Source organism: Bradyrhizobium guangdongense (genome assembly GCF_006483445.1).
Taxonomy (GTDB): Bacteria; Pseudomonadota; Alphaproteobacteria; order Rhizobiales; family Xanthobacteraceae; genus Bradyrhizobium; species Bradyrhizobium guangdongense_A.
Map to the genome: position 1 here is coordinate 1 of NZ_PPPT01000152.1, position 44,483 is coordinate 44,483.

Consider the following 44,483-nt stretch of genomic DNA (forward strand, 5'->3'; position numbering starts at 1 on the left):
CGAGATTCCGGGTTCGATGCTTCGCATCGCCCCGGAATGACGGCGCTTGTAGCCGTCGCTCCTGCAAATCAATCGCGTCTACACCTGTGGATCGTCGCTTGATGTTCGCAGGCGGCCTGCTAAATCCCCGGCCATGAGCTCTGAAACCTCCAAGACCTCGGTCGCGGCGATCTCGATCTTCGCCAGCGGCGGCATGGCGATTGCCAAATTTGCGGTCGGCATCGCGATCGGCTCGCTGGCGCTGATCTCGGAGGCGCTGCACTCCTCGATCGACCTGGTCGCGACCATAATCACCTGGGCAGTGGTGCGGGTCTCCGACAAGCCGGCGGACGACGAGCACCATTACGGCCATGGCAAGCTCGAAAGCGTCTCCGCGCTCGGCGTCACCGCGCTGCTCTATGTGCTGGCCGGCGGCATTCTGGTGGAGGCCTATAGCCGGATCCGCGAGGGCACGCCGCCGCCGACCATCTCGGCGGTGCCGTTCGTCGTGCTGGTCATCGACATCGTCGTCAATCTCTGGCGCGCCCGCGCGCTGCATCGTGCCGCGCGTGCGACCAAGAGCCAGGCGCTTGCGGCCGACGCCCTGCACTTCGCCTCCGACGTGATGGGCTCGTTGGCCGTCATAGCCGGCCTCATCCTCGCTGCCCTCGGCTTCTGGTGGGGCGATGCCGCCGCCGCCGCCGCCGTGGCCGTGATGATCGCGCTACTCGGCCTGCGGATGGCGGGCTCGACCGTGCAGACGCTGGTCGACCGGGCGCCCGAGGGCGTTGCCGAGCGTGCCACCGCGGCGATCCGTGGCGTGCCCGGGGTTGTCGACGTCGAGCGGCTGCGCGCACGCATGGTCGGCTCGACCCATTTCGTCGACGCCATCGTGCAGGTGCCCCGCACCTACCCGATCGACCGCATCGAGGGCATCAAGCAGCAGTCCCAGGCCGCCGTCCACAAAGCGCTCGGCGATGCCGACCTCACCTTCACCGCCGTGCCTGTCGCGCGCAACAACGAGACCGTGCGCGACCGCATCATGGTGATCGCACGCAATTCGGGCCTCGCCGTCCACCACGTCACGGTGCACGACCTCGGCACCAAGCTGATCGTCAGCATCGACCTCGAGGTCGACGGCGCGATGCCGCTGGTCACGGCCCACGACGTCGCCAACAGTTTCGAGCGCAACATCATGGACGATTTTGGCGACGACGTGGAGGTCGACGTCCATATCGAGCCGCTGGAACCCGAACTGCCCCACGGCATCGACGCGCCGGCCGAGCGGGTCCAGACCATTGCCGCGGCGCTGACGCAGTTCGCCGCCGGCACCGACATCCACGACATCCATAATGTGCGGGTCCGCAACACCGACGCCGGCGAGATCGTCAACTTCCATTGCCGCGCCGCACCCTCGATGAGCGTGATCCGCGTGCACGAGCATGTCGACGAAATCGAGCGCGCGTTGCGCCGCGCGTTCCCGAGCGTGAAGCGCGTCATCAGTCACGCCGAGCCGCCGCGCGCGTGACGAAGAGTCACACGTTCTCGTTTCGGACTCACATCTCACGTAATTTTTCGGAACGTGGCGACGCTAAGACTCCGTTGGACAAGATTTATTTCGCATTAACGAATCGTTGACTCTCGACAGCCCGGGAAAACTGGATTCAAATCGCTGTGATTCGGAACGAGAGCTGGGGCTCTTCCGAACCGGGTAGCAGCGACGTTTTTCTGAGTCATTGGTGGGGGGCCGAAGGCATGGCGCGCGCAGACGCCGCGAACGCGTGCGTCCAATCCGATTCGATCAAAGGATTGGCGCAATCGATCGCGAAACCTGCCTACCACCGGCTCCTGGTTGCGGAGCCGGCGTTGCGCCGCGCCGTGCCCACGCTGATCATCGCCTTCCTCATCACGATCTGCCTCGGCGCGCTCGTGCAGGTCGTCGACCAGACGCGGCAGAAGCGCGCCACGATGAAGCGCGACATCTCCGCGCTCGCCGACCTGCTCGCCGAGCGCATCGACCGTCTCACCTCGATCCGCGCCGAGCGTCTCAAGACCATCGAGGCCTTGCCGACGCTGCTGCCCGACCTGGTCCCGTCCTGGGGCACGGCGAATGGTCGCCACATCGTCGTCACCTCGGCAGGCGCCGAGCGCCGCGTGCTGGCCCGCATTCCCGTCGAGACCGACATCGGCGGCAACGACCGCCTGCTCGACGCCATCACGACAGCGCAACTGCTCACGGCGCCGCCGCAGCAGGGCGGCGTCTCCGAGCTGACGCTCCCGAACGGCAACGGCGCGATGCTGACCTCGCGCACCATCAAGTCGCTGCCCGGCCAGGTCACCGTGATCCAGGAGAAGATCGAGCCGATCTGGGGCTCGGACGCCGCGCTCTCGGTGACGCTGTCGGCCACGACAGGCTTCGTCGTCCTGATCCTCGGCTTCGCCTTCCACTGGCAGTCGACCCGCGCCCGCGAGGGCGATCTGATCAACGACGCCGTGCGCGGCCGCATCGACACCGCGCTCAACCGCGGCCGCTGTGGCCTGTGGGACTGGGATCTCTCACGCGGCCGCATCTTCTGGTCGCAGTCGATGTTCTCGATGCTTGGGCTCGACGGCCGTCACGAGCTCCTGACCTTCGGCGAGGTCAACGCGCTGGTGAAGTCTGACGACATCGACCTGTTCGCGATCGCCGACCAGCTCATCTCCGGACAGATCGACCACATCGACCAGACTTTTCGCATGCAGCATGTCGACGGCCACTGGATCTGGCTGCGCGTGCGCTGCGAGCTCACGCAGGGCGCGGCCGATTCCGGCAAGCACCTGATCGGCATCGCCGTCGACATCACCGAGCAGAAGAGCCTCGCCGAAAAGACCGTCGAGGCCGACCTTCGCCTGCGCGACGCCATCGAGACCATCCCCGAAGCGTTCGTGCTGTGGGACGCCAGCGATCGCCTGGTGCTCTGCAACTCACACTTCCAGCGCCTGCACCGGCTGCCGGACACCGCCGTCATCCCCGGCACCTCCTACGAGACCGTGCTGGAGGTCGGCCGCATGCCAGAGGTGCGCACCCGCCACAACGAAACCGCCAATCCGGCGCCGGGCGCCCGCACCTTCGAGGCGCAGCTCGACGACGGCAACTGGCTGCACATCAGCGAGCGCCGCACCAAGGACGGCGGCTACGTCTCCGTCGGCACCGACATCACCCGCATCAAGGAGCACGAGCAGAAGCTCGTCGACAACGATCTGCGCCTGCGCGCCACCGTCATCGACCTCAAGCGCTCGCAGGCCGCCCTCGAGCGCCAGACCAACGAGCTCGCCGATCTTGCCGAGAAGTACCAGCGCGAGAAGACCCGCGCCGAGGAAGCCAACCAGACCAAGTCGAAGTTCCTTGCCAATATGAGCCACGAGCTGCGCACGCCGCTCAACGCCATCATCGGCTTCTCCGAGATCATGGGAAGCGGCATGTTCGGCGAGCTCGGCAGCGAAAAATACCAGGAATACTGCCAGGATATCCTCACCAGCGGCCATTACCTCCTCGAAGTCATCAACGACATCCTCGACATGTCCAAGATCGAGGCGGGCCGCATGAAGCTCGACATGGAGGAGCTCGACCTGTCGCGGACGCTCGCGGAATCCTTGCGCGTCGTCTCCGGCCGCGCCGAGGACAAGCACCTGACGCTCGATGCCGAAATCGACAACACCATCTCCGTCGTCGCCGACCGCCGCGCCACCAAGCAGATCATCGTCAATCTGCTCTCCAACGCCGTGAAGTTCACGCCCGATGGCGGCCGCATCGTGGTGCGCAGCCGGCAGCTCGAGGACCGGATCGTGCTGATGATCGCCGACACCGGCATCGGCATTGCGCCGCATTCGCTGACGCGGCTCGGCCGCCCGTTCGAGCAGGTCGAGAGCCAGCTCACCAAGACCTATCACGGCTCCGGCCTTGGGCTTGCGATCGCCCGCTCGCTGGCACAGCTCCATGGCGGCTCGATGCGGCTGCGCTCGAAGATCGACGTCGGCACCGTTGTCCGTGTGACGCTGCCGCGCGATGCCAACAAGGCACTGCCGAAGATATCTGCAGCCGCGTAAGAACTCTTCAGGATTGCAGCGTCGGAGCGACTTCGCGCGCGATGTTGACCAGCGCGGCGATCAGCGGCGTCATCGGATCGCGCTGCGGGATCACGAGACCGATGCTGTAGTTGACGGCGGGATCGACGATCGGGATCGAACGCACGGTGTCCGAAAGGCCCAAGGTCTCCGCCAGCTTCGCCGGCATCACGCTCGCCCAGCGCCCGGTCTTGACGTGCGTGAACAGAACCAGCAGCGAGTTCGACGTCAGCGTCGGCGTCGCCTCCGCGCCGACCGAGCGCAGCGCGCGATCGATGATGCGCCGGTTCTGCATGTCGGGTGTCAGCAGGCACAGCGGCACCTGCCCCACTTCCTTCCACGTCACCGTCTCGCGATCGCCGAACATCGCATCCGGCGCGGTCAGCAGGCGATAGCTCTCATTGTAGAGCGGGATGGTGCGCACCTTGCCGATCGGCTCGTTCTCGATGTAGGTCAGTCCCGCATCGACCTCGAGATTTTCGAGCAGCCCCAGCACCTCCGAGGAGGTCGTGGACTGGATGCGGAAGCGCACGTCGGGATGTTTGGCGCGGAACGGCGTCGTCAGCGACGCCACCATGCCGAGCACGGTCGGGATCGCCGCGATCCGGATCTCGCCGGACAGCTTGTGCCTGAGGCCGTTGATCTCATCGCGCATGGCGCGGCTGTCGCCGACGATGCGGCGCGCCCAGTCGAGCGCACGCTCGCCCTCCGGCGTAAAGCCCTGGAAGCGCGAGCCGCGCTGAACCAGCATCACGCCGAGAATCTCCTCGAGCTGCTTCAGCCCGGTCGACATGGTCGGCTGGGTAACGCCGCAGGCCTCCGCCGCGCGTCCAAAATGCCGCTCCTTCGCGAGTGCCAGCAACAGTTCAAGCTTGTCGATCAAGCGGCAGTCCCCTCGCATAGTCTCATGCCGTGCAGGCTATCACGGCCTGCACCTGCCAACAGAGGGAAACCGCAGGAGATCATTGCATTTTCTTATCGTCCGATTGCGGATTCCGATGAATCGGGTGCGCCATCGCAGTGGTCTGAGCTAGCCCACGATCGCCTTGAAGACGCGCCGGACCTCGGTCTGGGTTTCGCGCACGCGGGCGACCAGCGCGGAAAAGTCGGGCGTGTCGCCGGCGCGCACCATCACGCGCTGCAGATCGACGCCCGCGGTCTCCGGGTTGAACTTGCCGATGACGCAGAGACGCAGGATTTGCGTCAGATCGTGGTAAAGCCGTGCAGCGGAGCGCAAAATCTCGGCTTCTGATGCATCGAGCACGCCGAGTCTTGCTGCGTTCTCCAGCACCTGGAGGGTGGAGACGCTGAGGATCTCCGGCTTGTCGGCGGCATGGACGAGCTGCAGGTACTGCGCGATGAAGTCGATGTCGACGAGGCCGCCGGCCGCGAGCTTCAGGTCCCAGATGTCGTCCTCCCCCTTCTCCAGCGCGATCGCCCGCCGCATCTCGGCGACGTCGTTGGCGATGGTGGCGCGATCGCGGCGGCGCGTCAGCACCTGGCGGATGACTGTTTCGATCCGGTCGCGGAACGCTGGCGATGCCGAGACGACGCGCGCGCGCGTCAGCGCCATGTGCTCCCAGGTCCAGGCCTCGTTGTCCTGGTAGTCGGCAAAGGATGAAATATGCGAGGCGACGGGACCGGCCCGGCCGGAGGGACGCAGCCGCATGTCGATCTCGTAAAGCACGCCGTAATTGGTCCGCGTCGTGAAGGCGCTGATCAAACGTTGCGTGAAACGTGCAAAATAATGTGCGCCCTGCAGCGACCGCTCGCCGTCGGAGTCGGGTTCGTCGCCGTCGAAATCATAGAGCAGGATCAGGTCGAGGTCGGAGGATGCCGTCATCTCGCGGCTGCCGAGCCGGCCCATGGCGATGATGGCGGTCTCCTGGCCCTTAATCCGGCCGTGCTGGGCGGCGAAGCGATCGGCGACCAGCCCATGCACGGTGTGGACGATGCCCTCGGCAACATCGGCGAAAGCCGTCGCTGCCTGCTGCGCCGAGACGGTGCCGGAGAGAATGCGTGTGCCGATCAGGAACAGGCTCTCCTGCCCGAACAGGCGGAGACGATCGAGGAACTCTTCGTAGGAATCCGCGTCGCGCACCGTGGCGGCGAGCCGCGCCGACAATTCCTGCCGGTCCGGCATCGCGCCGAAGAAGCGCGGGTCGATCAACCCGTCCATGAGCTGCGGCTGTCGCGCCAGCATCTCGCCGAGCCGAGGCGCTGCGCCGAGCACCAGCGCCACCAGCGCGACGAGGTCGCGGTTCTGGCTCAACAGCGTGATCAGGCGGCCGCCGCGCTGCAGGGCCTGCAAGAACCCGTCGAAGGCGACGACGGCGCGATCCGGCTCCTCGGCATGCGCGAGGCCGTCGATCAGCGCGGGCACGAACTCGACGAAGGCCATGCGCGTGGCTTCATTGCGGAACACGCGGTAGTCGGCCGTGATCCAGTCGTGCACGGTCTGGGCTGCCGCGGCCGGCTTCTTGAAACCGAGCGTGGCGAGATGCTGGAGCAGGCGCTGGTCGTCGGGGCCGGCGCCATAGTCGATCGACGGCAGGCTCGCCGTCCCGGTCGGGTCGCCCTCGAAGAGCTTTTCGTAATGGCCCTGCACGATCTCGAGCTGGCGCAGCAGGTCGCGGGCAAAGGCTTCGCGGCTTTCATAGCCGAAGAACCAGGCGAGACGCTCCACCGCCTCCTTGTCGTCAGGCAGCGTGTGGGTCTGCTCGTCGGCGATCATCTGCAGGCGATGCTCGACGCGGCGCAGGAATTCATAGGCGGTCGAGAGTTCGTCGCGCGCCTGAAAAGTGATCCAGTTGCTGTTGGCGAGCACATCGAGGGCAGCGAGCGTGGGACGCACGCGCAACTCGGGATGACGGCCACCGGCGATCAACTGCTGGGTCTGGGCAAAGAACTCGATCTCGCGGATGCCGCCGCGTCCAACCTTGACGTTATGGCCTTCGACGGAGACGTCAGTCTGACCGCGATAGGTCTGCATCTGCCGCTTCATGTCATGGACATCGGCAAGCGCGGCAAAATCCAGATGCTTGCGCCAGACGAAGGGCGAGATTTCGGCGAGCAGCGCGTCACCCGCCCGGAGATCGCCGGCGCAGGCGCGCGCCTTGATCATGGCGGCGCGCTCCCAGGTGCGCCCTTCCCGCTCGTAGTAATGCAGCGCCGCGTCGCGCGAGATCGCGACCTGCGTCGAGGACGGGTCGGGCCGCAGCCGCAGATCGACGCGGAAGACGTAGCCGTCATAGGTGCGCTGCTGCAGCAGGCGCGACATGCCCTGCGTAACCCGGACGAAGAACGGCTGCGGCTCGATATCGGGAGCCAGCGTCGTCATGTCAGGATCGAAGAACACGATCAGGTCGATGTCGCTGGAATAGTTCAGCTCGCCCGCCCCCATCTTGCCCATCGCGAGCACGATCAGGCCGGAGCCCTCTTCCGGCGAATCGGGATTGGGCGGCGAGATGCGGCCGCGCGCGGCCTCCTGTCGCAGCAGATATTGCAGGGCCGTCTGCACCGAGGACACGGCGAGATCGGTCAGCGCCGCCGTCACCCGCATCACCGGCCAGACGCCGCCGATGTCGCACAGCGCGATCAGGAGGGCGGCTTCCGCTTTCATGCGGCGAAGCAGCCGGATCACGTCCGCTTCATCGGAGGCAGCGAGAACCACGAGCCGCGTGTTTTCGATCAGATCGGCGAGATGCGCATCGGGATCGCTGTGGAGCAGGCGGATGAGCCGCGCCGCATCGGCACGGACCAGGTCAAAGAGATAGGGCGAGAAATCCGCAATCCCCGCCAGGATGTCGCGCGCGAACGGATGCGCCAATTGCGCCGCGATGGCGGACGCAGCTTGCGGATCGAGCTCGGTGAGCCAGTCGCGAAGACGTTGGTCGGCAGTGGTGGAAGCGGCAACATGAGGCGCTTCCGCAAAGCGAGCGGCAAGAGCGACACCATGCTTGTCCGCGTTTCCCGGCGCGGAGAGAGTCATGCCACCTTCTGTGGCACATCCTGCGTTGGGGGAGCAACCCTGTCGCTGACGCCAGCGCGCGCCGGCAACACCAGCGTGGCGACGAGGCCGGGATGGGCGTCGCCAAGCTTCAATTCACCGCCATGCAAGGTGGCAACGGCGGATGCGAGGCTGAGGCCCAGACCGGAGCCGGGTAGTGTCCGGCTCGCCTCCAGCCGCACGAATCGCTCCACCGCGTGCTTGCGATCGCCTTCGGGAATGCCGGGACCGCGATCGGTGACGCTGAGCAGGACTTGATCCCCCTCGCGCCGTGCCTCGATCAGGATCTGGCGGCTGTCCATGCTGACCACGGTTCCCGCGGCCTGCGTGACAGGCTTGCCGTATTTGATGGCATTTTCGACCAGATTGGCGAGCGCCTGACTGATCAGCTCGCGATTGGCGTGGACGGGCGTCGGCTCCGTCTTCACCTTGAGCGTCATGCCGTCCTCTTCGGCGAGCGGCTCGTAGAGCTCGTGGATGCCGTTGGCGACATCGGCGGCGTCAAAATCGTCCATGTTGCCACGCGCCTGTCCGGACTCAGCGCGGGCGATCATCAGCAGGGCATTGAAGGTGCGGATCAGCCCGTCGGATTCTTCGATGGTGCGTTCCAGCGCGGCGCGATATTCGCCTTCGCTGCCGGATTTCGCCAATGCCTCCTCGGCGCGGTTGCGCAACCGCGTCAGCGGCGTCTTGAGGTCGTGGGCGATATTGTCCGAGACCTCCTTCAGGCCGGCCATCAGCGCCTCGATGCGCTCCAGCATGGCGTTGAGGTTTTCGGCGAGGCGATCCAGCTCGTCGCCACTGCGCCCGACCGGCAGCCGCTCAGAGAGATCGCCGGACATGATGCGCTGGGTAGTACCGGTCATCGCATCGATGCGCCGGAGCACCCGGCGCGCGACGAAGATGCCGCCGCCGAGACCGAGCACCACGACGATGAGGATCGACCATTGCGCGGCCTTGGCCACGATGCCGAACAGGCGGCGCCGCTCGTCGAGATCCCGGCCGATCAGCAGGCGAAAACCGTTCGGCAGCTCGCTGACGTAAACCAGCGCGCGATGATCGCGGCTGTCGGTCTCCTCCATGCGCCGGTAGGCGGTTTCGACCCAGCCGCGCGTCGCCATCACGCCGGGCGCGAGCGAGCCGACATTGCCCGCAATGGCCTGCCCGGACGGATTGGTCACGAGATAGAGGTTGGCGTTCGGCCGCAGCGAGCGGTATTCGATCGCGCGCGCGAGGCCGTACAGGCCACGGAGAACGTAGATTTCGTTGATCTCGGCGGTCTCGACGTTGACCGTCTGCGTGATCTCTTCGTTGATCAGCCGGCGCGTGTTCCAGGCGAAATAGGCGAGCAGCGACGCCGCGAACAACGCAAACAGCAGCAGATAGGCCAGCGTCAGCCGGAACGCCGTGGTGCGGATGAGTTTACCGAATGCCGTCACGGATCATGTATCCGGCGCCGCGGATCGTGTGCAGCAGCGGCCGCTCAAAGCCCTTGTCGATCTTTGAGCGCAGCCGCGAGATGTGCACGTCGATCACGTTGGTCTGGGGATCGAAATGGTAGTCCCAGACGTTCTCGAGCAGCATGGTGCGCGTCACCACCTGTCCCGCATGCTTCATGAGATATTCGAGCAGGCGGAACTCGCGCGGCTGCAGGGTCAGCTCGTCCTTGCCGCGGGCGACGCGATGCGACAGGCGATCGAGCTCGAGATCGCCGACCTTGTAGACGGTGTCCTCGGCCGGTCCGCCGCGGCGGCGCGACAGCACCTCGACGCGCGCCAAAAGCTCGGCGAAGGAATACGGCTTCGGCAGATAGTCGTCGCCGCCGGCGCGCAGGCCCTTGATGCGGTCGTCGACCTGGCCGAGCGCGGAGAGGATCAGCACCGGCGTGGTGTCGCCCTTGTCGCGCAGAGCACCGATCAGCGACAGGCCGTCGCGCTTGGGCAGCATGCGGTCCACCACCAGCACGTCGTAATCGCCGCTCTCGGCCATGGCGAGGCCTTCCTCGCCGTCGGCGGCGTGGTCGGCAATGTGTCCGACTTCGCGAAACGCCTTCACGAGGTAATCGGCGGATTCACGGTCGTCTTCGATGATGAGCAGGCGCATCGTGCGATCGGCGGCGGTCAAGGAGGTCAACCCTTCTGTCAACATGGCGCGGGCATCTCACGCTTGCAAGCCGAGCCGGACGGACTCGGCCGGGGAAAAAAGCGGGCGGTGAAGCTGGGGGACCTCACCGCCCTTAGGCCCTTCCGACGGAGGGGGGCGTATTCCACCGGAAGGTCAGCCGAAGGAGCGGGCGTTGGCTCGCTCCCCGGAAGGAGGCCGGCGGCGGGGGCGACTGATGCCGGCCGGCTTCCTTCAACTCGTCAATGTCTTGCCGTCAGCCTTTGGCAAGGGGGATGGCAACGAAGCGCGACTGTCCGCCGCTCTTCACGCGCATCAAAACGCTGTTCTTGTTGTCGGTGCGCGCCGCGTTGATCGCGTCACGCACGTCACCGGCCGTCGTCACGCTCTTGCCGGCGACCTCGAGAATCACGTCGCCTTCCTTGAAGCCGCGTTCGGCCGCAGCGCTCTTCGGATCGACCTGGGTGACCACGACGCCGTCCTTGCCGGCGCCGGCCACGCTGTTGGCCGGAGCAACCGTCATGCCGAGCTTCGGCACGTCGGTGCCCTTGTCCGGAGCCTTCTTGCTATCATCGGTGTCGGCCTTGGCCTCGACCGTGTTCGGCAACTGGCCGAGCGTCAGGTTCACGACCTTGTCCTGGCCCTTGTGCAGCACATTGAGCTTCACGGACGCCCCGGGAGGCATACCGCCGATGGTCCGAGCGAGCTCGCGCGCATCCTTCACGGTCTCGCCGTTCACCGAGGTGATGACGTCGCCGGATTCGATGCCGGCCTTGGCGGCCGGACCGTTGGCCTGCGGCTCCGCAACCAGCGCGCCTTCGGCCTTCTTCATGCCGAGGCTGTCGGCGATGTCAGGCGTCACGGGCTGGATCTGCACACCGATCCAGCCGCGGCTCACCGAGCCCTTGTCCTTGAGCGCGGCAACGACGGTCTTCACCGTCGAGGCGGGAATCGAGAACGCGATGCCGACGCTGCCGCCTGATGGCGAGTAGATCGCGGTGTTCACGCCCATCACGTCGCCGTCGATGTTGAAGGCCGGACCGCCGGAATTGCCCTTGTTCACGGGCGCGTCGATCTGGATGAAATCGTCATACGGGCCGTTGCCGATGTCGCGGCCGACGGCCGAGACGATGCCGGCGGTCACCGTGCCGCCGAGGCCGAAGGGATTGCCGACCGCGAGCACCCAGTCGCCGATGCGCGGCTTGCCGTCGGCAAGCTTTGCAAACGGGAAGTTCGAGCCGCCCTCGACCTTGATCAAGGCGAGGTCGGTGCGCTGGTCGGTGCCGATCACCTTGGCGGTGTAGGTCTTGCCATCGTCGGTTACGACCTCGACCTTGTCGGCGCCGTCGACCACGTGGTTGTTGGTCACGGCAAAGCCGTCAGCGGAGATGAAGAAGCCCGAGCCCTGGCCGGTGACGGCGCGCCCGCCGCCGCGCGGACCACCGCGCAGGCCGGGAACGCCATCCGGACCGCCGAAGCGGCGAAAAAAGCGCTCCATCGGGGAGCCCGGCTGGAACGGCGAGTCGTCATTGTTGTCGTCGTTGCTGGCGGAGGCCTTTTCCTTGATGTTGACCTTCACCGACATCACCGACGGCTTCACACGCTCGACCACGTCGGCGAAGCCGACGGGACGTTCGACCTTGCGAACCTCGGTGTTGACCTGCGCATGCGCCGGGCTGGTGAACAGGTCCGACGGCGAGGTCGGGCTGAAGCCATAGGCGGCAAGGCCGAGCCCGGCCGCGACCGAAGCCATCAGCGCAAACTTGCGCGCAGAGAACAGCGACCGGCGGGGCTGCCGGTAAGACGGGAGGTTCGAGAGATCGGAACGGTCGGTCATGCAGAGGTCTCCAGGGCCATGAATTCCTTTTGGTGCGGATTGCCAGCACCTTACGGACCCAAACATGGGGTCTTGCGCCTTACCGTGCGCTGGCGGCGGAGTTAAACTTTTGTAATGAAGGGCAATGCCGGATGCGGCAGTTTGGCGCAGACAAAAGTCGTGGTGTAACAGGAACTTAAGCGGGCTGAGCGGAAAGCGCTCTGCCCGGGTTTAGCTGGCCCTGACGCTGGCGATGAATTCGCCGACTTCGCGCTTCAGGACTTCGGCCTGCTGCGACAGGTCGACGGCCGAATCACGCGCCTCCGCCGCCATCCGTCCGGTCTGGGACGAACTCGCGGTGATCTGGCCGATGTGATTGGAGACATCGAGCGTGCCGCGCGCGGCGGTCTGGGCGCTGGAGGTGATCTCCTGGGTCGCATTGCGCTGCTGCGTCGTATCGACCTCGATGCCGGACATGATCGAGGAGATCTCCGACAGCGTCTTCGAGATGGCGTCGATCGCGCCGCGCGTCTCGGCGGTGATGCCCTGGATGCTCGCGACGTGCGAGGTGATCTCCTCCGTCGCCTTGCTGGTCTGATGCGCGAGGCTCTTCACCTCGGAGGCCACCACCGCAAAACCCTTGCCGGCCTCGCCTGCCCGCGCCGCCTCGATGGTGGCGTTGAGCGCGAGCAGATTGGTCTGCGAGGCGATGGCCTGCACCAGCTGCACGACCTCGCCGATCTTGTCGGCGGCATCGGACAGCGTGTGGATGGTGTCGCGGCTCTTCTCGGCCTGCGCGGCCGCACCCTCGGCGCGCTGGGTCGCATCGGTGACGCGGCGACTGATGGTGCCGATGGAGTTCGTCATCTCCCCGGTCGTAACAGCCACCGTCTGCACGCTGGTCGAGGCCTGGCTCGCGGCGCTCGCCACCGCATTGGCCTTGCTGCTGGTTTCGTTGGCGACATCCGACAACGTCTCGGCGTTGCTCTTCAGATGCACCGCCGACGAAGCCACGCTGTCGACGACTCCTGCGACGAGCTCGTTGAATCCCTTGATCCGGGCATCGAGGAATTTTGATCGCTCGGCCTGGTGCTGCGCCTCCTGCAATTGCTGCTCGGTCAGCCGGCGCCGCTCGACGCCGTTGGTCTTGAACACTTCGAGCGCGCCGGCGAGCAGCCCGATCTCGTTGGTACCGCCGAGGCCCGGGATCGGCGTCTCGAACTTCTGGTCGGCGACCTCGCGCATCGCATGCACGATCGCTTCGAGCGGACGCAAGATGCCGTTGCGAACGGCAAACCAGGTCGTAAGGCAGATCGCGAAAGCGACGATGGCGATCACGCCGCACGCGATCAGGAAGTAGGAAAACGCCGCCTGGGCCTGCTGATAGATCAGCATCGCATGATCGCGCGCCGGACCGCTGAGCGCGGCGAAGTCGGCCGACAGGCCGGTGATCTGGTTGTTGAGATAGAGCACGGCGACAAACCCGGTGCCGCCTCCGATGCCAAGCAGGAACAATAGAGCCGCGACGACGGCTCCGACCAGGAAGCGGATCGTCAGTTTGCTGTCGGAGAACATCGGGATGACTCGTCTGGAAGGAAGCGCGGCAAGACACTTCCAGACAATGGTCAAAATAGCATGAAGCGAATGTGCGTCGCGCTGCCCTGCGTATCTCTACGCGGCTACGGGCTCGATTTGGCGTCGTCGGACATCAGCGCGGCGAGTCTTGCCTCTTCGTCTGGCGTGAGCGGCGGCGCTGGTACGTCTGCACCGCCCTGCGAGCGACGCCGGATCTGAAACCACAGCGCGATACCGCCGAGCGCGAGCACGACCGGCGTGAGCAGCCACAGCAACAGGGTCTGGCGTTCGAAGCGCGGCTTCAAGAGCACGAACTCGCCGTAACGGGCGACGAGAAATTCGATCACTTGCGAATTGCTGTCACCGGCGCCGATCCGCTCGCGCACCAGGAGCCGCAGATCGCGCGCCAGCGGCGCCTCGGAATCGTCGATCGACTGGTTCTGGCAGACCATGCAGCGCAGTTCGCGCGACAGCTCGCGGGCGCGCGCTTCCTTGGCAGGATCGGACATGATCTCGTCGGGCTGCACGGCGTGCACGGCCGGCAGACCGAGCAGCACCAGCGCGACGATGGCCGCCATCATCCGACGCATCAGATCACTCCGCCGGCTGGAGGCGCTGCTGCGCCCGCGCCGGCTTTGGCGCGCCGACGCGCAGGCGCCGGTCCGACAGCGACAGCACGCCGCCGAGCGCCATCAGCACCGGGCCCCACCAGATCAGGAGCACCAGCGGCTTGTGATAGATGCGCACGGCGATGGCGCCCTCAGCCGTGACGTCGCCGAGCGAGACATAGAGCTGGCTGGCTCCGCTGGTCAGGAGTGCGGCTTCCGTGGTCGACGATCCCCGCGTGGTAAAGCTGCGCTTCGACGGGGTCATGACACTGACCTTGTCGCCATCGCGGCTGACAGCGAATTCCGCGATCATCTCGCGAAAGTTCGGCCCCTGGCGCTGAAACAGGCCGTCGAGCTTCAATTCGTAGCCGGCGACTTTTGCGACGTCGTCGGGCTTCATGGTGCCGATATATTCGCTGTTCCAGGTGGTCTCGCAGACGATGCCGATCAGCGCGACGCCAAGGCCGGCATGTGCCAGCGATGTACCCCAGGCCGAACGCGGCAAGCCCCGCGCACGCCGCATTGCCGTCCCGAACGGGACACGGAACAGCCCGGCGCGCTCGACGAGATCGCTCACCGAGCCCAGGATGACGAAGACCGCCAGCGCAATCGCGGGCGCCGCCAGCGCGCTGCCGCCGCGCGTCCAGGCCCACACCAGAGCGAGCACGAGCAACGCGCCGATGCCGGCCGCGATCAGCCGCTGCGCCGCGCCCAGGATATCGCCGCGCTTCCAGGCCAGCAGCGGCCCAAAGGGCACGGCGATCAGGAGCGGCACGAATAGCGGTCCGAAGGTCAGGTTGAAGAACGGCGCGCCGACAGAGATCTTTTCGCCGGTCAGCACTTCCAGCGCGAGCGGATAGAGCGTTCCGACCAGCACGGTCGCGCAGGCCGTGGTGAGGAAGAGGTTGTTCAGCACCAGCGCGCCCTCGCGCGAGATCGGCGCGAACAATCCGCCCTGCTTCAGCGAGGAGGCGCGCGCGGCATAGAGACTGAGACTGCCGCCGATGAAGACGCAGAGAATGAGCAGAATGAACACGCCGCGGGTGGGATCGCTTGCAAAGGCATGCACGGAGGTGAGCACGCCGGAGCGCACCAGGAAGGTGCCGAGCAGCGACAGCGAGAAGGTCAGGATCGACAGCAAAATCGTCCAGACCTTGAGCGCGTTGCGCTTCTCCATCACCAACGCCGAATGCAAGAGCGCGGTGCCGGCAAGCCAGGGCATCAGCGAGGCGTTCTCGACCGGATCCCAGAACCACCAGCCGCCCCAGCCGAGTTCGTAATAGGCCCAGTAGGAGCCCATCGCGATGCCGAGGGTGAGGAAGATCCAGGCCATCAACGTCCACGGCCGCACCCAGCGCGCCCAGGCCGCATCGATGCGGCCTTCCATCAGCGCGGCAATCGCAAACGAGAACGAGATCGAGAAACCGACATAGCCGAGATAGAGCATCGGTGGGTGTACGGCGAGGCCGATGTCCTGCAGCACCGGATTGAGATCGCGTCCCTCAAGCGGCGGATTGGCGATGCGCAGGAACGGGTTCGAGGTCACCAGGATGAAGAGATAGAAGGCGCTGGCGACCCAGGCCTGCACGGCCAGCACATGCGCGCGTAGCGACAGCGGCAGATTGTTGCCGAAGAGCGCGACGAGGCCGCCGAACAGCGCCAGGATCGACACCCACAGCAGCATCGAGCCTTCATGGTTCCCCCACACGCCGGTGATCTTGTAGATCAAGGGCTTCATGGAATGCGAATTCTCGTAGACGTTGGCGACCGAGAAATCGGACGCAACGTGCAACGTCACGAGCGCGGTGAAGGACGCGCCGACGAACAGGAGCTGCGCGAGCGCGGTCGAGCGCGCGACGTTCATCAGCGCGGCGTCGTTCAGCCGCGCGCCAATCAGGGGAACGATCGACTGGATCAGCGCCAGCGCGAGCGCCAGCACCAGCGCGTAATGGCCGGACTCCGCGATCACCGCACGGCTCCCTTCGGTTCGCCCTGCGCGGTCACTCCGGGCTTTGCGCCGTAATCGTCCTTCCAATGGCCCTGCTTCTTGAGGGCGTCGGCGACTTCCTTGGGCATGTAGGTCTCGTCGTGCTTGGCGAGCACTGTGTCGGCCTTGAACACGCCATTGGCATCAAGCGCGCCTTCGGCGACGACGCCCTGCCCTTCGCGGAACAGGTCGGGCAAGATGCCCTTGTAGGCCACGGGGAGCTTTGCGTTGCCGTCGGCGACCTCGAAGGTGATAGCGAGATTGTCGCCGCGCTGGAGCGAGCCGGGCTGCACCAGGCCGCCGAGACGAAACCGCTTGCCGGGCTCGACGTGCTTCTCGGCGACCATGGTCGGCGTCGAGAAGAACACGATGGAGTCGCGGAGCGCGTTCAGCACCAGGGCTGCCGCAAGCGCGAGCACGGCGAGTGAGCCTCCGATGATGGTCATACGTCGCTGCTTGCGCGTCATGGCAAATGTCTTCCCGAGCTAAATCGTCCTGGGATCGTCATCCATCGAGCCCCATAGTCTTCAGGCCCTCGTTGAGCTGACGCAACCGATCGGCGTCGTTGGCAACGGCCTGGCGCGCATCCGTCAGCGCCGCCTTCGCCTTGTCGCGCTCGCCCATCACGAGATAGGCGCGCACCAGACGCAGCCAGCCCTCGACGTCGTCGCCATTCTGCTTCAGCCGCGTGGCGAGACGCTCGACCATGCCGCGCACCATCGCGCTGCGGTCGCCCTCGTTCATGTCCTTGGCCGCAGCCAGCGTCTCATCCGAGAGCGCGGGCGCCACGGTGCCGCCACCGACCCGCGTCAGCGAGGTCTGCACCAGCGGACGCCACGGCGCATCGGCCGGCGCCTTTGCGAGCAGCGCGCGCCAGATCTTTGCCGCATCGTCCTTGCGGCCGTCCTGCTCGGCGGCGAGGCCGAGGAAGTAATTTGCCTTCGGCTCGTCGGCGTTGAGCGCGACGGCGCGCTCGAACTCGCTCTTGGCTTCGGCCGTCACGACGCCACCTGCCGCTGCCGACAAGGCCTCGCCGAGATCGGAATGGCGCTCGGCGTTCTCGCCGCCATAGGTCAGCACGTTGCGATAGGCGCGCACGGCGTCGTCATAGCGACCGAGCCGCTCCAGCACCGGCGCCAGCACGTTCCAGCCGCGGCCGTCGGTCGGGTTCTTCTCCAGATGCTGCTCGACCTGCGTCACCAGGTTTTCGAGCGACTGCGCCATGTTGGGCGCGCGGCTACGCTCGGCGAGCGGAAAGTCGTGCAACTGCGGCGAGCCCAGCCGCCCGTAGACGCCGATGGCGACGAGCGGCAATCCGACCAGCGCCAGCACGGCCGCGACTCGCCGCCATTTCACATTGGACTGGCCGGCGGAGGCCTGTTCCACGCCGGCGGCGGCCAACAGCCGGCGGCCGATCTCGATCCGCGCCGCCTCGGCTTCGGGGCCGGCGATCAGGCCCGCGGCAAGGTCCCGCTCGACCTCGGCGAGCTGGTCCTTGTAGACCACAGTCTCGCTGCCCTGACCTTCAAGGCTTTGGTTCGCCGCGCGGTTGCCGCGGCCGAGCGGCCAGAGCACGGCGAAAATCGCCGCGACCGTCATCAGCGCGAACACGAACCAAAGCGTCATCAGGCAGGTTTCCGGCAAAGCGCGCGACGCGCGCCGATACCGTCGCTTTACACCACGCCTCGGCGGGGCGCCAATTGACAATTGTCAATTGGGCGCGACCGCGATCGGGGGTCGAAACGGTGCTGAACCAACGGCTTAGGCGACCTCGAACTCGACGCTGCGGGCAGCGTCCTCGCCGTGTCCGTCGAGCGCCCTCAGGAAATAGGTTCCGGGCCTGACCGTCTCGGGCAGATGGATTCGCAGCGCGCCGACGGGAACGGGCGAAGCGATTGTCGCGACCGGCTCGACGAGCTGCCGGCCGCTGGCCTTCTCGACCAGCACGACCTTGGCCCTCACCATCAACCTGCGATAGGTCGCCGAGATCACGCGGTTCTCAATTTCCACGAAGCTGATGACGGGTTTCATGCGCCCACAAAAACAGTTGTCCCGGCTGTTGCGCGGACCGTACGGTTCGCAACGGACAACGTCAACCGTAAATTGTAGGCAGAAAAATTTCGCGCAGAATTAGCCGGCGCGCGAGGATTTGCGCTCGCCGGTCAGCGCATTCTCGGCCGCCCGGGTCATCAGCGAGGCGTAGTCGTCGCCGAACAGCACCTCGCAGAAGCGGATCGCGGCCTGCATCTGCTGCTGCCGGTAGCCGCGGGCCTTGAGGTCGGCGGCGCGCAGCGACTGCACCAGCGATTCCGTGGAGCGCTCGACATACTGCTGCAGGTCGGAATAGGTGCGCAGCGTCACCTCGTTGATCGCGAGCTCGCTCGCATAGTTGCGGCAGGTCGCGACGAAGTCGATCAGCGCGACGGTCTCCTCGACCTCGGTCATGTCGATCCGCGCCCCCGGCGGGATGTCCTTCTCGGCGCGCTGGCGCAGGATGCGGCGCACGCGGCCGGGAACGCTGTCGATCTCGGATTGCAGCGCGTTGGAAATGTCGGCGCGGATCGAGGTGAGCTGCTTGCCCCAGGCGGAATCATTGCGCAGATCGAGCTCGGTACGCAGGCCACGCACGCCGTCATGCAGCGCCTTCAAATTCTCGCCGACATTGTCGAAGCGGCCGCGCTTGATGTCGAAGCGCAAACTCGCAGCCAGGCAGGACAGATCGTGCAGCGCGATGGTGACGGCCACGCCGAACGGCGTCGCGGCGACGCGGATCTCGTCGTCGGAGGCGGCCATCTTGATGGCGAGGCGGATGATCTGCCACGGCGCCGTCATGCGCGCGATCACCATGGTCAGCGCAAAGGGCAGCATCTGCGGCGTCTGCAGCGCGGGCACGTTGAGCGAGGCCGTCACGGAAGCGATCTGGGAATCACCGAACGCGCGCAGGAAACGCGGCAGGCGGCCGCTGAGCGTATCGACGGCTTCGCGAAGCTGCAGCACGGCGCCGATCGAATAGAGATCCTCGATCACGTTGGGTGGGCCGACGCGGGCAAGCGCGCGCGATTTGTCGCCGCCGCCGGGGCCGGTCAGTTGATAGATCGCGTCGGCTGCGACGCCCTGCATCTTGCGGGCAAGCGCCTCGGCCTGGCTGTCATCGGCACGGGCAAGCGCGGTCTCGAACTCGCGCACCTGCTCGGCTGCGCCGTCACGGCCCAGCCACTGCCAGATCGGATGCAGAGAGGAGCGGCGGATCTGGCCGACACGGATCGGAATCCCGGCATCGACAAGGAAAGGCTCGAGGGGCTGGAACAGCACGCGCGCGGGGTCGGAGCTGCGCGTCGGCGTTTCCTCGTCCGGCTCGGCGGCGCGGACAATCCTGCGCAACTGGTCGAGGACGAGGGTCGCCACCGCCGTGTCCTGGCCGCGTTCGAGCGCGCGCTCGAACTCCCGCATCAGCAGCGCCTGCGCCTGCGGCGGGAGCTGCGCGAGATAGTCTCTCAGCCGCTCGATCGATGTCTGGCTCATGAGCCCGGTATGCACGGTGGTCAGGCGGACGGGAGGGTTTCGTCCGCGCGCGATCATAGGGGCTGCCGCGTTAAGAAGCCCTTTAGGAAGTTGGGTCGGAACGCGCCGTTTTCACCCGAAAAGCTCCGGATGAGATGTAGAAAACCTTCGTGGGAACAACGACTAAACGGCAGGAAGCGCGAGTTCCGCCCGCAGGCCCCCGATGGGCGCGTGGCCGAGCGTCAGGCTGCCGCCATAGAGCGAGGCAAGGTCGGTCACGATGGACAGGCCCAGTCCGGACCCCGGCTTGGACTCGTCGAGCCGCTGGCCGCGGCGCGCCACCTGCGCCCGCTCCGCTTCCGACAGGCCCCGTCCGTCGTCATCGACGACGATCCGCATCCGGTGCCCCGCCCCCGGCTGGGCCGGGGCGTCCAGGGCCACCTCGATGAAGACCCGGGTATCTGCCCATTTACAGGCATTGTCCACGAGGTTGCCGACCATCTCCTCGAGGTCCTGCCGCTCGCCGCGAAACCTTGCCGTCTCATCGGTTTTGGCCTCGACGATGATGGCGCGGTCGCGATGGATCTTTTCCATCGTCCGGCGCAACGCCTCGATGGTCGGCGCCACCTCGGTCACGGTCGAAACGATCGAGGCGCGGGCTGCGATCCGGGCGCGCTCCAGGTGATGGGCGACCTGGTCGCGCATCACATCGGCCTGCTCCATCACCTTTGAGGCGAACGGGTCGGCGGCATGCGCGCTCGCCTCGTTGACGATGACCGAGAGCGGTGTCTTGATCGCATGCGCGAGATTACCGACATGGGTCCGCGCCCGCTCGACGATCTCCCTGTTGGCCTCGATCAGCGCATTGGTCTCGCGCGCCAGCGGCGCGATCTCGACGGGGAATTCGCCTTCCAGCCGCTCTGCACGGCCGGAGCGGATGTCAGCGATCGACTCGGAAATGCGCTTCAGCGGCGCAAGACCAAAGCGAACCTGGAACACCGTGGTCAAGAGCAGCACGATGCCGAGCGCGGTGAAGGTGCCGCCGAGGTAATAATCGAAGCTGCGCGTCTCATCGAATATCTCGGTGGCATCGCCGGCGACGCTGACGAGAAATTTGCCGTCGGCGCCGAGATCGACGGGGCGCTCGACCATGCGCAACGTCTGGCCCTCAGGCCCGTCGACATAAGCGAGCCGGATGCCGGCGGCGGTGAGCTCGGTGCCCTGCTCTTCCAGCTTGGGCAGCTTCTTGTCCCACAGCGAGCGCGACGAGCGCGCTTCCGGCTTCTCGGTATCGGTGCGGGTGATCTGCCAGTACCAGCCGGACAGCGGCAGCTCGAACAGCGGCTCGCCCAGCGACTGGAACTGGCGGTCCGGCGGCTCGTCTGGCGTTGCCACCTCGGCGATCAAGGTGCGCAGATAGAGATTGAGGCGGCGATCGAAAGCGCGCTCGGTGGCGTTCTTGTAGACCGACGACAGCACGACGCCGGTGATCGCAAGGATGACCACGAGCCAGGCGGTCGCCGACAGGAACAGGCGGTTCGCAAGCGAGCTAGCGCGCATCGGAAGGGCCCAAGGTGGCGCGGAGGCCGGCGCTGAAGGTCGGGGCGTCCAAGACAATCATGGCCGACCAAGAGCCTTGTCCGGCCGCATGGTCAAGCCCTTCCGGCATCCGCGCCGCGCGAAAGCGCCTCGTTTGCTCGAAAGTGCTCTTGCCTCACGCTCCGGGCGCGGCCGGCGGGGTCAGGAGATAGCCAAGCCCGCGCACGGTCTGGATGATGTCGACATCGAGCTTCTTGCGGATGCGGCCGACAAAGACCTCGATCGTGTTGGAGTCACGGTCGAAATCCTGGTCGTAGAGGTGCTCGACCAGCTCGGTGCGCGAGACGACGCGACCCGAATGGTGCATCAGATATTGCAGCAGCCGGTACTCGTGCGAGGTCATCTTCACGGCATTGCCCGATACCGTCACCTTGTTGGTGCGGGTGTCCAGCGTGACCGGGCCGCAGGTCAATTCGCTCTGGGCATGGCCGGCCGAGCGGCGGAGCAGCGCGCGGATGCGCGCCAGCACCTCCTCGAGATGGAACGGCTTTGCGACGTAATCGTCGGCGCCGGCGTCAAAGCCCTGGACCTTGTCACTCCAGCGGTCGCGCGCGGTCAGGATCAGGACCGGCATGGTACGGCCGTTGCGCCGCCAAGCCTCCAGCACCGAGATGCCGTCCTTCTTGGGCAAGCCGATGTCGAGCACGACGGCGTCATAGGGCTCGTTGTCGCCGAGATAGTGCCCCTCCTCGCCGTCAAAGGCGCGGTCGACCACGTAACCGGCGTCGGTCAGGGCTTTTGTGAGCTGACGATTGAGATCGGGGTCGTCCTCAACAACGAGCAGGCGCACGCGTCTCTCCAAAGATTGGCTGCAAAGACCGCAAGAGATCCGTCCCCAGATGACCTCTCCCGGCGTGAACTGAATATGAACGCCGGGAACCTGCGAAAGTTACTTTTTGGTCATGTACCGGTCATGAACCGACTTGGCTATGTGCCGACGCTTCTGCGCCCGCCAAAGCGGCGGCCAAGCCACCGCCCCGACGGGCGCAATTTGCCGCTGAACGCGGTGAGTCGGAAGCGCTAAAAATCAGGTCCGGAAGAACACGAACCAGATGACGCCGAGGATCAGGATCGCAAGGCCGGTCGAAACGGTGAGCAGTGCGGCGACCGACGGTCCCAGCTCACCCTGGCGTGCTTCGGTCGGGGTCTCGACGATCTGACGTTGCTGTCGGGTGGTTGCCATGGTGACCTCAAATGCTTGCGTGTCGCGCCCTAATGCAGCGACCTCCTCGCTGCCTCATATCGTCCGCAGAGCCAACGCCTGATCGCGAACGAGGTTCCGGGGGGCGCCACCGTGCCTCGCACGCCCTTTTTGGCAGCCGCTGGCAGCAACGAGGACTGGTTAACGTCGTTGCGAGAAGGACGCGGCCGCTCGCTATGATTCGGGGGTCTCAGGTGTTATCCTCATCGACTGTCCCTGTTGGTTTTGAGTAACGCGTTTTGGAGTAACCCATGGCCCCCAGAGCCAATTGGAAGGGTTTTTTGCGCCTCTCGCTCGTGACCTGCCCGGTCGCGCTCTACCCGGCCACTTCGGATACCGAGAAGGTGTCCTTCAACCAGATCAACAAGAAGACTGGCCACCGGATCAAGTACCTCAAGGTCGACGCCGAGACCGGCGACGAGGTGACCTCCGAAGACATCGTCAAGGGCTACAAGGTCGACACCGACACCTATATCGAGGTCACCAAGGACGAGCTCGACGAGATCGCGCTCGACTCCACGCACACGATCGAGATCGACGAGTTCGTGCCGAAGGCCGACATCGACAGCCGCTATTTGATCCGCCCCTATTATCTCGTGCCGGACGGCAAGGTCGGCCATGACGCCTTCGCGGTCATCCGCGAGACCATCCGGACCATGGACAAGGTGGCGATCGGCCGCGTGGTGTTGACTAACCGCGAGCACATCATCGCGCTGGAGCCGCTGGACAACGGCCTGATGGGCACGCTGCTGCGCTACCCCTACGAAGTGCGCGGCGAAAAGGACTATTTCGACGACATCCAGGACGTCAAACTCACCAAGGACATGCTCGACCTCGCCAAGCACATCGTCGAGAAGAAGTCCGGCGCGTTCGAGCCCGAATTGTTCGAGGATCACTACGAGACCGCACTGATCGACCTCATCAACAAGAAGCGCAACGGCCTTCCGATCGCCAAGGCCGCGCCGAAGACGACCGGCAACGTGATCAATCTGATGGACGCGCTCAAGAAGAGTCTTGCGACCGAGAAGGACGCCGCGCCGGCAGCAAAGGCGAACGGCAAGGCAGCCGAGAAGGCCAAGAAGCCGAAGAAGCGCATCGCAGGCCAGCGCGAGATGCTGCTGCCGATCGCCGGCAAGGGCGGCAAGACCGCAACCGCCAAAGAGGCCCCGCCGAAGAAGGCCGACAAGCCGGTGCGTGCGCCGGCGCGCGGCAGGAAGGCCGGATAGCGGCAAACCTGCGGGCGACGCATTCGTGATGTCCCTCTCAGCGCATCGCCCGGCCTGACATGCCCTGGTCGACGCCGTTCGACGACCCGATCCCCCTGCCCGGCGGGCGCAAGCTGCGCACGCTCCAGCAGGCGGCCGACTACGTCATGCAACTGAGCGCAGCCGAGCAGCACGAGGCGCGCTGGCAGGTCGCGATCGAGAATTTGATCAACGCGGCGGAGACCGGCGGCGGCTGGCTGCTGTTTGCCCGCATCGGCATGCTGCGCGCGCTGAACGAACAGCGCCGCGGCAAATAGCGTGGCTTAAGCCTGACGCGTTGTCTTGATGGGAACCGGTATCCACTTCGCTCGAAACGCTCCGTCTATTCAGCGACGTGGCCACGATGTTGACGGGAAGCGTCAACGCTTCGTTAAGCACGCTGGCCCTGTGAACGCTCGCATTTCGCGCGGCCGCGATGCTGCGCCACGGTAATCCTACGGAAGACTAAATTAACCTTCGATTGCCTGTCCGCGCAGCATGGTCGGCCGCGTTGGAGCAAGGTTTCGTGCAGCAGCAAGACACGAGAAGGAACTACATCGGCATCGTGAACGACACGGCCGAGGAAGAGCGCGCCGCCGACAATGCGGCGCGATCGCAGCCGCATGTCGTGAGCTATTTCGTCGGACGGCTGGCCGCCGTGCTGAAGCGCCGAACCAAGCTCGGACAACCGCCCACGGCGTAAGCCGCGTACCCGATCGCGGGGCAAGCCATGATCTGGGTCAAGAGACCGGCCGGCCGCAGCCGCTACCAATGCGGGGCTGCATTCAGCCGGTCCGCTCATGAATTCCGACCTTTCACGCCCACAACTGAAGACAAGACGCGTCCATCTCGACACCGGCCGCGAGAACGTCATCGTCATCTCCAGGCAGTCGAAGGCGCTGCGCGCGGACATTTTTCGCGGTTTCAGCCGCGTCGAGCTCCGCTGCGATTCCCGGACGCTGCTCGCAACCCTGCTGATCACAGATGATGACGCGCTGGCCGGGCCCGACGAGATCGGCCTGTCCGAGCCTGCGTTCCGCCGTTTCGCCCAGCCCGTCGGCAGCCTCGTCACGGTGACGCCGGCTGCGGCGCCGGACAGCATGGAGGCGGTGCGCGCAAAGATCCGCGGCCAGACCTTGAGCCGCGCCGAGATCGGCGCCGTGATCGACGACCTCGCCCATTATCGCTACTCGGACATGGAGATCGCCGCTTTCCTGATCGGATCGGCGAGCTTCATCACATCCGATGAGCTGCTGGCCCTGACCGGCGCGATGGCAGAGGCCGGCACGCAACTGACATGGCCGTCACAGATCGTCGTCGACAAGCACTGCATCGGCGGCATTCCCGGCAACCGCACCTCGATGATCGTGGTGCCGATCGTGGCCGCCCACGGCCTGACCATCCCCAAGACGTCCTCCCGCGCCATCACCTCGCCCGCCGGCACAGCGGATACGATGGAAGTGCTGGCGCGCGTCAATATCGGCGTCGAGGAGATGAAGACGGTGGTTGCGGCCTGCAACGGCTGCATGATCTGGGGCGGGCACGTGAACCTGTCGCCCGCCGACGATATCCTGATCTCGGTCGAGCGTCCCCTGAGCCTCGACACGCGCGAGCAGATGGTCGCCTCGATCATGTCGAAGAAGATCGCGGCAGGCTCGACGCATCTCTTGATCGACATTCCGGTCGGGCCGACCGCCAAGGTGACAAGCGCGACGGAGGCGATGCGGCTGCGAAAGCTGTTTGAATTCGTCGGCGACCGTTTTGGCCGCAGCATCGAGGTCATCACGACGGATGGCAGCCAGCCGATCGGCACCGGCATCGGTCCGGTGCTCGAGGCCAATGACGTGATGGCGGTGCTCGGCAACGAACCGGACGCGCCGCGCGACCTGCGCGAGAAATCGCTGCGGCTCGCCGCGCATCTGCTCGACTGTGATCCGCAACTGCGCGGCGGCACCGGCTATGCACGGGCGCGCGAGCTGCTCGACAGCGGCGCGGCGATGAAGCAAATGCAGAAGATCATCGACGCGCAGGGGCCGTCGAAATGCGCGACCACACTCGGTCACCTCGCCTTCGACGTCAAGGCGACGCGCGACGGCGTGGTGTCCGCCATCGACTGCCTGCGGCTGAACCGGCTGGCGCGCACCGCCGGTGCGCCGGTCGACAAGGGCGCCGGCATCCGCCTGTTCAAGAAGATCGGCGACCGTGTCGAGCAGGGCGAGCCGCTGTACCGCGTCTATACGTTCGACCGTCCGGAGCACGATCTCGCGGCGAGTGCGACGGCTGCCGCATCAGGCTATTCGATCAACGGCCATGAGGCCTCCCAGGACAAGACGGCGCCGTGAGCGGGATCGCCTTCCAAAGCCTGCCGTTCGGCGGCGACGCCGCGAGGCGATTGGCGTCGCGGCTCGGGCTTCCCTGTCATGAGATCAGCCTTCACCGTTTCCCCGACGGCGAGCTGCGCGTCACCGTCGGTCCCGCGGCACCCACGACGATCCTCCATGCTTCCCTCGACCAGCCCAATGAGAAGCTGATCGCGCTGCTGTTTGCGGCGGAAGCGCTGCGACGCAACGGCGCGAAGCGGCTGGTCCTGGTCGCGCCCTATCTGTGCTACATGCGCCAGGATATTGCGTTTCACGCCGGCGAAGCCGTCAGCCAACGCGCGATCGGGCGCCTGCTTGCGACGATCATGGATCGCATCGTCACGGTCGACGCGCATCTGCACCGCACACCGGACATCAGCGCGGTATTTCCGGGGATCGAGGCGGAGAACCTGTCCGCGATGCCAGCGATGGCAACCGCGCTGGCCGAGGCCGGCGTCGATCCCGCCACGATGCTGATCGGGCCTGACGCAGAATCCGAGCCGTGGGTCAGCGATCTCGCCAGCCGGCTCGGATTGCAGCACATGGTGGCGCGCAAGACGCGTCGCGGAGATCGTTCCGTCGACATCGCATTCACCGACCGCGACCGGATCGCAGGGCGGCCGGCGCTGCTGGTGGACGATATCGTCTCCTCCGGCGGAACGCTGATGGTTGCGGCCAGGACGCTGACGGCGCTCGGCGCAAGCCGCGTCGATGCCGTCGTGACGCATGCGTTGTTTCCGCCCGAGATGGTAAAGACCTTCGCCGACGCCGGTATTCGCTCCATCCGTTCGACCGACAGCGTGCCGCATCCGACCAATGCGATTGCGCTCGACGCCGTTCTTGCCGCAGCGCTGCAGCGCGAACTGACTGCACCCCATCCGCCGGAGACAACGACATGAGCGTGACCGTTCGATTTTGCGGCGCCGCCCGCACCGTGACCGGCTCGAGCTATCTGTTCCAGACCGCGCACGGTCGCTTCCTGGTCGATTGCGGCCTGTTCCAGGGGCAGAAGACGCTGAAGGAGCTGAACTACGGCGCCTTTCCGTTCCGGCCCGCCGACATCGACGCGGTGCTGCTGACCCATGCGCATATCGATCACAGCGGCCTCCTGCCGAAACTCGTCCGCGGCGGCTTCGAGGGGCCGATCCTTGCCACGCGTGGCACCATCGATCTCTGCTCCTACATGCTGCCCGACGCCGGCAGCATCCAGGAATCCGAGGTCGCCGCGCTCAACCGGCGCAATGCGGCGCGTGGGCGCAGGGACGTCACGCCGATCTACACCCAGGCCGACGCCATCGCCGCGCTGCAATCGTTCAGGCCGGTCGCCTATGAAGACTGGGTCGGGGTGATATCAGGCGTCCGCGCCCGCTACTGGAACGCCGGGCATCTGCTCGGTTCCGCCTCGATCGAGCTCGAATTCGCCGGCGCGAACGGCGCGCGGCCGCTGCGCGTGCTGGTCTCCGGCGACGTCGGCCCAGAAGCAAAGCTGCTGCAGCCCGATCCGGAGGCACCATCGGATCTCGACTACGTCATCTCGGAAGCCACCTATGGCGACCGCGTCCGCGCGGTCACAACACCGGAAGAGCGCCGCCAGCATCTCGCCAGCGAAGTTCGCGACGCCGCAGCGGCCAAGGGCGCCCTCCTTATCCCCGCCTTCGCCGTCGAGCGGACGCAGGAGCTGATCGTCGATCTCGTCGACCTCATGGAGCGCGGCGAGGTTCCGGCGGCGCCGATCTTCCTGGACTCGCCTCTCGCGATCCATGCCACCGAGGTGTTTCGCGCGCACGCGGCAAGCCTCGATCCCACCGTCGACGTCAATCGCCTGCTCAATTCGCCGCATCTCAAATTCACCGAGACCGTGGACGAGAGCAAGGCGATCATGCGGCTGACGGGCTTTCACATCGTCATCGCCGCCAGCGGCATGTGCGACGCCGGCCGCATCCGCCATCATCTGAAGCGCTGGCTGTGGAACGAGCGCGCGACCGTGCTGCTCGCCGGCTTCCAGGCCAACGGCACGCTCGGCCGTTTCCTGCAGAACGGCGCCAAGGCGGTGCGGATCCAGGGCGAGGAGATCAGGGTCGCTGCGCGCATTCGCATGATCGACGAATATTCGGGGCATGCCGACGGCGCCAGCATGGCGCAGTGGATCGCCGCGCGCCGTCCGATCGCGCGCGGCCTGTTCCTTGTGCACGGCGAACAGGACGCCATTGCAGGCCTCGCGATGCGCGTGTCCGAGCGGATCATCCCGGCGGCAAGGATCTATCAGCCGGTGCTGGACGACATCTACGAGCTCTCAACCGCGGAGCCACGCGTGCTCGACGTCGATCATCGGCGCCGGCTGGCGAACGAGGCCGTCACGCAGCTCGACTGGCACAACGAGATGTCGGAGCTGATGCTCGACATCAACGACAAGATCGGCGCCGCCGCCGACGACCGCGCCCGCGGCGTCATCATCCGGCGATTGCGGCGAGCGCTGGCGGACGGCAGTTAGGACTCACCAGGTCGAACATCGAACACCGGTTCGTAGCTGTCGCCTGCCGCGTGGATATGCGCGCAGCGTTGGCCACGAAAATGGGCGGGAACGAGCAGCCGGCCGTTGTCGGCGGCCTCGGCGAAGATCTTGTGCCGCGTCTCGCCTCCCACCTTGGGATCGACGCATGTCCCGGTCGACAGGCCCGGCTGATATATCTGCAGCGGATTGTGTACGGCGTCGCCGCAGAACAGTGCGCGAGCTTGCGCGAAATCCACCGCGACACCCATCTGTCCTCTGGTATGCCCCGGCAGCGGCAGGAGCCGGAGCCCCGGACCCAGTTCATAGCCATCATCGACGAGATCGGCGCGGCCCGCCTCGACGATCGGAATGACGCTGTCTTCGAGCCCGCGCGCGTGCAACGGCAAAGCGCGGCCCGTCCTGAGCTGATCCAGCCAGTCGTTCAATTCGTTGCGACCGAAGAGATAGCGCGCATTGGGAAAGCTCGGCACCCAGCGGCCGTTCTCGCTTTGCGTGTTCCAGCCGACGTGATCGATATGCAGATGGGTGCAGAACACCAGATCGATGCTCGCGGGATCGACGCCGGCCCGCCGCAACCGGTCGAGAAAGCCGCTGCCGCGCCGCTGATGCCAGACGGGAATTTCGGGACGGTCCTTGCCCTCGCCGAGGCAACTGTCGATCAGGATCGTCATCGTCGCGGTCCGCAGCACAAAACTCTGGATCGCGAATCTGGCCATGCCCGTGGCGAGATCGAGGAAATCGGGCTCCAGGACGCCGCGGTGCTTCTTGATCAGCTCCGGATCGCGGTCGGGAAAGAAATCAGAGACGGGCATGGAAAAATCGTCATCATCGACGATGATGTCCACGATCGCCTCGCCGAGCGGAAAACGCATGACGGCTCCTCTCCTTCCGTTAGCGGTCGCGCCTTTTCCTCGACCATTGGCAGGTCATGACGGCGCGGCCAGGTTGAACGGTGACGACGATACATCGCCAGAGTAACATGCTATCTGATGTATCGTCGACGCGTGGGCAATTTGGGGAATGGGGGTATGGAAGTCGTCAGCCTGGTCCTTCCCGTGTTCGCGATCATCGTCACCGGCTGGCTCGCCGGCTCGGTCGGCTATCTCTCCCGCTCACTCGCCACGGGACTGGTGCATTTTGCCTACAATGTGGCGATGCCGGCGCTGCTGGTCGTCACGATCGCGCAGGAGCCGGCCCGCAATCTGCTGGAATGGCGGTTTCTGTTCGCCTTCGGCGGCGGCTCGCTGATCTGCTTTGCGCTCGTCTTCCTGGCGGTGCGCACGAGCGGCAAGCATGACCTTGCTTCCAGCACGATCTATGGCATGACGGCTGCGATGACCAATACCGGGTTCGTGGCGCTCCCGGTGCTGCACGCGATCTACGGCCAGCCTGCCGTGTTGCCGGCTGCGGTGGCCACCGTATTCGTCGCAGCCGTGATGTTTCCGATCACGGTCATTCTGCTGGAACGCAACGGCAAGCGCGAACCGTCCGCATCGTCGAGCGGACTGGTGCAGCAGATTTTGCTCAATCCGATGTTGCTGTCGACGCTGATCGGGCTTGCCTGGGCGATCGCGGGCCTGCCGATCCCGGCGCCGGTTGCAGCCTATCTCAACATCATCGCGGCCGCGCTTACGCCCTGCGCGCTGTTTGCCATCGGGCTAGGCCTGTCGATCGAAGGCCTGCGGGCGCACCTCACGACCTCGATCGCGTTGTCGGTCGTCAAGCTCGTGATCATGCCGCTGGTCGTCTACGGGCTCTGCGTGATCTCGGGCCTCAATTCGCTCTACACCGTCGCCGCCGTAATCTGCGCCGCCGTGCCGACCGCCAAGACCGTGTATGTTCTGGCGCACGAGCACGAGGTCGAGGAGCCGCTGGTCGCGGCCACGGTGTCGATGACCACGGCGCTGTCGGTGGGAACACTGCTGGTGGCGCTGTATCTGCTGTCCGGACTTGTGGCCGGGCGCGAGGTAACTGCGGCGCGCATGGCCACGCAAGTTGGCCTCCTAGCGCCAAGTTGCACGTTTGACAATAACACGCGACACGGGCGGAAAAACTGCATATAGTTGGTCTATTAAACCATTACCCTAATTCCATTTTTTCATCGACGGAGCGCATTTATGACTGATCCTTTGACGATTGGCAGTCTGGCCGTCTCGGCGCTTAGTATTGCAGCAAAGAAGGCACTTGAGGCGGGCGTTGGTGAAGTCATCAAGGACGCTTACGCGGGACTTAAGAGCAAGATTGCAGAGTGGTCCGGTACGGATTTGGCTGCTCTTGAGAAAGACCCCGATTCCAAAGGACGGCAACTGATCGTAGCGGAAGAGATCAACCGGCAACCCCCTGAGGTCCGAACCGAAATCAAAGCATTAGTGTTGGCGCTGAACGAGGCCCTCCGGAAGGCGGCGGAAGCCAATCCCATCGGCATCGACGTCCAACAAATTGAGGCCGCCAGCATCGCGCTGAAGGCAACAGACGTTCAGGGCGGCACCGGCATGAAGATTGGCACGGCAAAAACAACGGGAGCTTTCACGGCCGAGGTATCGAACGTGGGGGAATCCAAGCGGTAGCCGACAGGTCCCGGGCTGTTACCGCTTCAATCGCAGGGGCCCAGATTGGACAGGCCGACGTCGGTCGCGATCTGAACGTGGCTGTCTTTGTCGGAGAAGGCGCATTCCAGCTCCAAGCTTCAGCGCTGGGGCTTGAGCAGATGGCCGAGAGCGAGCCGAGTCTCGATTGGCTGGAGCCCTCGGACGCCTTGGATGACGGAGAACCAAATCTCTTCAGCCTTTTGACCTGGAACTACCGTCTCGTCGAGACTCTCCATGGTCGCGATGAGGACTTGCGTCGTATCCTCGAATGGGCGGAGAGCGGCTCGAAGACTGCGAGTGCGCGGCTGATTACGGGCGAAGGCGGCGCAGGCAAAACGCGGCTTGCCGCTGCGGCGGCGGCCATCTTGCGTGATAGAAGATGGACTGCAGGCTTCCTTCCAAGACATCGGGACAGGTTCAAATTCAAAATCGGACAGAAGGGCCTATTTCTTGTCATTGACTATCCCGAGGAGCAGCCCGACCGCACAAAAGCTATTCTAAAGGAATTAGCCGAACGCAAGACTGCGCCCTACCCGCTTCGGGTTCTTTTCGTGTCGCGGAGGTCATTTGCACAGTGGGAAGGCGAAACGACAATCCTCCAGGGGCGATTTGGTCGACACGAGATCGCTGCAGCCGCGCCGCTTGATGTTGCGAGTGGTCTCAAGCTTATCGAAGAAGCAACCGCAAAATTCGCCAAACTGGCCAAAAGGCCGGCGCCAGCTCTTCAATCAGCGGGAGCATGGCTTGAAGCTTCTCCAATGCATCGGTTGCCGCTTTATGCCACTTCCGCTGCTATCCACGCTGTCCTCTCGCCCAAGGCGGCTTTCAGCATCGGTGGAGGAGAGCTGCTGAAGAATCTTGGGCAGCGCGAAATTGACCGCGTGCGCCCGATGTCTGAGTCATTGGGGCTTGGTCGAAACGGCCTCGAAAATTTGCTTGCGCTTGGAGTCTTGGGCGATGGGCTCAATGAAGCAGCAGTGCGAAAGCTGACTGAGAGCGGAGCATGTGAGCAAACAGGAGATGCAGTCGAGACGCTCGCACTGACCCCGTGGTGGAGGAATGGTCGACTGGCTCGACTTGAGCCTGACGCGCCTGCGGCGGCGTTTCTCGATCTTGCGCTTTTCAGCATCGTTCCGCAAGGGCGCGAAGGTCTGACCAAGTGGTTATCCATTGCGCTGCACGAGAATGCCAGTTCATTCGGCAATCGCTTGGCGCGAGTATTGTATGACCTGCATACGTTACGCGGCGACGTAGGCTTGCACCCGCTCGACCAGCGGTTGGAAGAGATGCTTGCTCAAGAGCCGACACTCGCGGTTCAGTTTGCAGACCTGGCGGAAGCTAACGTTCCTTTTTGGGGAGCGAATTTTGCTACTCGCGTCGCGCTAATCTTAGCCGAGGCGAGTGAGAATCCTGCGTATGCTGCACTCTACTACAGTAATGCTTCAAGCTATCTGTCTGCGCTCGGACGCCAAGAAGAAGCGTTTGCGGCCGCGCAGGGGGCAGCCGATCGTTATCGCGTCCTCTCCGAGGCAGAGCCAGAGATCTTTGCGTCGGCTCTGGCCGGCTCACTGACAAATCTGGCCAATGTGTTGTCAGAGCTTGGGCACCGGGAGAAAGCTTATGCGGCTGCGCAGGAAGCTGTCGAACTCTATCGCTCTCTCGCCGACGCGACGCCCGAAATATTCACACCGTTTCTTGCGACTTCGCTGAACAACCTCGCCAATGGGCTGTCGGACCTTGGACACAAACAGGAAGCGCTCGCAGCGGCGCGAGAGGCAGTAGAGCTGCGGCGCGAGCTAGCCAGCAAGCGGCCCGACGCGTTCACACCGGATCTGGCAACTTCGCTAAACAATCTCGCCACTGTGCTGTCGGAGCTCAGACTCTGGGAGGACGCACTCGCGGCAGCGCAAGAGGCAGTGAAAATTCGCCGGGCGCTCGCCAATGCGCGGCCCGAGGCGTTCGCGCCAAACCTGGCTGGCTCGCTGAATAATCTAGCCCATTCACTGTCGAAGCTTGGACGCAAAGAGGAAGCGCTCGCGGCGGTGCAAGAAGCGGCCCATGTCCATCGCATACTTGCGGACGCGCGGCCGGAAGCGTTCGCACCGAAGCTGGCCGCCTCACTGAACAATCTGGCTTACTTGCTATCAGAGCTTGGACGCCCGGAGGAAGCGCTGGCCGCGATTCAGGAATCTGCGCATGTCTATCGCTCACTCGCTGATTTTCGACCCACAGCGTTCGAGCCGGACCTTGCGATGTCGCTGAACAATCTCGCTAATGCTCTCTGGAGAGTCGGAATGCCGGAGCAGGCGCTCGGTGCTGCGCGCGAGGCAACCGATCTCTATCGTGGGCTCGCCAGCACCGAGCCCATGGCCTTCAGTCCGGATTTAGCGATGTCGCTAAACAATCTGTTCAATATACTGTCGGGACTTGGACGCAAGCAAGAGGCCCTCGCAGCGGCGCAGGAGGCAGCAATGTTGATATCCGCGTACCCACCGAACAGGTAAAGAGCATTTGTTGCATGATCTGCTCGTCCTGCCGTACCGAGCATAAATTAACCGCCCGCGAGGACGCGCTGCATAGCTGACCTACCGCGACACGCGGCCGCGCGTGCTTTACGCTTCCGCAAATTCCTGATCCTCTCTGCATCAATCGACCGGACCAACCGGCCCGCGCCAGGGGAGAGAGACGCCATGAAGCTCGGCACTGCGATTGCGGAAATCATGCGGCGCGAGGGGATCGAGATCCTCTGCGGCTATCCCGTCAACCACCTGATCGAGTTTGCGGCCAAGGCCGACATCCGCCCGGTGATGGTGCGGCAGGAGCGCATCGGCATCCACATGGCGGATGCGATCTCCCGCGTCACCTCGGGTCGTTCGATCGGCGCCTTCTGCATGCAGCACGGGCCCGGCGCCGAGAACGCCATGGGCGGCGTCGCGCAATGCTTTGGCGAATCCGTTCCGGTGCTGGTGCTGCCGATGGGCTATCAGCGGCGCCTTGCGCATATCGAGCCGAACTTCAACTCTTCCGAGGCGATGAAGCCGTTCTCGAAGTCGTCCGAGCCGATCATCCTGGCTCCTGAAGTCGCCAACATCTTTCGCCGCGCCTTTACAAAACTGAAGAACGGCCGCGGCGGGCCTGTCATCGTCGAAATCCCCGCCGACATGTGGAACGAGGAGGTGCCGGAGCCGCTCGACTACACCCCGGTGCTGCGCACCCGCTACGGCGCCGACCCCGTCCATGTAAAGGAGGCGGCAAGCCTGCTCGTCAACGCCAGGCGCCCTGTGATCTATGCCGGTCAGGGCGTGCATTACGCGCAGGCCTGGCCGCAACTGAAGCAGCTCGCCGAACGGCTCGCGATCCCCGTCGTCACCAGCTTGGGGGGCAAATCGTCGTTCCCCGAAACGCACTCGCTCTCGCTCGGCTCAGGCGGCGTCGCGATGCCGCGCGCGGTGCCAAAATTCTTAGGTGAGGCGGACGTTATCTTCGGCATCGGCTGCTCCTTCACCGAAACCAGCTTTGGCGTGGCGATGCCGAAGGGCAAGACCATCATTCACTCCACGCTCGATCCGAACCATCTCAACAAGGATGTCGAGGCGAAGATCGGCCTGATCGGCGATGCCGGCCTCGTGCTCGATGCGCTGCTGGCGGAGATCGGCAAGACCGTCACCGCGAACCGCGACGCATCCGCAGTCGCCGCCGAGATCGCCGCCTCGCACAAGGAGTGGCTGGCAAAATGGATGCCCAAGCTCACCCACAATGACGCGCCGCTCAATCCCTACCGCGTGCTCTGGGATCTCCAGCATACCGTCGACATCCACAACACCATCATCACGCATGATGCCGGCAGCCCGCGCGACCAGCTCTCGCCGTTCTGGAAGGCGGTCGAGCCGCTCTCTTATCTCGGCTGGGGCAAGACGACCCAGCTCGGCTACGGCCTCGGGCTTGCGATGGGCGCAAAACTCGCAAAGCCGGACAAGCTCTGCATCAACGTCTGGGGCGATGCCGCGATCGGCTTCACCGGTATGGATTTCGAGACCGCGGTGCGCGAGCGTATTCCGATCATGTCGATCCTGCTCAATAACTTCTCGATGGCGATCGAGCTCAAGGTGATTTCGATCTCGACCGAAAAATATCGCTCCACCGATATTTCCGGCGACTACGCTGCGATGGCGCGGGCCTTCGGCGGCTATGGCGAGCGCGTCACAAAGCCGGAGGACATCATCCCTGCCATCAGGCGCGGCATCCAGAAGACCAGGGAAGGCGTCCCGGTGCTGCTGGAGTTTATCACCAGCAAGGAGACCGAGGTGTCGCGGCCGGGGACCTGAGCCGTACCAAAGGACACCCGGATACCCCAAGGATAGCGCTGGCGGGGACCGATCGAGGATGGAATAATCCGGCTTTCAGCGATTGGGCTCGGCCCCTTAAGGCACCGTGCCACTTGGATTTTTGGAATGACCGCCCTTCCGCAGGACGTGGTGGCCGAGCTCAAAGCCAGAATTGCCGAGCTCGAGCAGAAGTTGCAGGCGAGTGCCACCCAGCGCGACCAGGCGCTGGCCCGCCAGGTCGCGGCGGAGAACGAAGCCGCGCGGCTGCGCGGCACCCTCGACGTTTGGCGCGACCGCCGCAATGCCAGCGCGGACATTATCGCTGCCATCGCCAATGCGCCGGGTGATGCCCGCCGCGTCCTCCACCAAATTGCCGAGACCTCGGCCCGCCTGTTCGGCGCGCCGAGCGCCACCATTCATATCGCAGAGGGCGACGGCTGGGCCGAAACTATTCGTGTCGGCGAGAGCTCGCAGCGTGTCGGCGCCGGCGTTCCGGACTCACAACTCAAGATCGGCGGCCGCAACATGCCCGGCGTTATCGTGGCCGAGAACCGCCAGGTCCACGTTCCCGATCTCGACAATGTCGATCCCGCGATTGCCGATTGGCCCGGCCTGCCCTTCGCGCGCGCCGGCGGGACGCGGTCGATGTCGGGATCGCCGCTACGCCGCGAATGCAAGGCGATCGGCGCGTTGATCGTCTACCGCGATCGGCTCCAGCCATTCTCCGACGAGGAGATGGCGCTCCAACAGATCTTTGCCGATCAGGCAGCAATCGCAATCGAGAATGCGCGGCTGTTCAACCAGACCCGGAGCGCACTCGAACGACAGAACGCAAGCGCCGAGATCCTGCGCACCATTGCCAGTTCGCCGGGCGATGCGACCCGTGCACTACAGCAGATCGCCGAGACCAGCGCCCGGCTGTTCGACGCGCCCAGCACCTCGATCCAACTCGCGGAAAACGGCGAATGGGGCGAAGCCTACCGCGTCGGCACCAGCGCGCAGCATATCCGCACGACCGTTCCCCTCACCCAGATCACCGTCGGCGGCAAGAACATGCCGGGCCAGGTGATCACCCGCAACGAGCAGATCAACATTCCCGATCTCGACCACACAGATCCCTCGATGTCGGAATGGCCGGGCCTGCCGCTGGCGCGCGCCGCCGGCACCCGCACGATGTGCGGCACGCCGCTGCGCCGCGACGACAAGGCGATCGGTGCGCTGATCGTCTACCGAGACAAGCCGCAGCCGTTCACACCGGAAGAGCTGGCGCTGCAGCAGAGTTTTGCGGACCAGGCCGTCATAGCGATCGAGAACGCGCGACTGTTCAACGAAACGCGCGAAGCCTTGGAGCGGCAGACCGCGACGGCCGACATCCTGAAGGTAATTGCCTCCTCGCCCTCCGACGTCCAGCCGGTGTTCGAGGCGATCGCAACCAGCGCCAAGCGGCTTATCGGCGGCTTTTCGACGGCGGTGTTCCGGTTCGTCGAAGGAATCGCGCATCTGGCGGCCTTCACGCCGACGAGCTTTGAAGCCGATGAGGTGCTGAAGGCGGGATTCCCCAGCCCGGTCGACAACTTCGAACCGTTCAAGCTGGCGCAGGGCGGCAAGCCGGTCCAGATCCCCGATATCGAGACGCTTCCGGGCTCGCAGATCAAGGAGATCGCGCGGGCGCGCGGCTTTCGCAGCATGCTGTTCGCGCCATTGATGAGCAATGGTTCACCGATCGGGCTGATCAGCGTCACGCGGCTCGAGTCCGGGTCTTTCACCGATCACCACGTGCAGCTGCTACAGACGTTCTCCGACCAGGCGGTGATCGCGATCGAGAACGTTCGCCTGTTCGAGCAGGTGCAGGCGCGAACGCTCGAGCTTACGGAATCGCTGGAGCAGCAGACCGCAACGTCGGAGGTGCTGAGCGTCATCAGCCGATCGGCCGGCGATCTCGCGCCGGTCTTCGAGGCGATGCTCAGCAGGGCCATGCAGCTCTGCGGCGCCAGTTTCGGGGTGCTCAACACCTATGACGGCGCACAATTCCACACCGCGGCAACTTATGGGCTGCCCCCGGCTTACGATGAGTTTCGGCGCATGCAGCCCCTCGACTATGGTCCAGCCACCGCGCCCGCGCGCCTGTTGCAAGGTGAGACGTTCGTCGAAATCGCCGACCTGGTCGAATCGGACGCCTATCGCGCCGGAGAGCGGAACCGACGGGCGCTGGTCGATCTCGGCGGCGCCCGCTGCCTGCTCGCGGTGCCGTTGCTCCGGGACGGGCACGTGGTCGGCACCGTCATGATCTTCAGGCAGGAGAACCGACCGTTCTCGGAGAAACAGATCACCTTGCTGAAACAGTTCGCGGCACAGGCCGTGATCGCGATTGAAAATACGCGGCTTCTCAGGGAACTCCGGCAACGGACCGACGACCTTTCACAATCCCTCGACGATTTGCGTGCCGCGCAGGATCGTCTCGTGCAGACCGAAAAGCTCGCCTCTCTCGGCCAGCTGACCGCCGGCATCGCGCACGAGATCAAGAACCCGCTCAACTTCGTCAACAATTTTGCCGCGCTGTCGGCCGAGCTCACCGGCGAGCTCAACGACCTGCTCGCCTCCGCGACCGTCGCCGACGACCTCCGCGGCGAAGTCGACGAGTTGACCGGTTTGTTGAGGGACAACCTTGCAAAGGTGGTTCAGCACGGCAAGCGCGCCGATTCCATCGTCAAGAACATGCTGCTGCATTCCCGCGAAGGCAGCGGCGAGCACCGGCCGACCGATATCAACGCGCTGGTCGAGGAGAGCCTCAACCTCGCCTATCACGGCGCACGCGCCGAGAAGCCGCAGTTCAATGTCATGATCGAGCGGAACCTCGATCCCGCGGCCGGAGCAATCGAGGTTTTTCCGCAGGAGATCACCCGCGTGCTCCTGAACCTCATCTCCAACGGATTCTATGCCGTCGCCAAGCGGCGCGGCGAAACTGCTGGTGGCTTCGAGCCTGTGCTGAGCGCCACGACTCGGGCGCGCGGCGACGCCGTCGAGATCCGCATCCGCGATAACGGCACCGGAATCCCGCAGGACGTCCAGGAGAAGATGTTCAACCCCTTCTTCACGACCAAGCCCGCTGGCGAAGGCACCGGTCTCGGTCTATCCATGAGCCACGACATCATCGTGAAACAACATGGTGGCACGATCGAAGTCGATACTCTGCCGGGCGCGTTTACCGAGTTTACGATCCGATTGCCGCGTAAAAGCAATTTTTCAGACAAGACCAGAGGTTAGCCGTGACTGTGATGGTTCTCGTGGTGGACGACGAGCCCGATGTGGAGGCCTTGTTCCGCCAGCAATTTCGCCGCGATCTTCGCGCTCAACGCTTCGTGATGGATTTTGCCAACTCGGCCGCGGACGCGCTGGCCCGTGTTGCCAACAATATCGGGCAGTCGCTGATCCTGATCCTCTCCGACATCAACATGCCCGGGATGACCGGGCTGGAGATGCTGCCGAAGGTGAAGGAGATCCGCCCCGAGGTGCCCGTGATCATGATCACGGCCTATGGCGACACGGACACCAAGCGCAAGGCGCTGGAAAGCGGTGCGACCGGGCTGTTGACCAAGCCGATCGATTTCGCGCTGCTGCGCGAGGAGATCGACGCGCGGTTGGCGCAGGCGGGCTAGCTGGACTCTGCGGAACGGGTTTCCCTATTTCGCAAGTCCCTCCACCACATCCCGCACCAGACCGACCATGAGCTCGAGCTTGTAGCCCGTCATCGGCAGCGGCTTCGCGCCTGACGTCGCAAGCTGCGCGGCCTGCGCGACGATCTCGGCAGTTGCCGGCTTGCCTTCCAGCGCCGCTTCGCAGGCGGTGAGCCGCAGCGGCACCGGCGCAATCCCGCCGGCCGCGATGCGGACATTGCGGAAAGTGCCGCCGGACAGCACGGCGCGCGCGCAGATCTCGACCAGCGGCCACTCCGCATAGGTGCGGCTGATGGCGCGCTTGTAATGCGCGCGTTCGGACGCCTGCGGCAGGGGAAGCGCGATGGCTTCGATCTTTTCGCCCGGGGCAAGCAGATGATCTGCCGCGCCGTTGCCGCCGTCACCGAGCAGATCGGGGATCGACAAGCGGTTGCGCCGGTCCGTCGCAACGGTCGCATCATAGGCGAGCAGCGCCATCGCCATGGTCGAGGGATGCGGCGCCACGCAGGGACCGAGATCGAAAGCGGCGTGATAGAGATGATTGCCCGATCGCGCCGGACAATCCGAGCCGCCCTTCTTCAGACAGTCGATCTGCGGATTGCGGAAATACCAACAGCGGGAGCGCTGGGCGAGGTTGCCGCCGAGCGTTGCCAGATGCCGGATCTGCGGCGTGGCGAGGCCCTGTGCGGCCGCGGCGATACCGGGATAGGCATCGCGGATGCGCGCGTCGGCAGCGATTGCCGCGATCGTGGTGAAGGCGCCGATGCGGGCCGAGCCGTCGGCAGCCCACTCGATCGTGCCTGATATGGCCGCGAGATCGACGATGGGTCCGCGGGACACGCCGCTGCGCCGGCGCTCCGAGATGTCAGTGCCGGCGGCGCGGAATTCGGATGCAGCATCCATGGTTGCTGACAAGGGGCTCATGCCGCGGTCCTCCCCTTCAGCGCTGCGACGATGCGATCGGGCCGGATTGGAATTTCGGTCAGCCGAACGCCGATCGCATCGAAGATCGCGTTCGCGACCGCGGGCGACGTCGGCACCGTCGCCACCTCGCCGATGCCGACGCTGTTGCCGACCACGTGATCGAATCCACCCTCGTCGAAATGCACGCCGATCTCGGGCGTGTCGGCAATGCCGGGGATGCGATAATCCTCCATGCCGCCAGTCAATACGTCGCCGCTGCGCGGATCGATCTCGCGCGCCTCGTAGAGCGCGTAGCCGAGCCCCTGGATGACGGCGCCGCAGGCCTGGTTGTGCGCGAGCTGAGGCGCCGCAATCTTTCCGACCGCGATCCCCGTATGCACCTTCAGCACGCGCACGTGGCCGAGCCAGGTGTCGACCTCGACCTCGATCACCTGCACCGAGCTCGGCACGCCCGCGCCGATCACGATGTTCGAGTTGCGGCGCATCATCCAGCCGAAGATGATGCCGAGCAGCCCGAGGTCTTTCAGCGGTGAGCGGACGCCGGGCGCCGTGTTCTTTCCGTCTTCGCCGCGGGTCTCCGTGATGGCGATGTCGGCCGAACGCGCGATCAGCTCGCGCCACGGCGCATTGGAGCCGGGCGCGGGCTTGCGCGTGGCCTGGGCGAGGATCGCGGCCTTCAGTTTCTCGATCGCCTGGAGTGTCGGCGGCATCAAAGAGGCTGTGACGCGGCTGCCGCCGGCGCCAGGACCTTCCGGCAGCACGGAATCGCCGATGCGTACCTCGATCTCACCGGGCTCGAGATCGAACTCGCGTGCCAGCGTATCGGCCAGCACGCTGCGGATGCCGGTGCCGATATCCTGCGTCGCGGTCGACACCACGATGCGTCCGCCCTTCACTGCAACCTCGACCTTCACCTTGGGCTGCCAGAGATAGAACCAGTAGCCGGTCGCAACACCAACGCCGCGGCGATAGCGGCCGGTTTGCGAAGCTGGCCGATTGCGCCGAGAGTCGCGCCAGGTATCGAGCCCGAGAGCCCAGTCATAAAGCCGCTGGCGGTTGGGATCCGGATCCCAGCGCTTGCGCAAGGCGATCGGATCGATCTTGAGCCTCAGCGCGGCCTCATCGACCGCCTGCTCCACTGCGAACGACATCGGCGGACCGCCGGGGCCGCGGAACGCCGCCCCCGGCGGCAGGTTGCTGATGACGTCGAAATCCGACAGCTCCTTGGCCTCGGCGGGATACATCAGCCGCGCCAGGCCCGCGATCGTCGAGTTGATCGCCGCCCCCGTGTCGGCATGCGCGATGACCGAAAGGGCCTTCAGCCCGCCTTCCGCGGAGGGAAGCAACGCGACCTTCACTTCGGCGGCGGGGCGATAGCCGGCCACCGACAATTCCTCATGACGATCATAGGCCACCCGCACCGGCGCCTTCGCCGCGCGCGCGAGCTCGACGGCCGCAATCGCTTCGGTGCCGATGCTCGCCTTCGAGCCAAAACCGCCACCGACATGGTCAGCGATCACGCGGATATTGGAGGGCTCAAGCTTGAAGCGCTTTGCGAGCTGATCCCTGAGATGCACCACCCATTGCGACGAGGCGTGCACGGTCAGTCGGTCGCCGTCGAAACGCGCAACCGCGGCGTGGGGTTCGAGACAGGTATGCTGCTGCGTACCGGTGCGGAACGTACCTTCGAACAGTAGCGGGCTGCTGGCCTGACGCGCCTCGTTCACCCAGTTGCGCGCCTTCTTGGCGCGGTTGGCAAACACCGAGGTCGGACCGCGGATGTTTTGCTTCCATGGCGCGGGCCCACCGGCCGCTTCCGACACGTTGCCGGCCTTCTTGCGGCTGGAACGATCGAACACCACGGGCGCATCTTCCTTCCGTGCAGCATCGAGCCCGATCACCGCCGGCAGTTTTTCGCTGGTGACCTTGATCGCTGCAAGTGCGGCGAGCGCGCTTCGGCGGTCCTTCGCCGCGACCGCCGCGATCGGTTCGCCGACATAGCGCACGACGCGATCCTCGGACAGCAGCGACACCACGGTGACGCCGGGCAGTGCCTGCGCGGGCGCCAGATCGAGCGCGCTGATGCGCGCATGCGCATGCTGCGAACGCAAGATCACGCCCTCGAGTTGCCCGTCATGTTTGATGTCAACGGTGTATTTGGCTGCGCCCGTCACCTTGGCGCGCGCCTCGATGCGGGGACTTGCAAAATTTTCGCCGTCGAAGCGGCCGGCACAGGCATCGGCCACGGCACGGTAGATCGCATCATAGGCGCCGCAGCGACAGAGATGGCCTGACAGCGCAGCAGCGATTTCCTCGCGCGATGGCACCGCGCTCGCGTTCGCTGCGCGCCAGCGATCGCAGAACGCGGCCGCCTCCACGACGAAACCCGGCGTGCAGAAGCCGCATTGCAGGGCGTCATGCGCCATGAACGCCTTCTGCACCGGATGCAGATTGTTAGCGCCGATGCCCTCCACCGTCGTCACAGATTTGCCAGCCACGGCGCGCGCCGGCATCAGACAGCTCGTCACCGGCACGCCGTCGACGAGCACGGTGCAGGCGCCGCAGACGCCGCCGCCGCAGACGAGTTTTGTGCCGGTGAGACCAAGTTGGTCGCGCACAACGTCGATCAGCATCGCGTCGGGATCGTCGGACAGGGTTTCGACGCGGCCGTTGATGGTCGTCGTGCTCATGAACGTGCTCCAGCCTTGCTGCGTGACGATCTTGCTCTGATTCCGGCCTTGCCGGACGGCGCGTCCTGCGATCTCGGCACGGCGCCCGCGCAGAGCGTCCGCACCATCAGCGCCATGTCCTTCAAGAACGCGTCTACAGGCTGCATCGCCGGGTGCTGCGATTTCGATCCGTGCACCGCCATCTCGACGAGACGCGCGAACTCGACCGGCGACAGGCCTTGCGGCAGCGCGAGTTTTTGCTTGCGCGCGACCCGCGTGATCGTCGCGACCAGCCGTTCCGCATAGACCGTCGAAAATTTCTGGTAGAGGTCGCGCCCATGCACGAGGTGTTCGGAATAGAGCTCCTCGATATGCGGCGAACCGTCGAAGGAGCCGATCATGGCCCGCATCCGCGCCGTCATGCCGGCGACAAGAATGTCGGCGAAGCCTGCCCCCGCCTTCTCCGCATCGTTGATCGCACTTTCTTCGGCGGCAATCGCGGTCTCGTGCACGCGCGCGATGACGGCGCGGAACAACGCTTCCTTGGATTCGAAGTGATGATAGAGCGCCTGCCGCGTCAGGCCGGCGGCCTCGGCCACCTGCTCGATCGAGGAGCGGCGAAAGCCGTGCCGGCGGAACACCAGCATGGTGGCATCGAGAATGCGGGTCTTCGGTCCCATTTGTCGAACTTTACACAATCAGGAAAAATGTCAAATCCCGATTTGGTGAGGGACGCCTTGCCCCGGTTGAGAACGGCGCCGGTTGTGCGATAGTCGCCTTACGACCGGTTGGCCGTGTCGTTTAGGAAATCGCGCAAGTGGGCGTCGTCGGGAATTCGGTGCGGATTGTCAGGCGGCAGATGCAGTCGCTGTCCGGCGTCGGCATCGTACTGGGCGGTCTCTTCTTCGCGGCGGCGCTGACGCCGACGCTGGTGCCGCGGAGCTATCTCACGCAAGGCGCACTTGCCGGCGCCTGCTTTGCGATCGGCTACGGCGCCGGCATCTTCTGGCGCTGGCTGTGGCATTACCTCGAACTGCCCGAGCCGTCCGAGCGCATTCGGTCGACGACCAATCTGTTGATCGCTGGTGCCTGCCTGGCCGTCGTCGTCATTTATCTCTGGCGCGCAGCGGAATGGCAGAACTCAATCCGAACTGTGATGAAGATGGAGCCGGTCGAAAGCGCCCATCCCTTCAAGGTCTGCGCGATCGCGCTTCTCACGTTCTTTGCGCTCCTGCTGCTGGGACGTTTGTTCAGGCTCGTGACGAGCTTCCTCGCCGCGCGCAGCCGGCGCTTCATTCCACGGAAGGTCGCCAATGTTCTTGGCGTGCTCGTCGCCGGCCTGCTGTTCTGGTCGATCGCCAGCAACGTCCTGATCCGCACAGCGTTCAACGTGCTGGATTCCTCCTTTCGCGAACTCGATATCTTGTTCGAGCCCGAGCGGCCGCAGCCGACCACGTCCGATCGGACGGGAAGCAAGGCATCGCTGGTGAATTGGAAGGAACTCGGGCGCATGGGACGCCGGTTTATTGCCTCGGGTCCGACCGCAGCCGAGATCAGTGCCATCACGGGACGGGCCGCGCGTGACCCCGTGCGCGTCTATGTCGGTCTGGCCAGCCGCGACACGGCGCAGGCGCGTGCCAAGCTTGCGCTCGAAGAGCTCAAGCGGCAGCACGCGCCTGCGCCGTGT

Annotated in this window: 34 protein-coding genes; 15 read left to right on the forward strand and 19 right to left on the reverse strand. The window is 65.0% G+C overall.

Annotated elements, in window-relative coordinates; genetic code table 11:
* The first annotated feature begins 133 nt into the window (after positions 1 to 133).
* Both C2U70_RS21560 and C2U70_RS21565 read left to right on the forward strand, forming a co-directional pair.
* Positions 134 to 1,507: a cation-efflux pump gene (locus C2U70_RS21560; RefSeq protein WP_140980428.1), complete on the forward strand. Its 1,374-nt coding sequence runs from the start codon at positions 134 to 136 to the stop codon at positions 1,505 to 1,507.
* Positions 1,508 to 1,734: 227 nt separating this feature from the next.
* On the forward strand, positions 1,735 to 4,065 hold the full coding sequence (locus tag C2U70_RS21565) for a PAS domain-containing sensor histidine kinase (RefSeq protein ID WP_140980429.1): 2,331 nt from the start codon (positions 1,735 to 1,737) through the stop codon (positions 4,063 to 4,065).
* A gap of 7 nt (positions 4,066 to 4,072) precedes the next feature.
* Here the strand turns inward: C2U70_RS21565 and C2U70_RS21570 are convergent, their stop codons facing one another.
* The 15 genes from C2U70_RS21570 to C2U70_RS33105 form a co-directional block, all read right to left on the reverse strand.
* The gene (locus tag C2U70_RS21570; RefSeq protein ID WP_140980430.1) at positions 4,073 to 4,966 is read right to left on the reverse strand and encodes a LysR family transcriptional regulator; all 894 of its coding nucleotides are present in this window, start codon (positions 4,964 to 4,966) and stop codon (positions 4,073 to 4,075) included.
* A gap of 147 nt (positions 4,967 to 5,113) precedes the next feature.
* Entirely contained in the window at positions 5,114 to 8,074 is a 2,961-nt protein-coding gene (locus C2U70_RS21575) for a bifunctional [glutamine synthetase] adenylyltransferase/[glutamine synthetase]-adenylyl-L-tyrosine phosphorylase (RefSeq protein ID WP_140980431.1), read from the reverse strand.
* Positions 8,071 to 9,531: a sensor histidine kinase gene (locus C2U70_RS21580; RefSeq protein WP_140980432.1), complete on the reverse strand. Its 1,461-nt coding sequence runs from the start codon at positions 9,529 to 9,531 to the stop codon at positions 8,071 to 8,073. Before C2U70_RS21580 ends, C2U70_RS21575 begins: the two co-directional genes overlap by 4 nt.
* A complete protein-coding gene (locus tag C2U70_RS21585; protein WP_186294399.1) occupies positions 9,515 to 10,195 on the reverse strand; it encodes a response regulator transcription factor in 681 nt (226 codons plus the stop codon). The genes C2U70_RS21580 and C2U70_RS21585 overlap by 17 nt, the downstream gene beginning before the upstream one ends.
* Before the next feature lie 274 nt (positions 10,196 to 10,469).
* Positions 10,470 to 12,050, reverse strand: a complete 1,581-nt coding sequence (locus tag C2U70_RS21590; RefSeq protein WP_140980434.1) for a Do family serine endopeptidase — start codon at positions 12,048 to 12,050, stop codon at positions 10,470 to 10,472.
* Positions 12,051 to 12,260: 210 nt separating this feature from the next.
* Positions 12,261 to 13,604, reverse strand: coding sequence for a methyl-accepting chemotaxis protein (locus C2U70_RS21595; RefSeq protein WP_140980435.1), 1,344 nt, complete (start codon positions 13,602 to 13,604; stop codon positions 12,261 to 12,263).
* Between the two features lie 104 nt (positions 13,605 to 13,708).
* Positions 13,709 to 14,194 carry a cytochrome c-type biogenesis protein gene (locus tag C2U70_RS21600; protein WP_140980436.1) on the reverse strand — a complete coding sequence of 162 codons (486 nt, stop codon included), beginning with the start codon at positions 14,192 to 14,194 and terminating at the stop codon, positions 13,709 to 13,711.
* A 4-nt stretch (positions 14,195 to 14,198) separates the two neighbouring features.
* On the reverse strand, positions 14,199 to 16,181 hold the full coding sequence (locus tag C2U70_RS21605; RefSeq protein ID WP_140980437.1) for a heme lyase CcmF/NrfE family subunit: 1,983 nt from the start codon (positions 16,179 to 16,181) through the stop codon (positions 14,199 to 14,201).
* On the reverse strand, positions 16,178 to 16,666 hold the full coding sequence (gene ccmE, locus C2U70_RS21610) for a cytochrome c maturation protein CcmE (RefSeq protein WP_140980438.1): 489 nt from the start codon (positions 16,664 to 16,666) through the stop codon (positions 16,178 to 16,180). The genes C2U70_RS21605 and ccmE overlap by 4 nt, the downstream gene beginning before the upstream one ends.
* Before the next feature lie 37 nt (positions 16,667 to 16,703).
* Positions 16,704 to 17,825: a c-type cytochrome biogenesis protein CcmI gene (gene ccmI, locus C2U70_RS21615; protein WP_140980439.1), complete on the reverse strand. Its 1,122-nt coding sequence runs from the start codon at positions 17,823 to 17,825 to the stop codon at positions 16,704 to 16,706.
* Positions 17,826 to 17,960: 135 nt separating this feature from the next.
* Positions 17,961 to 18,230 (reverse strand): hypothetical protein, encoded by a 270-nt coding sequence (locus tag C2U70_RS21620; RefSeq protein ID WP_140980440.1) that lies wholly within the window; start codon positions 18,228 to 18,230, stop codon positions 17,961 to 17,963.
* A 99-nt stretch (positions 18,231 to 18,329) separates the two neighbouring features.
* Positions 18,330 to 19,721 carry a hypothetical protein gene (locus C2U70_RS21625; protein ID WP_140980441.1) on the reverse strand — a complete coding sequence of 464 codons (1,392 nt, stop codon included), beginning with the start codon at positions 19,719 to 19,721 and terminating at the stop codon, positions 18,330 to 18,332.
* A gap of 162 nt (positions 19,722 to 19,883) precedes the next feature.
* Positions 19,884 to 21,260, reverse strand: a complete 1,377-nt coding sequence (locus tag C2U70_RS21630; protein WP_140980442.1) for a sensor histidine kinase — start codon at positions 21,258 to 21,260, stop codon at positions 19,884 to 19,886.
* A 154-nt stretch (positions 21,261 to 21,414) separates the two neighbouring features.
* Positions 21,415 to 22,089 carry a response regulator transcription factor gene (locus C2U70_RS21635; protein WP_140980443.1) on the reverse strand — a complete coding sequence of 225 codons (675 nt, stop codon included), beginning with the start codon at positions 22,087 to 22,089 and terminating at the stop codon, positions 21,415 to 21,417.
* Between the two features lie 237 nt (positions 22,090 to 22,326).
* Positions 22,327 to 22,482, reverse strand: coding sequence for a hypothetical protein (locus C2U70_RS33105; RefSeq protein ID WP_186294397.1), 156 nt, complete (start codon positions 22,480 to 22,482; stop codon positions 22,327 to 22,329).
* A gap of 269 nt (positions 22,483 to 22,751) precedes the next feature.
* On the opposite strand from C2U70_RS33105, the gene C2U70_RS21640 reads away from it, so the two are divergent.
* From C2U70_RS21640 to C2U70_RS21660, 6 genes are all read left to right on the forward strand, one after another.
* Entirely contained in the window at positions 22,752 to 23,726 is a 975-nt protein-coding gene (locus C2U70_RS21640) for a Ku protein (protein ID WP_140980444.1), read from the forward strand.
* 59 nt (positions 23,727 to 23,785) lie between these two features.
* A complete protein-coding gene (locus C2U70_RS21645) occupies positions 23,786 to 24,022 on the forward strand; it encodes a hypothetical protein (RefSeq protein WP_140980445.1) in 237 nt (78 codons plus the stop codon).
* Positions 24,023 to 24,270: 248 nt separating this feature from the next.
* On the forward strand, positions 24,271 to 24,447 hold the full coding sequence (locus C2U70_RS33110) for a hypothetical protein (RefSeq protein WP_186294398.1): 177 nt from the start codon (positions 24,271 to 24,273) through the stop codon (positions 24,445 to 24,447).
* Between the two features lie 97 nt (positions 24,448 to 24,544).
* Positions 24,545 to 26,086, forward strand: coding sequence for a thymidine phosphorylase family protein (locus C2U70_RS21650; protein ID WP_140980446.1), 1,542 nt, complete (start codon positions 24,545 to 24,547; stop codon positions 26,084 to 26,086).
* Positions 26,083 to 27,003: a ribose-phosphate pyrophosphokinase gene (locus tag C2U70_RS21655; protein WP_140980447.1), complete on the forward strand. Its 921-nt coding sequence runs from the start codon at positions 26,083 to 26,085 to the stop codon at positions 27,001 to 27,003. Before C2U70_RS21650 ends, C2U70_RS21655 begins: the two co-directional genes overlap by 4 nt.
* Positions 27,000 to 28,595 carry an MBL fold metallo-hydrolase gene (locus tag C2U70_RS21660; RefSeq protein WP_140980448.1) on the forward strand — a complete coding sequence of 532 codons (1,596 nt, stop codon included), beginning with the start codon at positions 27,000 to 27,002 and terminating at the stop codon, positions 28,593 to 28,595. Before C2U70_RS21655 ends, C2U70_RS21660 begins: the two co-directional genes overlap by 4 nt.
* On the opposite strand, the gene C2U70_RS21665 is transcribed toward C2U70_RS21660, so the two are convergent.
* Positions 28,592 to 29,488: an MBL fold metallo-hydrolase gene (locus C2U70_RS21665; RefSeq protein WP_140980449.1), complete on the reverse strand. Its 897-nt coding sequence runs from the start codon at positions 29,486 to 29,488 to the stop codon at positions 28,592 to 28,594. The genes C2U70_RS21660 and C2U70_RS21665 overlap by 4 nt on opposite strands.
* Positions 29,489 to 29,644: 156 nt before the next feature.
* Here C2U70_RS21665 and C2U70_RS21670 point away from each other — a divergent pair, with 156 nt between their 5' ends.
* From C2U70_RS21670 to C2U70_RS21695, 6 genes are all read left to right on the forward strand, one after another.
* On the forward strand, positions 29,645 to 30,679 hold the full coding sequence (locus tag C2U70_RS21670) for an AEC family transporter (protein ID WP_140980450.1): 1,035 nt from the start codon (positions 29,645 to 29,647) through the stop codon (positions 30,677 to 30,679).
* A 54-nt stretch (positions 30,680 to 30,733) separates the two neighbouring features.
* Positions 30,734 to 31,183, forward strand: a complete 450-nt coding sequence (locus C2U70_RS21675; protein ID WP_140980451.1) for a hypothetical protein — start codon at positions 30,734 to 30,736, stop codon at positions 31,181 to 31,183.
* A gap of 77 nt (positions 31,184 to 31,260) precedes the next feature.
* On the forward strand, positions 31,261 to 33,708 hold the full coding sequence (locus tag C2U70_RS21680; protein WP_140980452.1) for a tetratricopeptide repeat protein: 2,448 nt from the start codon (positions 31,261 to 31,263) through the stop codon (positions 33,706 to 33,708).
* A gap of 144 nt (positions 33,709 to 33,852) precedes the next feature.
* Positions 33,853 to 35,529: a thiamine pyrophosphate-requiring protein gene (locus C2U70_RS21685; protein WP_283810396.1), complete on the forward strand. Its 1,677-nt coding sequence runs from the start codon at positions 33,853 to 33,855 to the stop codon at positions 35,527 to 35,529.
* 126 nt (positions 35,530 to 35,655) lie between these two features.
* Positions 35,656 to 38,793: a GAF domain-containing sensor histidine kinase gene (locus C2U70_RS21690; protein WP_140980454.1), complete on the forward strand. Its 3,138-nt coding sequence runs from the start codon at positions 35,656 to 35,658 to the stop codon at positions 38,791 to 38,793.
* 2 nt (positions 38,794 to 38,795) lie between these two features.
* Positions 38,796 to 39,185, forward strand: coding sequence for a response regulator (locus C2U70_RS21695; protein ID WP_140980455.1), 390 nt, complete (start codon positions 38,796 to 38,798; stop codon positions 39,183 to 39,185).
* Positions 39,186 to 39,209: 24 nt separating this feature from the next.
* On the opposite strand, the gene C2U70_RS21700 is transcribed toward C2U70_RS21695, so the two are convergent.
* Genes C2U70_RS21700 through C2U70_RS21710 form a run of 3 tightly spaced genes read right to left on the reverse strand, consistent with a single transcriptional unit; the run spans position 39,210 to position 43,476 of the window.
* Complete coding sequence (locus C2U70_RS21700) at positions 39,210 to 40,127, reverse strand: FAD binding domain-containing protein (RefSeq protein WP_140980456.1); 918 nt, start codon at positions 40,125 to 40,127, stop codon at positions 39,210 to 39,212.
* Positions 40,124 to 42,817, reverse strand: coding sequence for a molybdopterin-dependent oxidoreductase (locus C2U70_RS21705; protein WP_140980457.1), 2,694 nt, complete (start codon positions 42,815 to 42,817; stop codon positions 40,124 to 40,126). Before C2U70_RS21705 ends, C2U70_RS21700 begins: the two co-directional genes overlap by 4 nt.
* Entirely contained in the window at positions 42,814 to 43,476 is a 663-nt protein-coding gene (locus C2U70_RS21710) for a TetR/AcrR family transcriptional regulator (protein WP_140980458.1), read from the reverse strand. Before C2U70_RS21710 ends, C2U70_RS21705 begins: the two co-directional genes overlap by 4 nt.
* A 137-nt stretch (positions 43,477 to 43,613) precedes the next feature.
* Between C2U70_RS21710 and C2U70_RS21715 the strand changes: the two genes are divergently transcribed.
* On the forward strand, positions 43,614 to 44,483 hold an 870-nt coding region (locus C2U70_RS21715), incomplete at its 3' end, for an alpha/beta-hydrolase N-terminal domain-containing protein (protein ID WP_433960697.1).

Excerpts from the sequence above, each read along its gene's own strand:
- C2U70_RS21710 (WP_140980458.1), bottom strand. The coding sequence starts at position 43,476 with ATGGGACCGAAGACCCGCATTCTCGATGCCACCATGCTGGTGTTCCGC.
- C2U70_RS21665 (WP_140980449.1), bottom strand. The coding sequence starts at position 29,488 with ATGCGTTTTCCGCTCGGCGAGGCGATCGTGGACATCATCGTCGATGAT.
- C2U70_RS21600 (WP_140980436.1), bottom strand. The coding sequence starts at position 14,194 with ATGCGTCGGATGATGGCGGCCATCGTCGCGCTGGTGCTGCTCGGTCTG.
- C2U70_RS21705 (WP_140980457.1), bottom strand. The coding sequence starts at position 42,817 with ATGAGCACGACGACCATCAACGGCCGCGTCGAAACCCTGTCCGACGAT.
- C2U70_RS21625 (WP_140980441.1), bottom strand. The coding sequence starts at position 19,721 with ATGAGCCAGACATCGATCGAGCGGCTGAGAGACTATCTCGCGCAGCTC.
- C2U70_RS21660 (WP_140980448.1), top strand. The coding sequence starts at position 27,000 with ATGAGCGTGACCGTTCGATTTTGCGGCGCCGCCCGCACCGTGACCGGC.
- C2U70_RS21585 (WP_186294399.1), bottom strand. The coding sequence starts at position 10,195 with ATGCGCCTGCTCATCATCGAAGACGACCGTGAATCCGCCGATTACCTC.
- C2U70_RS21690 (WP_140980454.1), top strand. The coding sequence starts at position 35,656 with ATGACCGCCCTTCCGCAGGACGTGGTGGCCGAGCTCAAAGCCAGAATT.
- C2U70_RS21630 (WP_140980442.1), bottom strand. The coding sequence starts at position 21,260 with ATGCGCGCTAGCTCGCTTGCGAACCGCCTGTTCCTGTCGGCGACCGCC.
- C2U70_RS21620 (WP_140980440.1), bottom strand. The coding sequence starts at position 18,230 with ATGAAACCCGTCATCAGCTTCGTGGAAATTGAGAACCGCGTGATCTCG.
- C2U70_RS21670 (WP_140980450.1), top strand. The coding sequence starts at position 29,645 with ATGGAAGTCGTCAGCCTGGTCCTTCCCGTGTTCGCGATCATCGTCACC.
- C2U70_RS21675 (WP_140980451.1), top strand. The coding sequence starts at position 30,734 with ATGACTGATCCTTTGACGATTGGCAGTCTGGCCGTCTCGGCGCTTAGT.
- C2U70_RS21640 (WP_140980444.1), top strand. The coding sequence starts at position 22,752 with ATGGCCCCCAGAGCCAATTGGAAGGGTTTTTTGCGCCTCTCGCTCGTG.
- C2U70_RS21645 (WP_140980445.1), top strand. The coding sequence starts at position 23,786 with ATGCCCTGGTCGACGCCGTTCGACGACCCGATCCCCCTGCCCGGCGGG.
- C2U70_RS21565 (WP_140980429.1), top strand. The coding sequence starts at position 1,735 with ATGGCGCGCGCAGACGCCGCGAACGCGTGCGTCCAATCCGATTCGATC.
- ccmE (WP_140980438.1), bottom strand. The coding sequence starts at position 16,666 with ATGACGCGCAAGCAGCGACGTATGACCATCATCGGAGGCTCACTCGCC.
- C2U70_RS21575 (WP_140980431.1), bottom strand. The coding sequence starts at position 8,074 with ATGACTCTCTCCGCGCCGGGAAACGCGGACAAGCATGGTGTCGCTCTT.
- C2U70_RS21595 (WP_140980435.1), bottom strand. The coding sequence starts at position 13,604 with ATGTTCTCCGACAGCAAACTGACGATCCGCTTCCTGGTCGGAGCCGTC.
- C2U70_RS33105 (WP_186294397.1), bottom strand. The coding sequence starts at position 22,482 with ATGGCAACCACCCGACAGCAACGTCAGATCGTCGAGACCCCGACCGAA.
- C2U70_RS21650 (WP_140980446.1), top strand. The coding sequence starts at position 24,545 with ATGAATTCCGACCTTTCACGCCCACAACTGAAGACAAGACGCGTCCAT.
- C2U70_RS21590 (WP_140980434.1), bottom strand. The coding sequence starts at position 12,050 with ATGACCGACCGTTCCGATCTCTCGAACCTCCCGTCTTACCGGCAGCCC.
- C2U70_RS21560 (WP_140980428.1), top strand. The coding sequence starts at position 134 with ATGAGCTCTGAAACCTCCAAGACCTCGGTCGCGGCGATCTCGATCTTC.
- ccmI (WP_140980439.1), bottom strand. The coding sequence starts at position 17,825 with ATGACGCTTTGGTTCGTGTTCGCGCTGATGACGGTCGCGGCGATTTTC.
- C2U70_RS21700 (WP_140980456.1), bottom strand. The coding sequence starts at position 40,127 with ATGAGCCCCTTGTCAGCAACCATGGATGCTGCATCCGAATTCCGCGCC.